Genomic DNA, 54,526 nt, shown 5'->3' with positions numbered 1-54,526 from the left:
TTGTTGATTTTGTAAATCAAATCTTGAGTGTTTACTTATCTTAACATGATTTGGTTTTTTTACGCCTACCTACTTAAGTGATTTACAGATACATAGGCTTAAGAAGCCGGCAACCGAAGTATAAGCCAAACTAAACTTAGTCTTTCGCTCTGTGCGATGGTAAAGAGGCGATGGTAAAGAGCGAGCAATCGTCACATCACTTGATAACTTTAGCATCAAATTATCTTACGGTAGATTTTGTAATATTTCTTAGATAAGTCAGCATTTGCTGATTAATTGACTTCACATTGTGTTGCGTCTTGTCAAAACGCGGTTAAACAAGTTGCATCGCAGCGAAAAACTCTGGTTAAAAGTCCTAAGATTTAATCGAAGTTGTTAATCTCCGGTTAGTTTCGTGACCCGAGCAAGTACCGCCATTGGAGTCAGCCCTATTATCAAGGATATTGTGCAGAAAAAGGCGCTAGCAACCCGACTAACGGTGAAGGAAATTTTCTATGTCTGGATGCTGGCGATTGACGAGTTGGACGAAAAGCGCTCGCAATAATTGGCCCATCAGGTAGATCAGATGCAGGTGAAAGGGGAGATTTGAGGGGAGAAGGGCGATCGGGCTTTTGGTGAAGTGAAAAAGCCGAGCGACCCTCAAGTCACTTATGCGATCGAGTTGCCCTCTAAAAAGGGTTTACGTGCAACGAATGCTGCATGAGCTTTTGGCAAGTTGTACTCACCATAACTACCTATGATTTCAACTTGAAAACCTACGCGATCGAGTGCTTCAGCAATATCTTTTGCCTTGTACAACCGCAAACAGTGTATTTCATCATCTCGCCTGTAGGTTTCCCCTACTTTACGAAGAGAAATGATGCGGCGAATTAAAGTTTCATTCTCTTGATTTTCTTCCTTCTCAACCAGAACTATCCAATCTTTTCCTTCGGTGAATCCTTTGGTTGTGTTTCCTGCTACAATCTGTCCGGGATCTGCAATGTCAAAAATGAAAACACCGCCCTCGGTTAAGGCGTGATAAATGCGACGGAAAAATTGCACCAGGTTTTGGCGATCGTTGTCTGCATCAAACAGATAATTCAAACATTCGCCGATCGAGGTGACAGCATTACACGGTGGGATATCAGTTTTAAACAGCGACTCAACTCGAAACTCGCCATCTGGCACTCTTTTTCGGGCAATTGCAATCAAAGACTCAGAAATATCAACTCCCAGAACACGATAACCAGCCTTTCTGAATTCTAGTGCTGATAATCCGCTGCCACAACCCAAGTCCACGACTAAACCTTCTTCTAGGTTGTTTTGGGCCAAGATATTCAATATACCAGGGGCAGATTTGAGAGCATAATCGCTATGCCCAACATCATGAATATATGCGAGGTCTTCCTTGTACCACTGTGTCATGACTTCGTTCCAGCAGACTACCTCAAAAATTTAGTTGCAATCGCACTTTTATTCCTGCTTGACAGACTCAGCCAACCACTTTGCATTGTCCCGCCGATAAACATTAATCGAACTGCATTTTGTTTCGACCCATCGATCTTATTCCATCCATCCGTTACATCCGTTACACAATCCGTTGCCGAACTTCCTCCTGCTATACAAAAAAATCCCCCGCCAGAAGGCAGGGGATTTCATTTAATTACCTAGAAACCAGAGTTCAGAGTTACCCGAATTTCCCGGCTGTCGAGGCAATTACAAAGGCCGCGTAAGTGAGGACGTTGCCCACAGTAAAGTGAACTAAGCCAACCAAACGACCTTGGACGATGGACAAAGCAACAGGCTTGTCTTTCCAGCGAACCAAGTTAGCCAAAGGAGTGCGCTCGTGAGCCCAAACCAAAGTCTCGATCAACTCTTGCCAGTAACCTCTCCAAGAGATCAGGAACATGAAACCAGTTGCCCAAACAAGGTGTCCGAATAAGAACATCCAAGCCCAGACTGACAAGTTGTTAGTACCATACGGGTTGTAACCGTTGATCAACTGAGAAGAATACAGCCAGAGGTAATCGCGGAACCAGCCCATCAGGTAGGTAGAAGACTCATTGAACTGAGCCACGTTACCTTGCCAGATGCCCAGGTGCTTCCAGTGCCAGTAGAACGTTACCCAAGCTAGGGTGTTCAACATCCAGAATACAGACAGGTACATCGCGTCCCAAGCAGAGATGTCGCAAGTACCGCCACGGCCGGGGCCGTCGCAAGGGAAAGCATAACCGAAGTCTTTTTTGTCCGGCATCAGCTTAGAACCGCGTGCATCCAGAGCGCCCTTGACCAAGATCAAGGTGGTGGTGTGCAAGCCTAGTGCGATCGCGTGGTGAACCAAGAAATCGCCAGGTCCGATCGCCAAGAACAGAGAATTAGTACCGCTGTTAATCGCATCCAACCAGCCTGGGAGCCATACGTTGCCGTAGTTGGGCCAAGCGGTAGAAGCAATGCTGTCAGGGTTAGACAACAGCACGTCCATGCCGTAGAGAGCTTTTCCGTGAGCAGCTTGGATGAACTGTGCGAACACTGGTTCAATCAAGATTTGCTTTTCAGGAGTTCCGAAAGCAACTACAACGTCATTGTGAACGTACAAGCCGAGAGTGTGGAAGCCCAAGAACAGCGACACCCAGCTCAAGTGAGAGATAATCGCTTCTTTGTGCTGCAACACGCGATCGAGCACGTTGCCTTTGTTTGCTTCAGGATCGTAGTCCCGCACCAAGAAGATAGCTCCGTGGGCGAAAGCGCCGACCATGATGAATCCAGCAATGTACTGGTGGTGGGTGTAAAGCGCAGCCTGAGTCGTGAAGTCCTTACCTATGAAAGCGTAGGGAGGCATCGCGTACATATGCTGTGCTACCAAGGAGGTAATTACGCCCAAAGCAGCGAGGTGAAATGCCAGTTGGAAGTGCAGAGAGTTGTTGTAGGTTTCATACAAGCCTTGGTGAGGCAAGTTGAACTGTCCTTCACTCTTGCCGCCGACCAAACCAGCCTTAGAATCCAACATCTCTTTGATGCTGTGACCGATACCGAAGTTAGTCCGGTACATGTGACCGGCAACGATAAACAGAACTGCGATCGCCAAGTGGTGGTGAGCGATGTCTGTCAGCCACAGGGATTCTGTTTGAGGGTGGAAGCCACCCAAGAAAGTCAGAATTGCGGTTCCAGCGCCTTCGGAAGTACCGAAGACATGGTTTGCTGCATCTGGATTCTCGGCGTATACGCCCCAGTTACCACTGAAGAACGGAGCCAAACCGGCCGGGTGAGGTGGGGTAGACAAGAAGTTGTCCCAACCTACGTGCTGTCCGCGAGATTCGGGGATAGCAACGTGAACCATGTGACCAGTCCAAGCCAAAGAGCTGACACCGAACAAACCAGCCAAGTGGTGGTTGAGGCGAGATTCAGCATTTTTGAACCAAGACAAGCTGGGGCGGTACTTGGGTTGGAGGTGCAACCAACCTGCGAACAGGAATACAGCGGCCAGCAGTAACAAGAAGATAGCTCCTTGATACAGGTCGGCGTTTGTCCGAATCCCTTGGGTGAACCACCAATGGTAGACACCGGAGTAAGAGATATCCACCGGGTTAGAAGCGCCCCCTTGAGTGAAAGCTTCTACAGCAGGAGCGCCGAATTGCGGGTCCCAAATCGCGTGAGCGATCGGGCGGACGTTTAGAGGGTCTTTAATCCACTGTTCAAAGTTACCTTGCCATGCTACGTGGAACAGGCTGCCCGATGTCCACAAGAAAATGATTGCTACGTGGCCGAAGTGAGAAGCAAAAATCTTTTGGTAAAGATTTTCTTCGGTCATGCCATCGTGGCTTTCAAAGTCGTGTGCTGTGGCAATCCCGTACCAGATCCGCCGTGTGGTCGGGTCTTGGGCAAGGTCTTGGCTAAATTTTGGAAATTTCGTTGCCATAAGCCTTGATTAATCCTGAATCCTGAACAAAATTGAAGGGATTCGGTTCGGAGTTTGGATTCTCGATTTGAGATTCCTCCCAAATCGAGAATCCAAAACCTAGGGGTAGTTTACCCTACCGAAATGATTCGCGCTAGGAAAAATGCCCACGTAGTGACAATTCCTCCTAGGAGGTAGTGAGCTACACCCACAGCCCGACCCTGAATAATGCTCAGAGCGCGAGGCTGAATCGACGGAGCTACCTTGAGCTTGTTGTGAGCCCAAACAATCGACTCAATCAGTTCTTGCCAGTAGCCGCGGCCGCTGAACAGGAACATCAAGCTGAAGGCGAAGACGAAGTGTCCAGCTAGGAACATCAGACCGTAGGCCGACAGTGCCGAACCGTAGGACTGAATCACCTGAGAAGCTTGCGCCCAAAGGAAGTCCCGCAGCCAGCCGTTAATCGTGATCGCACTTTGTGCGAAGTTGCCACCGGTAATGTGAGAAATTGTGCCGTCTGGCGATACTGTTCCCCACACGTCCGACTGCATTTTCCAGCTAAAGTGGAAAATCACGATCGAGATGCAGTTGTACATCCAGAACAAGCCTAGGAACACGTGATCCCAACCAGAAACTTGGCAGGTGCCGCCACGGCCTGGGCCGTCGCAAGGGAACCGGAAGCCCAAGTTGCCTTTGTCAGGAACCAAGCGAGAACTGCGTGCAAACAACACGCCCTTCAAGAGAATCAGGACTGTAACGTGAATGGTGAAAGCGTGGATGTGGTGGATCATGAAATCCGCCGTACCCAACTCGATCGGCATCATCGCTACTTTGCCGGCGACTACTACTGCACCGCCGCCAAATGCGTGGCTGACGATTTCCGTAGCATTAGGCGCTGTTGTGCCCGGAGCCAAGGCGTGGATGTTTTGCACCCACTGGGCAAATATCGGACGCAACTGAATCCCGGTATCCGAGAACAAATCTTGAGGACGACCGAAAGCGCGCATCGTGTCGTTGTGAACGTACAAACCGAAGCTGTGGAAGCCCAAGAATATACAAACCCAGTTCAGGTGGGAAATGATCGCATCTCTATGACGGATCACGCGATCGAGCAGGTTATTGACGTTGCCGCTCGGTTCGTAGTCCCGAACCATGAAGATTGCTCCGTGAGCGGCTGCTCCAACAATCAGGAATCCGCCAATCCACATGTGGTGGGTGAACAGGGATAGCTGAGTCGGGTAGTCGGTCGCGATGTACGGATACGGAGGCATCGCGTACATATGCTGAGCCACGATGATGCTCAAAGAGCCCATCAGTGCCAAGTTAATCGACAGTTGCGCGTGCCAAGAAGTAGTCAGGATTTCGTAGAGACCTTTGTGACCTTCACCAGTGAAGGGGCCTTTGTGGTTCTCTAGGATTTCTTTCATGCTGTGGCCGATGCCCCAGTTCGTCCGGTACATATGACCAGCGACGATGAATAGCACTGCCAAAGCTAAGTGGTGGTGTGCTGTATCAGTCAGCCACAAACCGCCTGTGGTGGGGTTCAGACCGCCTTTGAAGGTCAGGAAGTCTGTATATGCGCCCCAGTTGAGGGTGAAGAAGGGGGTTAAACCTTTAGCGAAACTCGGGTAGATGTCAGCCATCAAGCCCGGTGTCAAAATCCACTCGTGCGGCAGGGGGATGTCGGCAACTGTTTTGATCAGCTTGCCGCCGACTGTCAGCGGTGCACCTGCATCGATCGCGTCCATGCAAGCATTGATCGGCAGAGCCACGTGAATTTGTTGTCCTGCGAAGCCCAAGCACCCGCAGCCTAACAAAACTGCCAAGTGGTGGTTCATCATCGATTCCACGTTCTGGAACCATTCCAGTTTCGGAGCGCGGACGTGATAGTGGAACCAACCGGCAAACAGCATCAAAGCTGCCATTACCAGGGCGCCGATCGCAGTGCAATATAGCTGGTATGAGTTAGTGATGCCGTTGGCGCGCCACAGTTGGAATAGACCAGAGGTGATCTGAATCCCGTGAAAGCCGCCGCCTACATCTGCATTTAAAATTTCTTGACCAAAAATCGGCCAGACCACTTGAGCGCTGGGCTTGATGGCTGTAGGATTTGTCAGCCAAGCTTCGTAATTGGAAAATTTAGCGCCGTGGAAATATGCGCCGCTCAACCATACGAAGATTACTGCCAAGTGGCCGAAGTGAGCGCTAAAGATTTTGCGCGAAACGTCTTCTAAGTCACTTGTATGACTGTCAAAGTCGTGAGCGTTAGCGTGGAGGTTCCAAATCCAAGTGGTGGTTTTTGGCCCCTTAGCTAGAGTGCGATCAAAATGACCGGGTTTTGACCACTTCTCGAAAGAAGTTGGAACCGGATTTTTATCGACTACTACCCTAGCTTTTACCTCTCGCTCTGGAGGACTAATGGTCATGAAGACTCTCCTCTCGGTAAGACAAGGAACGAGAACTGAACACTGTACCGGACACTCCCCACGCTTGATTAGGCGGGGGATTCTCGAAAAAGCCGACACTACACGGCACTTTACTCTTTGCAGAGCTAGACCCAGGTGCATCGTCTCCCCAAGCATTTTGCTTCTGTGAAGAAGCCAGTTTCCCAGTGTCGCTAACAATGTGCCTGGGTACTGCCAACTCTTCTCGCTATCTGGAGCCGCCGATCGCGTCCTTGATTCAGACTTGATACGGCTGCTCCTTTTGAGGGAGTTTTATGAATTATAAGCTTGCTAGAGAAGTATTAATCGCTTGTTAACAATACTTAAAAAAGGCTCAATTCTTGATGTAATAACGCCTTTAAATCCCACAGTCCCTCGAAAAAGTCAAGGGGTACTGCCATTAACTTTACAAAACTCAAAGATAAGGTAATTTAGGAATACTCATTTGTAGATATATAGCCTTTCTCAGTAACATGAGGTGATCACGCGGGCATAGGGCATAGGCCTCCGTGGGCATAGGGCATAGGCCTAAGCCTAAGCCTAGGACTCACCCCCATACCTCACCACGCTTGAGAACCGCTATATGTTTGGCAAAAAGGCTGCGGCAATTAAGAGTCGGAGAGGATGGGTTGCCCGCTGCTGCCTCAATCCGGGTTCCTACGCGACTTGGGAATTCCAAAGCCGGCAATTCCCCAATACTAAATTCATTTTTGGGCTATAGTTCCCTATGAGAAGGCTTCTAGGAGTATGGTTGCGTGATTGGGATCAATTGGCACAGAACGGTTGCGGGCAGGCTGGTGGCATTGTTCGCAGTAGCAGTATTAATTTTGGGTTTAGCAAGTTGTGGCGCGGGCCATCCCGAATTGCCCAAATCAGGGAACAAGATCGGCTCAGCTACCGCCCCAGTAAACAGAATCTCAGAGGTTTCTCCCCCAGAAGCCATTCAACAACTGCGTCAGGCTCTAGAAATCTACCAGCCTCAAATTAGTATTTTGAATCCAAAACCTGACGCAGTGCTTCAGGATATAAATGTATCTGTTGAGTTCCAAGTGAAGGACTTGCCCATTTTCAAAGATGCAAACTTGGGTTTGGGCCCCCATCTGCAAGTTTTATTAGACAACCAACCTTATGCAGCAGTTTACGACATCAAACAACCTTTAACGCTCTCCGACTTAGAACCCGGAACCCATACCCTGCAGGTGTTCGCCGCCCGCCCTTGGGAAGAAAGCTTTAAAAACGAAGGTGCCGCAGCTCAAACCACCTTTCACATTTTTACCAAAACAGACAATAATAATCCCGATCGAACATTGCCCCTATTAACGTACAACAGCCCGCAGGGCAGCTACGGGGCAGAACCCATCCTGCTCGACTTTTACTTGACAAATGCCCCCGCGCACGAAGTGGCGCAAGAAAATTCCCAAGATGAAATACTCGATTGGAAAATTCGAGCCACAGTCAACGGCCAAAGCTTTGCGATCGATCAGTGGCAACCTATATATCTTAAAGGATTCAAACCAGGGAAAAACTGGGTACAGCTAGAATTAATTGACGAGCGGGGAAATATCGTCAAAAACGCCTTTAATAATACAGTCAGACTGATAAATTTCCAACCGCTCGGCCAAGAGCCTCTTTCTAAATTAGTGCGGGGCGAACTAACAGCAGCAGAAAGTCGCGGTATAGTCGATCGTACCTACCAAGCCCCCGAACCGACACCAACCCCAACCCCCGAACCGACACCGACACCTGCATTAGAAAAAACACCAGTTGTCCAACCCTCACCAGCGGTTCCAGAAACCCCTGTTACCCAACCGAGCTTAGAGCCAACAGTCGCTCCCGAAATTGCTCCCATTCAAGTAATAGAACCAACACCGACAGCAACCCCCCAACTCGAAGCGCCGAAAATTGTAGAACCAATTCAAGCAATAGAACCGACACCGACAGTAACCCCCCAACTCGAAGCGCCGAAAATTGTAGAACCAGTTCAAGTAATAGAACCGACACCGGCAGCAACTCCACAGTTAGAAACCCCGAAACTTGTTGCACCCGTTAAAATAATAGAACCGACCCCAACAGCATCTCCCCAAACAAAAAAACAGGAATATAAAGGATACTACAATCGGTTCCGCAACTTCTTGCGTCAAGAACCCCAACCTGCTAATCCTTCAGAGCCACCAACCCTGCCAGAAATAACAGAAAAAGCTCCAGTACCAAAAGTAGTTGCTCCCGCAATACCAGAACAGTCTCCCAATCTTGTACCGCCAACGCCACCAGTTGCCGCTGAAACTCCTAGCCAGCCAACCAGCGAATTAGCCCCTCCCGAAACAACAGTTTCCGAACCAGAAAATCAGCCAAAATCCGAACAAAAAGTCGAATTTGCCACCTAACAAAATCTTCCTGGGCTTCGTGGCATGGGCGTCCCGCCCGTGATCCAGTAGAATTTGCCACCTAACAAAATCTTTCTGGGCTTCGTGGCATGGGCGTCCCGCCCGCGATCCAGTCGAATTTGCCACCTAACAAAATCTTTCTGGGATTCGTGGCATGGGCGTCCCGCCCGCGATCCATCTGCGGTCAAAAATCAAAAATTAGGACACTAAAAAATGACCTACCTCGAAACAGCCGCCAAATTCTACAGCGATGTTGCCGAAACACCCCAAATCGGACTTTGCTGCGTCCAAAGCAGCCCCTTGCAATTGCCAGGATTAAAAATTCCCCAACAAATGCAAGAAATGAATTACGGCTGCGGCACAACCGTTCACGCCGCCGAACTTGTCGGCAATCCCTTCGTGCTTTATGTAGGCGTCGGCGGCGGATTGGAAGCACTACAATTTGCATATTTTTCTAGACACAAAGGAGCGGTTATTGCCGTCGATCCGGTTCCAGCAATGCGAGATGCGGCTGCACGAAACTTGCAACTAGCCGCCCACGAAAATGATTGGTTCGATCCGAGTTTTGTAGAAATTTGTGAAGGCGATGCTTTTGCGTTGCCGGTGCCGGATGCTTCTGTAGATGTTGTCGCCCAAAACTGCTTGTTTAATATCTTTGAACCAGCGGATTTAGCTAAAGCATTAAAAGAAACTTATCGGGTGTTAAAACCGGGTGGCAGATTGTTGATGAGCGATCCGATCGCAACTCGCCCCATTCCGCAGCATTTGAAGGAAGACCAACGCTTGCGGGCCCTGTGTTTGTCCGGCGCTTTGACATACGAAGAATATGTTCAACAGCTTGTAGACGTTGGTTTTGGGCAAGTCGAAGTGCGGGCGCGCCGTCCTTACCGATTGCTGGACAAACACAATTATCAATTGGATGCAGATTTGCTGTTAGAAAGCCTAGATTCGGTGTCTTTCAAAGTGGATGTACCGGATGATGGAGCTTGCATTTTCACTGGCAAGACGGCGATTTATACGGGATCTGAAGAGCTGTTTGATGACGGGGCGGGTCACGTTTTGCAGCGGGGAGTTCCGGCGGCTGTCTGCGATAAAACTGCTGGGAAGTTGGGGGGATTAATGCCTGATAAGGTGTTAATTACGGATTCGACTTGGCATTATAACGGCGGCGGTTGCTGTTAGGTGAAAAAATGGCGGTTTAAACCGCGCCTACACAAATGAAGCTGGTTGAAACCGCGCAGGCGGGTTTTGTCTGTGTACCCGTAAACTGTGCGATTTCTGAGCGCCCGGTATATTTGCCAGTCTGGTATAGAGCGGTTTTCAACCGCATGAGGTACAATCAGTAAAAGTAATGTGCTAACTCGCTGTCTTGTAGTTCGTAGTCAAATACGCTAGACTACCCTGTTGGGTCAGGTATCCTAACAAGAGGGAGTTAATGACGATAAGCATCTCTACAGTAGATTTATTTTGTGGTGCTGGAGGACTAACGCATGGGTTTGAACAAGCAGGTCTTCCAGTCAAAGCTGGATATGATATCGATCCTGCGTGTAAATTTCCATACGAACACAACAACAAAGCAAAATTTATATTACAAGATGTCGCAAATATCAGCGGTTCTGATTTGGCAGAACATTTTTCTACAAGTAGTATAAACATTTTAGCAGGATGCGCTCCCTGTCAACCATTTTCAAGTTATTCAAGACGCTACAACGATCAACAATTGAAGTGGAAACTATGTCGCGATTTTGCTCGTCTGATTGAAGAATGCCAACCAGAGGTTATTTCTATGGAAAATGTGCTTCAGTTAAAACATCATTCAGTTTTTGATGAATTTATTAACCAGTTGAAAAAGTTAAATTATTGCTTTGAGTCTTATGAAGTTAACTGTTTAGATTATGGAATTCCGCAATCTCGAAAGCGATTAGTCTTACTTGCTTCAAAATTTGGTAAAATCAACTTAATTCCAGCCACACATCACCCAGAACGATACAAAACAGTACGACAAACTATTGAACACCTTGAACCCCTTTCTGCGGGTCAAGCTTCTAAAAGAGATTGGCTACATAGATGTAGTAAACTTTCTGAATTAAATCTGCGTCGTATTCGTGCTTCCAAACCTGGAGGAACTTGGCGAGATTGGCCTAAAAACTTAATCGCAGAATGCCACTTAAAAATAAGCGGTAAAACTTATCCTGCAGTATATGGTAGAATGGAATGGGATAAACCTAGTCCAACTATTACTACGCAGTGTTTCGGTTTTGGTAATGGTCGGTTTGGTCATCCAGAACAGGATAGGGCTATCTCTCTTAGAGAAGCAGCTTTATTACAAACTTTTCCACCAGCATATCACTTTGTACCCCCTGATGAACCAGTACCGATCGATCTAGTAGGGCGATTAATTGGGAATGCTGTGCCTGTTAAGCTAGGGATAGCAATAGCTCGAAGTATTTTAGAACACATCCACCAAGTAAATTAAGGAGAGTGTATAGATTTATCTAAATATTCTTCCTTGTCTAAATAGTCTTGAATATTTTGCAATATTTGCTGGAGGTATTCTATTACCTCTTCCTTGAACTTGAGCAAATCCTCAATACTGACCTTTTGTCCAACTTCTGCAAATGATTTATTGCCGTGGGCTAAATCGTTACGATGCTCCATGATATCCTCTAAGTGTTCACCGTGTTTAGTTTTGGAGTAGTCAGTATCAAAAGAAAATCCATAATTTCTAGCTGTTTCTGTAATCACCTTCCGAGCAACATTACCTGAAAATAATTCTCTACTATTGAAGCCCGAAGTAATAATATCAAGAGAAATATCTTTTATCTTAGAATGAACCTTATCGGGTGAGCGGTTCTTGAAGTTATAGATAACTATTTTTTTGAGCTCAGTTCTCAGAGAGTTAAAAGAAATTTTTTTACTACTTATTTCAGCAAATATCGCTTCTATGGCATTACGCATAGTTGATTCAACAAGATTGTATAGGAGTAAAAAAGCATTCGCTTTGAGTATTTTTGCCAGTTCGGAATCGATAGCTGTATTTTTTTGTTCACCATTATCTGCTGACACGGGTGATTTTGTTGTTTCTTGGATAAGCGTCTCCAGAAATTCAAAATATTGATTGACTTCTTGGACACGGGTCTGGAAATCTAAAAGAACTGTTTGCATAGTTAACGTAAAAGTTGATCGCGAACATATTCAATACGTTTAATTACTTTTGGTTTGGAGTTGCTTGCATCTGAGGTAGTATATTCCTTGAATTCAGGTGAGTCAAGCCACTTCATTGACTTTGGTTCAAGATCGCTCTTTTCCCTCAAGGCAAGTGCCACACCTACAGAAATTGCCTCAAATCGAATTCTTGGTGTTTTTACATGACCTTTTGTTTTACTAAATCCATTGGGAAAGTATTTTTCAATAAAGTCTAGCATTTTGTGAAATTCAGAGCGCATACCATCTTTATCAATCTCAGCATGGTTATGTTCTTTGAGATATTCATTAAGAAACTCATCAACCCTTCTGTCAAAGTTTTTATAATTATTTAAGTAGGCAAAAAAACGCAGTACAAATTCTTCAGGTTCGCGTTTGAGGACAAGTGCATCCGAAAATGGACATAGTTTGCGAAATTTTGTATCTTTGCTAAGTTCTTCAAGAAGATTGACAAAGGGGCCAGGAGATATGCCTCTCCGCTTCTCCATATCATTTAATTGAACGCTACCTGTATTGATGCGTTCAAAGAGATCCCGTCGCGTTTCTTCATCAGCTTTTTCAGTCAGCACAATCATGCGGATGGTAGCACGGTTGAAGCGTCTTTGTCTTGCCAATGGCAAATCGTTGAATTTAAAATTGTTAAGCCTTTTTAGCTTTTCTAGTCCACACAGCTTTAGCTCGTTATTGAGAAATCTGTCTAAAGTACGGATACGTTGGGTTCCATCAACAATTTCTAACCTAGCTAAATCATCCTCATCCTCTTCTTGCTTGGGTCGTAAATCAGCAACAAAAATATAGGGTATAGGTAGTCCTAGCAATATAGATTCAATAAACTTTGACTGTAAGGGTTCAGGCCAAATCATTTCCCGTTGATAGTCTGGTATATACAACTCATTAGTGTCTTCCTCCAACCCATCTGTGTATTTTTGGACAAGCACTTCCACTGGATATTCTTTTGTGTCATAGTCAACTACTTTTCGCTTTTCTCTAATTTCCACTTCTGCGGCTTCTCTTTGTTCATGTGTAATCTCTGGTTCCGGTGGTATTTTTGGGGCTTTGGACATTTTGATCTCCTGTTCGGGCAGAATGTTTGTATCAGAAGTACAGAAAAATTTGGGATAAAATATCAAGTATACACTGGTAGCCGTCGCCTTTGAGTGATTGAGGAGAAATCGAATATGAAATATTTTAGGCGTTCCCTGACAGAGCCTGAAAGTGGATGAATTCGCCATCGGGCCTTGTCCCCGTCTTGTGGTACAGGCACTCCGACCTGTACCACAAGCCATTGTTTAACCCGCTTTTTCCCCATGCCGCCAAACTTCCCGCTAAATTAAAGAAGTAAAAAAATTATTCACATCCTACCCAGGAGATGCCATGCCCCGCGTCAGAGCACCAGAATTCCCCGGAAACTACCCCTGGCTGAACACCGAAAAACCTTTATCCATTGAATCCTTAAAAGGGCGCGTCGTCCTCCTCGACTTCTGGACGTACTGCTGCATCAACTGCTTGCACGTCCTGCCCGACTTAAAATACCTCGAACAAAAATATAAAGATTCCCTCACGGTTATCGGCGTTCACTCGGCTAAATTTGAAAACGAAAAAGAAGTAGAAAACATCCGCCAAGCTATCCTCCGCTACGATATCGAACATCCTGTAATTGTTGACAGCGGCATGAAAGTTTGGCAAAGCTACGCGGTTCGCGCTTGGCCGACTTTAATGGTGATCGATCCTGAAAGTTATGTCGTCGGCTTTGTTTCCGGCGAAGGCAATAGAGAAGCACTAGACGAGTTAGTTGGCAAGTTAATTGCTGAATACAAAGATAAAAATGCACTCAACTTTAAAGAACTGCGTTTTACCTTAGAAAAACAGCGAAAACCTGTCTCAACACCGCTGGCTTTCCCCGGTAAAGTGCTGGCATTTGCGATCGCTGCAACGGAGGCAAAACATCTTCACCAACAGGGCGCGCTTTTGGGCGAAATGACTCAGGAAAATGAATCTGTAGATGAAACTGTATTGCCCGGGCCTGCTAATTCAGTCATACAAAACTTAGTCGGTTCTTGCTTATTTATTGCCGATTCCGGCCACAATAGGATTGTTGTGAGCACCCTCGAAGGTGAGGTGCTGCACGTAATCGGTAGTGGCAAACCGGGTTTAACTGATGGGGACTTTGAAGAGGCTGAGTTTTTTGCACCTCAAGGTATGGCTTTTGATGCAGAAAGTCAAATTCTATATGTTGCTGATACGGAAAATCATGCTATCAGAAAGATTGATTTTACGACTCAACGGGTAGAAACTGTTGCTGGTACCGGCGAACAAAGTCACGAAATTTCCCCCCGCAGCGGCAAGGGTTTAGAAACGCAATTGAATTCGCCTTGGGATTTAGAAAGAGTTGGAAATAGACTTTTTATTGCAATGGCGGGTTCCCATCAAATTTGGGAAATGCAGTTAGACACTGGCACGATCGCCACTTATGCGGGTATTGGTCGAGAATCCTGTGTTGACGGAAGTCTTGCAGAATCTGCTTTTTCTCAGCCCAGCGGCCTCGCTACGGATCGATCGGAGTTGTTTGTTGCTGACAGCGAAATTAGTTCGATTCGCGCTGTGGGTATTGATGAAGACCCGAAGGTGCGTACAGTCTGCGGTAGCGGTGAATTGTTTGGTTTTGGAGATAAAGATGGTCGCGCTGAGGAGGTAAGGTTACAGCACTGTTTAGGTGTTGAATACGCTCAAAATTACCTCTGGGTTGCTGATACTTACAATCACAAAATCAAGCGGATTGACCACCGGGGCGGTACGTGCAGAACAATGATTGGAGATGGTACAGCAGGTTTGGTTGATGCTAAAGGTCTCAAGGCTCGATTTTTTGAACCTTCTGGGTTGAGTGCGATCGGGCCTCATTTGTTTGTTGCTGATACGAACAATCATGTCATTCGGAGAGTTGAGTTGGATACGCTGGAAGTCACAACTTTGGATTTCCCCAGTTTGTGCGCCCCGGATGTTTGTCTTCCTGATTAAGTCGATCGACCTTTTTTACTTCAGGCACGGTTCTCAATTCTCGTGATTGCCCGATTGATTGTGGTAAAGTAGGGTGCTCTTCGGCGCACCTTACCACAATTTTCAAGCCAAGTAAGTTAACCTAACAGTCATGGACGCAAAAACCAGGTTTCTTCAGGTAATTTTGTCATATACGCTCGATCGCCACAAAGAGAAACCGGGTTTTTTTGGTCTCGTGCGTCCAGGACTGCCCCAGTCGCATGGCGACGGAGAAACCGGGTTTTTCACCGAATCTGCGGCCTACAACAGGTCTTTTCGTAAAAAAACCCGGTTTCTAAACAATCGTGCATAAGTCTTATGCTGTTAATTCAATGGTGAGTTAACCCGCGATCGCCCAATACGGTTCAGATAAGACTGATCCCCCCTAGCCAAGCCAAGAGGGCGGGCACTCTTGGCACCGCCCCTACGAAGGGGGGGACAAGAAGTTGCTCTTGCGTCCCCCAACAATCAGGGGGATTTAGGGGGATCTCCGGGGAATTAACAGTGTTAACTGAACTGTATTGCGCGATCGCCCGTATTAAATAATCGCAAAAATCCTCGCCCCAATCTAAAATTCCGCATAGCTCAGCAGCCGCACTATTTTTTCATTATCGTTCAATTCGCCGACAATTCGTCGCACGGGTTTCGGCCAGATTTTAATCAAAGTAGGAGTTGCTGAAATCTGATCTGCCTCAGCTTGGTCTGGATGTTTCAAAACATCAATTACTTTTAAAGTGTAGGGACGATCGAGGCATTTCTCTAAGAACTGGTGTAAAGTTTCGAGGGTGCGTTCGGTGCTGGGGTTGCTACCGGAAACAAACAGACGCAAAACGTACCCTTGAGTTTGTGGCGGTGGGGTGAGTGCTGTTGGTTTGGGAAGCCGAGTCTGCTGCGGTTGCGGAAAGCCCAAGGGAGTTACTATGGAACTGTTCCAGTCCGATCGAGCTTCGGGGCTGGCATACTGTACAACTAAGTCGTGATTTTCCCAAAGTTCGGGGAATTGTTCGTGATAAGTAGCGATTGCCATCGGTTCGCACATTTCTTCGCTGCGGGGATGCCACACTAAGTCGCCAGTCCCAAAAATGGCGTTCAGCAGCGTTTGATGTCGCAGCACGGGGGGGTAAGCCTCGGCAGCAACCCGCACCTGCCGATCGCCTGGATCTAGCCAGGAGTCAACGGTTGCTGTGTAGCAAGGTATCAGAAAATGCGGCGGTTCCGACAAACCGAGAATCTCCTGTAGAGCTACGCACAACTGCAAATGCCACCGAGTTTGCTTGCGGGGGTCTATGCAATAGATTAAGTCTCCCCCTGGTGTAAACAGCGCAATGCCTTTGAAAATTTCTGGCAAAATAGGGCGATCGACTTTCAATTCAGTACACCAATAAAAGTTAACAGTTAACAGTTAACTTTTAACTGCTAACTGTTAACACTCGACCTTTAGACTCGACCTCGGAGCATCTGAGCCATTTCGTTCGGGAACGGCGAGTTCTCTACACAAAGTTCTTCAGTAATCCGACCTTCTTGATAAAGGCCGTAGAGCGACTTATTCATCGTCGTCATGCCTTCATAAGTATCTTTGATCATGATTTGATTAATTTCCTCATTCTGGCCCTTCAGAATGTATTCCTTAACCACGTCGGTATTGATCATCACGTCGTGGAAAGCAGCCCGCTTTCCGTCTGTGGTTTTGCACAGCAGTTGAGCAATAATCGCCACTAGGGATTCGGAAATTGAGACCCGTATGGCATCCTGTTCTTCCGCCCCGAACATATCAAGAATCCGGTTCAGGGTCTTAACCGCACTGTTCGTGTGCAGGGTTCCTGCAACTAAGTGACCGGTTTGAGAGGCTTTGAGGGCGATTTCCACCGTCTCTCTGTCCCGAATTTCTCCTACTAGCAGCATATCCGGGTCTTGTCGCAGAGCGCCTTTGAGAGCGCTCATAAACTTGAGGGTGTGCCTGCCGACTTCCCGGTGCTTAATCAAGGATTTTTTGCTTTCGTGTACGAATTCTACCGGGTCTTCGATCGTGATGATATTGTAGGCTTTATTCTTATTGATGTAGTCGATCATCGCGGCCAACGTGGTAGACTTACCCGAACCTGTCGGGCCTGTCACCAAAATCAGCCCTTTGTGGTAGCCACATATTTTCCTAAATACCTCCGGCAGTTTCAATTCCTCCAGTGTCATTATTTTGGCAGGAATTAGCCGCAGCACCATTGCCGGGCCGGCCAAGGAGTCCATGCAACTGATCCGAATGCGGACGAACCCGAAGTCGAAAGCGCCGTCAAAGTCTAGGGTTTTTTGGAAAATTTCAATTTCTTCATCGCTCATGCACTCCCGCAACCAGCCAAAAAACGTATCTAAATCCGTCGGTGGATAGCCGATGTCGGCAATCTCGCCCCGCGTGCGGAAGCGGGGAACTTCGTTTACTCCGAGGTGAAGGTCGGATACTCCTTCATCTTTGGCTCGGATTACTAGCTCTTTCAAACTCGGAACTCCGCCGCTGCTAGAACTCTGGCCTTTAGGTGTGGCGAAGGATTGCGGCGCTGGTGCGGGTGGCGCTGCTGGTGCTGGTGCGGGGGGCGGTGCTGGTGGCATTCCTGCTGCTCTGGGGGGCATTCCGGGAGCAGGAGGGCGGGGCATTCCGGGCGGTGGGGGGGCTCCGGGTACGGGCGGGCGAGGAGCGGGCGGATGCTGTTGTGTCATATGCGCTACCTTAAGTTGGTGAGAAGGCTGACTCGAACAGATGATTTGTGGAAGTTGAACAATGCCGATCGCCATTGTGCGCGTCTTGCACAAAAGCTTAACTGTTGTTCTCAGTCTATCCTAAGAGGGGGTCATAATGCTGCACTAATAAGGAAATATTCTGCCAATTGGAGGATGCGATCGCTCTGGCCCTAGGAGCAAATATGGATTTTCTACTTTTTGGGAGAATTTTTGTTAAGGAAAAGAGTTTTCCGCAAGCAAGCAGTATAAATTGATACTTTAGCCCAATATTAAGGACTTAAACCGATGAATTCTGTCGATCGGGCTTTTACTCCAGCTTTGGAGTTGGCGGAGTCGATCCGCGCCCTCGAAGTGTCGCCTTTAGAAATTGTCAATCTGTACTTGGAACGCATTGAGCGATTAAACCCTGAGCTGGGCAGTTATTTTACAGTAACGGCCGAGCGGGCGATCGCCCTAGCTAAATCTCAAACCGAAAAACTAGCTGGGTTAAACAAGCCACAGGAATTGCCACCTTTTTTCGGAGTGCCGATCGCCATTAAAGACTTGACACCAGTTACCGGCGTTCCGTGTACATACGGCACTCAGGCTTTGCTGGGTAACATCTCTGCCTACGACGAGTCAGTAGTATGGCGGATCAAAGCAGCAGGATTTAACATTCTGGGGAAAACAGCAACCTCTCAAATTGGCTCATTGCCTTACACCGAACCAGAAGGTTTCCCGCCCGCCCGCAATCCCTGGAATTTAGACTATACACCCGGAGGTTCCAGCGGTGGCTCAGCGGCGGCTGTAGCAGCGGGTTTGTGTGCGATCGCCCAAGGTTCAGACGGTGGCGGTTCGATTCGAGGCCCAGCTTCCTGCTGCGGTTTAGTGGGCATTAAACCGTCGCGGGGGCGAGTTTCCTGGGCACCTGTCGGAGATTACCTCAGTGGCATTTCGGCCAACGGCCCACTGGCGCGCACTGTAGCTGACGCGGCCGCACTTTTGGATGTAATGTCAGGCTACACAACAGGCGATCCGTACTGGCTACCAGATTCAAATCCGACGTTTCTAGAGGCTTCCCGTCAACAGCAGGGCAAACTGCGAATTGCGTTTTCTACCACTATTTCCCCTGTGGGCGAGGCAGCGCCTATCTGTCAGCAAGCGGTACTCGAAACAGTAAAATTATTGACAGATTTGGGTCATGATGTCGAACCTGGATGCCCGGATTTTACGGGTTTAATCGAACCGTTTATCGCAGTTTGGCAGTCGGGGGCGGCTGCAAGTGGCATTCCCGGCCCTGCTTTGGAACCGATGAATCGCTGGCTGTTAGAAAGAACTATTTCCGCTGGGGAATATTTGCGGGCGGTGAATCAAATGCAGGTTATTTCACGGCGGATTGTGGGATTCTTTGAAAAATTTGATGTGTTAGTTTTGCCAACTTATATGCACTCGCCAATCCGGGTTGGGGAGTGGGCGGATTTGAGTTTTGAAGAAACTTTGCAGCACATTATTAATTGGGTTGCTCCTTGCCCGCCATTTAATGCTAGCGGTTTGCCTGCGATCGCACTTCCTGCCATTTTAGATAACAACGGTTTGCCCGTGGGAATTCAAATTATCGGGCGGCCAGCGGCGGAAGCAACTTTAATTGCTTTAGCGGCGCAGATGGAAGCGGCGAAACCTTTCCCGGTTTTAGATTTTAAATAGAAAAGAGCAAGGGATAAAATCACTTTTCCCTTTTTTAGGGGTATGCCAAATCAGGATTTGTGTGCGGGGAACTAGAAATCCGGTTTTTCGCATAAATTTCTATTGACTGTTTGACATTTGAATAATATTGATGCAACGGGAAACGAGAGGATTGAGAAAGGGAACAAATTTCAGGTTGAATTTTGGTAAACAAATATAAAATACTTCTTAAGGTACTTGACTTTTTTGGGAAAGAGGGTAAAATTTATTCAAATTCCTTCCCGATGGCGGGTGTATCTGAAAAAAAGCTTATGTTTAACAAAGCAGGACTGTTTGAAGAAAACCAGATTCCGGGAAAGGTTGCGGGTGTTTCAGCGGCAATACAAGACTCATTTGGCAGTAAATTCGATCGATTAAATCCGCTCAGCCCAAGCGCCGTCGGCGATACCAATGGTTTATTTAATACCAGCTACGATTTGAGTCAAAAACCAGATTGGGCGGCGGCTGCGACTGGTAGTGCGATCGGCCTTTTTGAGCCATCCACCGACTTCGGTCTCCAATCGTCAGGAGGGGACAATCTTAAAGTTGATAGTAGTCTAAAATCCCAGATTGCTGTCTCCAATCAAGTTCAGAGAGACGAACTGACAGGGATGGATTTTGCTGTTGGTGATAGTGGTGGCAAGCCCGAACTCTCCCTATCCCAAACTTCTTCCCTATTTCCTGATGAAAAGTGGGCTTTCAATTTTAAAGATTACACCATCGAACACCAAGGTTTAAACACCCTCAACCTCAAAGTTGGTTACGGGTTAAAACCGGGAATTACCCCGAACGAATATCCAGATTTTGTTCCCATTTACCAAAGTATTGATAATTTCCTAGTTAACTACCCGAACGAAACAGATTTTTGGGAAATTGTTAACAAAAATTTGACTGAAAAGGTGCTTACTGAAAATCCGGTACTGACAGATGTTACGATTCAACTGGAAGTTTTGCCAACGGAGAAATTGCCCTACGATCGCGCCAGTACAGTTTTCCGCAGTCAATCGGGCAAAATCACAGAAGATTGGAATTTTTCAGTCAAAGACTACGCAATCAATCACCAAGGATTGAACAAGCTGAATCTCGATATAGATTACCAGTACAAGCCGGAAATCGCTCCCAATGAATATCCCGATTTTGTGCCAATCTACAAGAGCATTGATAACTTTTTAACCTCATATCCGAACGAAACCGATTTTTGGGAAGTTGTCAATAAAAACTTGACTCAAACTATCCTCAACGAAAATCCTGCATTGGCGGCAATTAAGATAGATTTAAACGTTCTTCCCAGCCAAACCTTGCCCTACAACCGCACCAGCAAAGTTACTCGCACTCAACCCAGCAATCCTCCAGGAACTTTCCTAGTTGGCAATAGCAGGGGAAATAATGTACTTCGGTTTGACGGCAATACCGGCAATTTTCTAGGCGAATTTGTTTCACCTGGAAGTGGCGGTTTGTCCAATCCAGATACGATCGTTTTTGGACCCGATGGTAATGGCGATGGTAAGTCGGACATTTACGTTAGTAGCGGCGACAAGCTCGGAAATTCGGGAGAACCGACAGCATCTGCGGTATTGCGGTATGACGGAATGACGGGCGCCTTTATTGACAAGTTTGTGGGCGATAATCCGAACACGGCGGTCGATGAAACTGGCGGATTGTTTCGCCCTTACGGTTTAGCTTTTGGCCCTGACGGTAATTTTTATGTCAGCAGTTTTTTGAGTGACCAAATTCTCCGATATAACGGCAAAACTGGACAGTTTATTGATGTATTTGCTTCGGGAAATCAGCAAGCGGGAGGATTGAATGGCCCGAACGGTTTACTGTTTGCTCCTGACGGCAATTTGTATGTGACAACGCAGGGGAGTGTGGCGAGCAACGGTAAAGCAGATTATAGCGCAAGTTTCCCCAGTCAGGTGCTGCGTTACAACCCTGAAACCCGGCAGTCAAGTATCTTTGCTTCGCCCGATCCTTCGCCTCGGGGTCAGGGATTTGCAAGTCTTTTGGGAATGGCAATCGGGCCCGCTGACGGCGACCTTTATGTCAGCGATTTTGCTAACGATATCAGGCGCTACAATTTAAAAAGTGGGGAATTGGTCAAGGTTTTATCTACCAATTATACTGATACTTCCCCCAGTAGCAATTATGTAGGTAGTTTGGCCTTTTCGCCGATCGGCAATTTGTTTGCAGTTGGCTTTGACAACCGCACCAATGCTAACAGTGCCGGCGCTGTTTTGCGGTACAATGGCAAGACTGACGAACCGCTGCCCATATCGGGGAATCCAGGGTCGAGTAACAGTTCTATTTTTGTCCCTCCCGACAGCAAGCTACAGCGTCCAATAGGAATTTCTTTCTTTCCGTCCGATGGTCAACTGACGCAGAAATGGAATTTTAGCTTGGCAAATTACCCAATTAATCATCAAGGGTTAAACAACCTGAATATTGATGTAAATTATCAGTACAAAGACGGGATTCTAAATTATCAGTATCCTGATTTTGTGCCGATTTACAAGAGCATTGACAATCTTTTAGTTAACTACCCGAACGAAACAGATTTTTGGGAAATTGTCAACAAAAATCTGACCGAAAAAGTGCTTGCTGACAATCCGGCACTTTCGTCGGTGACGGTTAATTTGGATGTTTTACCGACGAACCGATTGCCTTACGATCGCAGCAGTACCGTTACTCGTACTCAAGATGGTAAATTAGGTGAAGCATGGGATTTCAAGATTCCTAATTACTCGATCGATCACCAGGGTTTGAACAACCTCAATATTGATGTCAAATATCAGTACAAACCAGGAATTACGCAGGATGAGTATCCAGACTTTGTGCCGATTTACAAAAGCATCGACAGTTTCTTGACTAATTATCCCAATGAAACGGATTTCTGGGAAATTCTTAATAAGAGTTTGACGCAAAAGCTGCTAGCCGAAAATCCGGCTTTGGATTCGTTGCAAATTAATCTGGATGTTTTGCCGACAAACAGATTGCCTTACGAGCGAGCTAGTATTGTGTCGATCGCTTAGCCTATCATTGAAAATTAGATGGACAAATCTTCACAACAAATACATACTTAGCTACCGTAAGGGTACGGTTAAGTATGTTGCGTAGAAACCAGGTTTTTTCGCGTCCAAGACTAACCCATTTAAATTGTCGGTTGCGGTGAGAAACCCGGTTTTTTTAAGAAACCGGGTTTCTGAATTAGACCGAGTTTACCAAAGTCCATCTTGGGATATATGTCTGTTTCCCCTTGCATTTGATACCTACATAGTGGTGAACGCAAATAGGATCAAAAACCAGGTTTCGGCGTTAAAGTCGATCGCTCACAACCTGTTATTTTGACTCTTAACCGGGTTTTTGTGCCTCCGGGACTGAAAAAGATAGTTTTTTTATCGGAGTTCGCGATCCACCCCATTTATAGTCATCAAACCCATATTTTACCAAGAAACCGGGTTTCTCCAGCCCAGTCCTACTTATTAAGAATTACGCTGTCAATTATTGATAATACCTCTTTAGATTGATAGATATTTTGATTATTTCATTTTAAATATGGTAGCAGTTTGCTGCCAATATTTAGGGTGAAATTTATGTTAACTTCCGGGCCGATTACCGCTCCCGTTCCCGTTTTTCTAGTTCTTTTAGCAATCATGCTAATAGCGCCGCTGGTATTTGAACGCTTGCGACTACCGGGAATAGTGGGTTTAATTATTGCTGGCGTAATCGTCGGGCCCAACGGTCTCAATTTGCTGCAACGGGACGCTACTATTGTTTTGTTAGGTACTGTAGGATTGCTGTTTTTGATGTTCCTAGCGGGACTGGAAACTAGCCTAGACGACCTCAAACTCAATGCGGACAAAGCTGTCATATTTGGGCTGGCTACTTTTTCGCTACCGATGATATTGGGGACAGCAGCGATGTTGCTGTTGGGATATAGCTGGCTGGCTGCAATTTTAGTCGCTTCTTGTTTTGCTACGCACACCCTTTTAGCACTGCCAATTCTCACAAAATTGGGATTGATGCGAACTCAGACTATTACTACGACTTTGGGCGGGACTTTAATTACGAATGTGTTGGGGCTGTTGGTGCTGGCAATTGTTGTTAAAGCTTTCAAAGGAAATCTCACTCTTGAATTTTGGCTGTTTCTCATTCCATCTCTGGCTATCTACACTTTTGCTACTTTGTGGGGAGTTCCCAAAATCGGTCGCTGGTTTTTTAAGAAATTCGGACACGACGAAAATGCAGAATTTATATTTGTATTGGCAACCCTATTTCTAGTTTCTTACGCAGCAGAACTAATTGAAATTGAGGCAATTATTGGTGCATTTTTATCGGGGATTGCCATTACTCAAATTATTCCCAAAATGAGTCCCCTGATGAATCGGATTGAGTTTATTGGCAATACGCTGTTTGTGCCGTTTTTTCTGATTTCTGTGGGGATGTTAATTGACCCGCTAATTTTGGTAAAGCAGCCGCAGTCTTTGTTGGTGGCTGCGGTGATGATTTTAGCTGAAGTGGTGAGCAAGTTTTTGGCAGCTTGGCTACCGGGGAAATTATTTCGTTTTGAGTTTCCCAGCATTATGGTAATGTTCGGTCTTTCTGTTGCTCAAGCTGCTTCTACTTTGGCGGCGATTACGGTTGCTTTTGACATTAAATTGGTCGATCGCGTAACGGTGAACGGCATCATTGCCATGATTTTAGTAACTTGTGTGGCTTCTCCTTGGATTGTATCTCGGTGGGGTCAACAAATGCAGCAGCCGGGGTCGAGTTTGCCGGCTGCTACTTCGGGAAAGCATTCCTGGGGAGACCGAGTTTTAGTGCCTGTTGCTAATCCGAATACGGAAGATAATTTGCTGCGTTTGGCTTTGATTTTAGCAAAAACATCTCACGGAACTTTACTGCCGCTGCATATTTTGTCCGATCGCGGGGAAGCAATTTCACCGGCAGATAAAATGCAGCAAACTCAACTTTTGACGGCGGCGGAAACTGTCGCCCATGCGGCTGCTTGTGCGGTTGAACCGATCGCGAGGATAGATGATGCGATCGATCGCGGAATTCTGCGGAGTGCAACCGAACGCGAGGCTAGTTTAATAGTTTGTGGTTGGAAGGGATTTTCCACGACTCGCGACAATTTTTTTGGCAGCATCATTGACAATGTGGTAAGGCGATCGCCCGTACCCGTACTGATTGCTCGATTTCCCGATCCTCTCCAGAATACAGCCAGAGTTATTTTGGCGGTAACTGACAGCGAGTTGACTCGGTTTGGATTTCAGGAAACCGTGGGTATTGCTAAGAGTTTAGCCGAGGAACTTAAGGCGAGTTTGCAAGTGTTGTTGGTGGCGACAAAACGGGAACAAAGCAACCAAAGTGCGGCGGAGGTGGAAATTCTCTCTGAGATACCAGTAAATCGGGTGCGGGGAAATTTTATCAAGCTAGTTTCGCAGAATTTGTTAGAACACGATTTGCTGATTTTAACAACAATTTCTCAGCAACAGAATATGTGGGAGAAACCAGGAACTCTCAAGGAACCGGAAGCGATCGCCCGGACTCACCAAAACATTTCGATGCTTGTTGTTTATTTTCCTGTATCTTGAGGAATATTTTGGGAGCATCTCAATGAAAGCAGGCAAGCTAGAAATTGGAGTTAGGAGTCAGGAGTAAGGAGTCAGGAGAAAAGAGTCAGAAGGAAGAAGTCAGGAGCCAGAAGAAGTGTCTTTACAAATATGAGATGCTCCCAATATTTTAACCGCAGATGATGTTATGAATCTGCATTGATCTGCTGTTAAGATTTAATCCTACTCCATCCGATGCAACCGTCCATGAGATAACTAACTTCCGAAGTTTGTACTTTTCGGGCTGCAGGTTAATATCAAATCCGTGGGTACCGACACTATTCCTATCTCTCTTCTATTCCTCTGCGCCCTCTGCGCCCTCTGCGGTTTAATCATTCAAAAACAACCCGCCTAAAGCCCGGACGATCGCACTTTTCCAAACTAATTTCGATCGCACCCCGATGGAGGCAATTTCTCGGCATCTAGGACAATTTCTCGGTATCTGGGAGAATTTTGAGAATATGGTGATATATCTCCTCTAGTTCAATAACGTAAAAATGAGCATCAGACCAAATTTCAGATGGTTTTCTTCAGTGGCGAGTGTTTTGGGTTCGATTTCGATTAATCCTTTCAGCGGCGCTACATCCTCTGCAAAAGCTGCAGAAACGGTTGTTGTCCGCAAAGGTATTTTAGAATCGTCAATATCGGTTGCGGATTTGCGCGAACTCGCAGAAACAGGAAAAGTCCCCGCCAAACTGCAAGCTTATGCCAACCTCCTGTCTGAGGAACAGCGGAGTAAAATTTTTCGGGCGCTGCAAGCGAAAATTCCCCTAAATGTAGTCGGGCTGAGCAACTTGCTAAATACGGGCATCGGCACTGGCATCCTGACGGATTTGACTACTGTCATACCCAGGGGCGACGGTGGGGGTGTGGAAGCGCTGCGATCCGCTCTGGTGCAGGGAGCAAAGGCGCCGGAAGGCTTATCGATATTGAGTTTCATTGAATCTTATCCGAGCTCGCGGGTGGTGGTGGATCTCGATCGAGCTTTCGCTGTTTTGGGAAATATGAACGTAAGTTTTTGGCAAACTCAGCGCTTTATGGCGGCGATCGCACCTCAGTTAGCAGCGGTTAAACCCGCGTTTAAACTGCCTTTCGATCCCACCCAGCCAGGCCCTAATGTCGTGCAGGTACGGGCGCTAGATTTGAACGATAGGGCCCGCAATCGACCTATTCCGGTTGATGTGTACTGGTCAAGAGGTGCGACAGCCGACAAACCGACGATCGTCTTTTCTCACGGGTTGGGTTCCGTCCGCACGGATTTGCGCTACTTAGCCGAGCATTTGGCGTCTCACGGCTATGTGGTAGCAGCTTTAGAACATCCGGGCAGCAACGAGACGAATACCAATGCTGCGATGGCGGGGAAGTGTCCCTTGCTAGCTCCTCAAGAGTTTTTAGACCGTCCCAAAGACATCAGTTTTGTACTCGACGAACTGACAAAATTGAACCAAACTGATGATAATTTGCAGGGTAAAATCGCGATCGACCCAGCCGTAATAATTGGTTATTCCTTTGGCGGCGCTACAGCCTTGTCCGTAGCCGGCGCCGAACTGCAATTGAGCGGACTCAAACAAAGATGTCAGGGGGATTTGATTGGGTTCAGCTTAGGCGAAGGCATTCAGTGCGCGGCAGCCGGATTGCCCGAAGAACGGTATCAATTGCGAGATGGCAGGATTAAAAGGGCGATCGCCATGAATCCGATCGCATCATTATTATTTGGAGAAACGGGCTTAAGTAAAATTAAGATTCCCACATTAATAGTAGCATCTTCTGCCGACAAAACAACTCCTGCCTTAGCCGAACAAATTGCAGGCTTTCCGAAAATTCCATCTCCCAAATGGCTAGTTGGTTTTGTTGGAGGAACGCACTTAAGCGTCAAAGATCCGAGTACAACTTTAAACCAAGTTCGCAGGCCGAGCACAGGAATTACCGGCGATGAACTTGTCGGCGACCAAGCTGTTAGCATACGCAATTATATTAAAGCTGTAAGTTTGGCTACCGCCGCTCAACTAACTGCCGAAGCTGACAAATATGCCGTCTTTCTCACACCAGAATACGCGCAATTTGCTTCCACCTCGGCAATCCCGGTGCGGCTAGTAACAGAAATTTCCCCGGAAATTAATACAGTCGTGCAAACTTTTATTCAAAGGAATAAGTAGTCATTAGTGATTAGTGATTAGTGATTAGTGATTAGTCATTAACTAATATGATCTCTGGTCAATTACCCGAAATTAGGTAGGGGCGGGTTCACCAACAATATCTGCCAATAATTGACAATCTCAAAAACCCGCCCCGGCCGGGATATTATGGTCAATCGATCGGACATGATATAATATCAAATCCGGTGACATCGGAATTGATATTACCCACAGTCAGGACACCGCGCCGTGCCGTTTTCCTACAATTAATCGGGCGATGGTTACATCTTTCATCGAAGAAGATTGATGATTTTGGGGTAGGGAAACGGCACGGCCTCGTCCGAGATTGCTGAGGTCTATTTTTCTTCTTAAGCTGTCTTTGATATATTTTGTCCGTGCAAGGGCAAAATATAACAAACTGCTTCCACAAACTCTACTCCCAAACTGCCATGCCTAAAAAAAATCTTATCCCGCTGTTGCTGCTGTTTATAGCGCTGTTTACCCTTTACGGTGACACTTTAACTTTTCTCCCCAAACCTGTAAGAGATACTAGCGTGGCCAGTCGAAAGTTCTTCGTGGGGCTGTGGCCATCATGGGTGAAGCCGAAAGATTCAAACAAGCAAAGGGAGAAGGAGATTGAGAACTTGGAAAAAAGCCCTAGTCCAAGTCGCTAGTTTTGATTTACTAACGAGAAACCCGGTTTCTCTAACAATACCTAGCTATTTTCTTGTAGGTTGGGTTAAGCGAAGCACAACCAAACATGACGATTTGAGATTGTAGATTTTAGATTTTTCCTCCAATCTCAAATCGATTAAACTTGAGATTTTATACCAATTTTTTATGAGGGTGCATAGAATCAGATCCCCCCGGCGCCTAGGGCGAGCACGGGGAGTAGGGGTCGCACCGCCCCTACTAAGGGGGGGACCAGATTGCGATCAAAGTCAACCCCTACTCCCCAACAACCAGGGGGATCGAGATATGTGCAACTTCACATTAAATTGGTATTAGATTTTCCTCCCAGCGGTAAGGTGTGCATTGCACACCCTACAGATAGAGGTTAGGCGTCCAGGACTGTTTTAGATTTGTCCTCCCATCTAAAATCTAAAATCTAAAATCTAAAATTGATTAAGCCTGCTTTTTCAACCAGCTAAACATAGCTCGCAAATCTTTACCAACTTCTTCAATAGGATGTTCTGCTTCCTGACGGCGCATGGAGGTAAAACCTGGTTTGCCGGCTTGGTTTTCCAGAACGAATTCGCGGGCAAATTGACCGGATTGAATTTCGCTGAGAATTTTACGCATTTCGGCGCGGGTTTGATCCGTGACGATGCGGGGGCCGCGAGTTAAATCGCCGTATTCTGCGGTATTGGAGATGCTGTCGCGCATTTTGGCGAGGCCTCCTTCTACTACTAAGTCAACGATAAGTTTAACTTCGTGCAAACATTCAAAATAAGCTAATTCCGGTTGGTATCCGGCGTTAACTAAAGTTTCAAATCCAGCTTTAATTAAGGCGCTCAAACCGCCACACAAAACTACTTGTTCGCCAAAAAGATCCGTTTCTGTTTCTTCGCGGAAAGTGGTTTCCAGGATGCCGGCTCTGGTGCCGCCGATACCTTTAGCATAGGCCATTGCCCGATCGCGCGCTTGACCGGAAGCATCTTGATATACTGCAAACAAACTCGGAACACCTTCCCCTTGTTCGTAAGTCCGCCGCACCAAGTGTCCTGGGCCTTTGGGGGCAACCATTACTACGTCTACATTGGCAGGGGGAACAACTTGGCCGAAGTGAATGTTAAAACCGTGAGCAAATGCTAAAACATTTCCTTCAGAAAGGTTCGGTTCGATTTGTTCTTTGTAAATAGTTTTTTGAACTTCATCGGGCAATAAAATCATGATGAAGTCAGCAGCGGCGGCTGCTTTGTCTACCGGGTGAACTGTTAAACCCGCGTCGGTTGCTTTGGCGGCAGATTTGCTACCGGGATACAAACCGACAACGACATTCATGCCACTGTCTTTGAGGTTAAGGGCGTGGGCGTGTCCTTGGGAACCGTAACCGATGATAGCCACCGTTTTGTTGGCTAAGAGGTCTAGGTTCGCGTCGGTGTCGTAATACATACGGGCCATAGTGCTTGTCTCCTGAGATGCAAATTGGGTGATTGACTGCAAAACTCTCATTTTATCAAAGTAGGGTACTTTTTTTGCAGAACTTTTTCAGATTAAGATTTTGGCGGGGAAAATAAAGGGATCTCGCCCTGAATTTAGCAGGGTTTCTCGCAGAGTCTGCGATCGTCAAATATAATTGTCAATAGCGTGCTGTGCTTTTGGCAAAACCTCACATCTAGCACCATTCTCAAGAACAGGCAAGATGCCTGTTCCACAAAGAGTGAATTTTGTTTGTTGTGGAACAGGCATCTTGCCTGTTCATAAAAAGCTTATTGAGAATGGTGCAACATCTCAGAAAAACGCAACTAACTAACTTTTTTAAGATGAAAATAAAAGCAATACATCATGTGGCGATTATTTGCTCGGATTACGAAGCATCGAAGAAATTTTATGTAGAAGTATTGGGATGTTCCATTATCAAAGAAACTTTCCGAACCGAGAGGAATTCTTACAAACTAGATTTGCGAGTCGGAAACGGCGACACCATCGAGCTTTTCTCATTTCCCCATCCTCCTGAAAGAGTTAACAATCCTGAAGCTTGCGGTTTGAGACATTTAGCTTTTGCAGTTGAGGACATAGAAGCATCAGTTGCTTACTTAAAATCTCAACAAGTAGAAGTAGAAGAAATTCGCCTTGACGAAATTACAGAAAAACGGTTTACATTTTTCAGAGATCCCGACAACTTACCGTTAGAAATATATGAAAATTAAGGAGTCTCTCTATTTGGTCAAGCCGTTATTAAGTCAACCAGTCCGTAGTGCTGACTATACAAACTGCATCATTCATTTCCAATCTAAAATCTAAAATCTAAAATTGTATAATGGACTATATCATCAGAAACATAATCACGATCGGATTGCCTGCTTTAATGCTATTTATAGCCATAGCAGCTACAGGGAAAACAGGTGACGCAGCCGTTTGGTCAGGTTTGGTCAAAGTCGGCGGTTCCTTTGGTATGCTTGTCGGTTTAGGTGTATTGGTATTTGCAGGATTTGTTGCCAATTATTTTAGTTATTTTGTGGTAGATACCTTGCTGGTGAGATTTTATCAAAAGCGGCGAGTGTTGGAACAGCCAGAACAACTGGTAACAGAAATTGATAAATTGCCGATTACCAACGACCTCAAAATTAAGCTGAAATGGACGGTACTGCACAGCAATAACCAAATTATTAGCTTGAAGCACGTAATTTTAAAATGGTTTATTATCGCCGCAAGTGTAAATGCTGTATTGTCAATAACAGGTTACTTGGGAGAATTCAACCTGTTTTTTGAGTTGACTTCTCATTTTAAACTACAATATCTGCTGGTGGGTTTCTCTACTTTTATATTCTTCGCTCTCGTGCGCTCACAAAAAATATGGTTGCTGGTGAGCGCATTTTGCCTTATCATTAATTTGGCGGAAATTGTTCCTTGGTATTTTCCAGCGCCAGCATTTGCAGGAGCAAATCCCGGACACAACTTGCGGATTTTGCATTCAAATGTTTTAAGGGCTAATCGGCGATATTCTGAGGTGATATCGCTGGTTAAAGCAGAACAACCTGATATCGCGGTTTTTGTAGAAGTCAACTCAACTTGGGCAAAACAGTTATCGGTTTTAAGCGAGATTTTTCCTTACTCTTCTACCCAGCAAGAATCTGAGAGATTTGGCAGTGCAATATACAGCAAGCTGCCTTTAGAAAATTCTTCGGTTAAAGCCTTTTCAAATCGAAGAAAGAGCTTGTCGGCGGATGTTAAATTGCAAGGTAAAACCATTTCTCTGATTCTTGCTCATCCGACTGTGCCAGTCAAACAGGAGAGTTTTATCAATCGCAACCAACAGCTAGCAGCCATCGGCGAGTATGCAGCCCAAGTAAAAAATCCGCTGATTGTGGTTGGGGATTTAAATACCACAATGTGGTCGCCATTCTACAAAAATATGGTAAAAACCGGAAATTTGCGAAATGCGCGATCGGGCTTTGGCATTTTACCGACTTGGCCGACTTTTATGCCGCTGGCTTATATTCCGATCGATCACTTTCTAGTCAGCAAAGAAATTGGTGTTTTGAAGATTCGTACTGGCCGCAATGTCGGTTCGGATCATTTGCCGTTAATTACAGATTTGGTCATTTGAAGGAAGTTAAAGCAGTGACTGATTAGAAATTGGATCTTTCATTATTTTTAGGAACGGGCAAGATGCCCGTTCCACAATCAAACTGAATTTTTGTGGCACAGGCCGGAAAGCCTGTTCTTCCCACAATCAAACTGAATTTTTGTGGCACAGGCCGGAAAGCCTGTTCTTCCCACAATAAAACTGAATTTGTGTGGCACAGGCCGGAAAGCCTGTTCTTCCGACAATAAAACTGAATTTGTGTGGCACAGGCCGGAAAGCCTGTTCTTCCGACAATAAAACTGAATTTGTGTGGCACAGGCCGGAAAGCCTGTTCTTCCCACAATAAAACTGAATTTGTGTGGCACAGGCCGGAAAGCCTGTTCTTGATGATTTGACAGTGCCATGAAACCAATCTAAAATCTCAAATTATATAAGTTTTATTCTCTCCAATTGTGCTTCTAAGTTATCGATTAAATTATTTACTAACTGTAACTGGTACTGCTGAACATTCATATTTAATGGCTCTTTGCTTTCTTGAAAACAGATAACTTTTCCGGCGATTTCCTTGTAGTGTTGCAGCATGGAAAAAGTATCGGTACTGAAGCGAGCAAGATAGTTTTTAGCAGCCTCGCGGCAAATTTCCGTTACTTGATTTAGATAAGCTTCTGACGATTCAGGCGGCTTTTCATTCCCAGTTCTTTTATTCAAAATATAGCTAGCACCGCCGACTACTGCGGCTCCCACCGGCCCGCCCAATAGCCAACCTAAGCCGGTGGCGATCGCCACTGGAGCCACTTCGCCCTCGTTCGACTTTTGAGCTGGAGGTGGTGGCGGATCCGGTAAACTGACTTGCGGGGATGGAGGAAACGAAATCAAAAGTGCGATCGGCTGTTCTTTATCAAAGAACTCGCAAGCTTTATTTACCCATTCTGCGATGGTTTGCTGCTGATGTAAGACCTCTCGCTCAAATTTTAGCTTCCACGCATCAAAACTCCCTTCCTGGAGCGACAGCGCCATTTCCGATTGATACCGCTGCAAAAGTGTGGGCTGGTAAAGCCAAATCTCGAAATCCGAAACGCTGGCTTGAAAGCCTTTTGATATCAGTTTTTCGGCTTTTTGTTTAATTTCAATTTTGTCTTTGTGCTTTTTTTGACCTGCGGCTATTTCTGCGGTGACAGTTTCAGCTTTGGCTCGGAGAGATTGGCAAATTTTAGTAGCTATAGCTTCAATTCTGGGCAACTTAACTGCTAATTGTTCCTGTTGATCTGCTACAATACTTTGCAAAGCCGATTCAAAGCTGGCAATTCCTGTAGTTTGGGCGGCCGCCACATCTCCTTTCAGCCTCGCCCTCAAAGCCGGCAAAGCATCGACGCGGTAGATATTGCTGATATTGTTCGGCAAGTTCGAGCGAAAACTTTCGGCAACAAACAACAAGCGATTGTAAACTTGTTTTTGGTCGTCGGGTTCGAGTAGATTGAGAAAATTGGCAACAAAGACGACTGTGTTGATGTTGCGATCGCTCAACCAATCTCTCAAGTTCTCCCGTTCGCCTAAAGTCATCAATTTGCGAGCATCTAAAACCTGCACAATTAAATCAGCCGTTAGCAATTTATCCCGAACCAAATTATCCTGTTCTTCGCGGTCATTGGTTCCCGGCAAATCCAGCAATTCCACACCGGTTTGCAGGAATGGATGGGGACAATAAACATTAACGGCGGCCACATCATCCCGCATTTGTCTCGCGTCGTCAAGGATGGCATAGCGTTTCAAAACATCAGTCCCCGGTTCGCTAATTTCCGTGCCGTCTTTCAGGGTAATTTTTGCGTGCAATTCCTCGCCGTAGTTGACATAAATGGCAGCACCTGTAGTGGGCACGAGGTCGATCGGCAAAGCACGATTTCCAAGCAAAGCATTGAGCAAAGTTGACTTACCGTAATTAAACGGGCCAAAGACAGCGATTTGAAAAGTTGGTTTGGCGAGATAGTCGCAAATTGAGGTAGTATCTCGATACAGTTGGGAGTTTTTATCCAGTTCGAGAATACCGAGTGCTGATTTGAGATTGTCGGTCAGGTATTGATAAATTTCGGGTTGTTGCATATTGTTGTTTTATTTCATTTAGTTAGCTGTAGGTTGGGTTGAACGAAGTGAAACCCAACATTTTTTGTAGATTTGTTGGGTTTTGTAGATTTGTTGGGCGAACCGAAGCGTAGGGTTCGTTCCAAGGGCCCAACCTACATATATTATAAGCGATCGATCGAGCCTGATATTACTTATTCTCGTGAACCTGTAGGAGGTTCAGTAAATTCTAGTTAGTTCTAATAAGTTTTCTGGGAAGAGAGACAAGAAAACTTTCCCAAGGCGATATGCTGGTCCATTATCAGGAGTCCAAGCATCCAAGCACTTGTATTTTCCTTGATTCCAGCCTTCAAACACCCACCTCGATCCATCCAAACCCCAAGACAAATCCCAAGTAATGGAAGGCCAAAATTTATTCTCATTGATGGCTGTCAGTAATTCCAAAGATTTTGCTTCTGTGAGCATCCAAGGCTCTTCACTCCCTACCTTGCTTCCTACTTTTGTAACAGCCTGCAAGCAAGGTGTACTCAGTGTATCTCCCCAAACTCGAATGACTAAGCTGGGGTGAAAACTAGGTAGATAAATAAAGCGATAGGCAGTTTGTACCTTCTCCCGATCGGTGCAATTTGATAAAGGTGGCTCTTCAAATGCAGCTAATGTATTTGAATACCTGCTCTGCCTAAACTGCATTCCTTGTACTTGTTTATGAGAAAAATCTGGGGGAGTAACAATATAGTGTTGATTGATGAGGTCGATCCCCCAATCTCTATTATCATATCGAGAAGAAGCCAGATCGTACAATGCAGTATTTCTGTGTTCTATCTGCTCAATTCTTAGAGCAATTTGAAGAGCTTGCTTGTATTGCTCTTCTGAAATTTTTTCCTCTATCACTGCAATAACTCTTGAATGCCCTAGCAGTTCTTCAGGCAATAATTCATGGGAACGATCGAGCTTCCTCTCTAATTTTTTTTTAACCAGATGGACTAATATTCTATCTCTTTCTTCTATATCTTTAATTGTTTCGGCAACCAAAAGTGCCTCTTGCCAGAGATAATTTTTCTGATTTGGTTCTTGGATGAGATTGGCAATTTCAATTAAGGTAGCTGCCTTTGTATAGCCATTTGTCAATCTTTGAGTAATTTCGATCGCCTCTTGAAAACGACCTAGTTGCTTAAGTATATCTATCTTTTCAGGGCCATCTGGCAGATTTTGGTTAAGCCTGTTGTTCAGCAGCTTTTGATTAATTAGGGTTGCCTCTTGCCACAAGCCCAAGTTTTGTAGCAAACAAACCTTATCATAGCTATCCGAAAAGTTTTGGGTAAGTTCTAAGGCTTCCTGATAAATTTCCTGAGCTTTCTCATGGCGATCGACAAGTTCAAACTGTTGAGCCATGTTGATAAGTCGGTTGATTTTGGCAGAGCTGTCTTCAAGGGCTTGAATACTTTTCAAGTTTCTTTCTAATCTCTCTAATTTCTGTGAAACTTTATCATTATCCATATTTACCCCCTAATGTCTGCATCTACTCATCCACATCCTTAAGCCCATTCTGCCGCAGGCTCCGCACCATGTCAATTTTCTTGCGATCATTCCCAATCTTGGGTCAATAACAACGGTAATTAGACTGGGGGATTAGAGCGTGTTTTCAAACTATTCTGTAGGTTGGGTTGAGGAAGGAAACCCAACTACAATTTAAGCTAATTTCAAGTTTGAAAACACGCCTAGCTTCCCGCCGATGCTAGGAAACATTGATATAGCGATTCAATACTCTGCGACTCGGCAGAAACATCAGCCTCCAATTTTTTCAACCGCTGCGATTCAGCCTGACAATTAATCTCGCGAGATTCCTTTTGAGCCAGCAAATTATCTAACTCAGATTTCCGAGAAGTAATATCAGCATTCATGCGATCGCCCACTTCTCGCCCATAAACATCAAAACACTCTTTTACAGCATCATGAATCGGCTGCCACTGCTCTTGAGCCACCTGCGGCAGATATTTCACTAGCTCTTTTTTCGCCGCTTTCACCAACTGTTTATGAGCTCCGTCTGCTTGCAAAACCCCAACACCCATCCCCAATAAAGCCAAGTACAGCGGCCCCAAAACAATCCCCGTCAAACTAGCAAGAATCGTACTGACGCTCAACACAGTGATTAAGTTGAGCAGGATATTTTTCCAATCAAAACCCGCTCCGGCCATTGCTACTCCTGCCAGATTTCCGGTCGTTAAGGAGAACAATCCCATCGCCCATTTTGCCCAACCTGGGGAGTTATCTTCGTTCGAGTGGCTGACTGCTGCTGGTATTTTTTGTCCCGTCAGTTTTTCGGTAATTTTTTCAGTCACTTTCGTGTAAGATGCTCCGTAATTTGCGGCACTTTTCGATAGCTGCGAAAAGGCTGAATTCATTTCTTGTTCGGCCGTGAGAGTCCAAGCTGCTAGTTTGTCATTGATGTACTGCTCGAATGCTCGTTTGAGCGATGCTTCAAAAGCTTCTCGCTTGCCTTGGCTGAAGAAATCCAGAAATCTCAGTTCCGGTTGATACCGTAAGAAATCTGTTTCAAAGGTATTTTCTAAGTTGAGAACGTAGGTGCGAAAAGAATCTGCGATCGCCCGCGATTTACTATCTCTAACTTCGCTAATTTCTTGTTGAAATTCATCGCGAATTTGAGTCAGCTTTTTAAACTCCGGCTCAACTGAATTAATCTTTTCCTTCAACTCATTGACATCGCGATCGAGTAATGGTAAGCGGCGCCCAACAGCTTCGCGGACACGAGCAGAAATTTGACGCGCCAAAGTCCTCGCCGGACGCAATTCCGAAATCGCCCTTTCCTGCGTCAAAAACGTATTCAGTGCCGCCATAAACTCTGGAAAACCAGTTCCTGCCAAATTCGCATCCGGGTTTTTCATCCGCAACCTGAGCGCCTTAATTGAGGTAATTGCAAACACTCGCTCGTCGTAAATGTCGTGGCCTTCTGTTAAACAATATTCAGCCAAATTAGCTTGAAAAACCCGCCGCAGTTTCCCTTCTGCTTCTGCCAATTCTTCAGGATCATCCGGGTCAATCAAACTTTCCCGCACCTGATCCCAAGCATTTATCAGGAAGAAAATGCTCACTCCGCGATTTTTGATGTAATTTTCTAGATAGCGTCTTTCGCCCATTGTGCAAGGCTGAGTTGCCCTGAGCACAAACAAAATAGCGTGGCAGTTGTTGATGTAACCGAGAGATAATTCATTGCGGGATTCTGTATCGTTCAGTCCGGGACTGTCTACTATTTCTATGCCTTTTTCTAACAAAGGTAAGGGATATTCTACTACGGCGCAATCGATATCTGGAAATGCTGGTTTCTTTTCTTCTTCTAAGCGTTTTGCCTCAGCGGGGTCAATTGTGTAGTTCTGTTTAAAACTTTTAAAATCTAGCTGTTTTGGGCTTTTGCCGTCATTAAAATAAACGGTGACTTTTTTTTCTGAACCATAGCGCAAAATCGTCAGCAAAGCTGTACAGGGATTTACATCGCTGGGCAGTAAGTTTTCGCCGATTAACGCATTGAGAAAAGTGCTTTTACCGCGTTTCATGTCGCCTAGCACTAGCAGCCGAAAGACTCCTTGGCGCAAGTTTTTACTGGCGACATCAATGTCGGCGTTGTCTGTTTCTAAACCGAGTTTTCCCGATGCTTCTCCTCCTGCTAATTCTGCTTGGTTGATGGCTGTGGCAATGTTGCTGAGGCGAGTGGCAATTTCTCGGCGGACGGCGGCTACTCGCTCTAAATCGTTGAGAAAGTTGCTAGTTTCTACTTTAAGGTTCATGGGTATTTCCTGAGAGTTTCCTGCTTGAGCTTTTTAAATTTTGTCTTCTTCAATAAACATTTTGTAAGCGATCCAAGCAATGCCTCCCACTATCAGCGCGGCTGCCAGCCAAGATGCTATGCGAACTGCAACGATAACAGCAATGACAATGCCTGTAAATTGAGCGGCTGCTATAATTTTTCGGCGCCACTGTTTGAGTTTGCCGTTAACTTGGCTGTCTGGTTCTTGGTACTTGCTTGTTAGATGTTCGGGCACTGAGCGGTCGATTTCGGCTTCTAGTTCGCGGAGCCGAATTTCTTGTTCTCGCTTCCGCAGTTCTTGTTCTCTGCGCCGGAGTTCTCTGGATTTGTTGTCAGGAGAATTCATAAATTTTAGCCTGTTTTTCGCTGGACAAATGTGTTATTTATTGTCACTGTTGCGGAGCGATAATACCAATTTAATGTGAAGTTTCACATATCTCGATCCCCCCTCGCATACCCCCTACTCCCCCTGATCGTTGGGGAGTATGGGTTGACTTTGAGAAGAATCTTGTCCCCCCCTTATTAAGGGGGGTTAGGGGGGATCAGATTCTACGGGGCCTCATAAAAAATTGGTATAAGTTCTCTACGACTGTAACTCACATTTTCCCCCATGTCGAGAAATGTTAAGAAATTGTAAAAAGGGCGATTCCCTACGGGATATAGCAATCCTCGCATCATTTGCATAATTATTGTAGGGGCAATCCCACGCCAGGTTGCCCGATAGATAGGTGGTAGGCACTCTTAGCACTACCCCTACAAATTTATCTGAATCATTTAGGATTGCTCTAGCTACGCTTCACGACTAATTAAGCCGATCGCCCTACGCCCTAGGCTAGCCACTGCAAATCATCAATAGCCTTCGGGCCCGATAGTAGTGCGATCGCACTCCGCTTCCGACAAATCAACCAAGCGCGATCGAAATAAGTTGCAGCCCCCTAATTGAGCTTTGCTTAACTTTGCTTTCTCCAAATTAGCTCGGCTCAAATCCGCATATCTCAAATCGGCATTCGTCAAATCGGCATTGTACAAATCCGCACCTTGCAAATTGGCTTTCTGCAAATTAGCACCTTGCAAATTGGCGTGACGCAAATTTGCTCTTGATAAGTTTGCTCTTGATAAAGTTGCTTCCGACAAGTTAGCTTGATAAAGTTGAATGTCGCCCAATTCAGCATCTTGCAAATCAGTTTTATAAAGATTGGCTTGAGTCAAATTTCCGTAGGGCAAATAAGCTCGCCTCAGAACGCTACCAGAAAGATTTATTTCTGTCAAATCTGCTTGAAACAAGTTATGTTCACTTAAGTCAACGGCGTTAAAGTTTCGCTGGCCCTCAGCATACTGAGCAAGCAATTCCTCACCGCTTAGCTTTTGCATTTTCATTCCTCATGACGACAGCTACTGCAGCCAATCCATAACAGTAATCAATGGTGATTTTTTTGCGTATTTATACTTATGTCTCTTATTATGTTAAGCTTGTGTAACAACAGTCGCATTTTTTCTAAGATTTTTTTTATATTTGTAAAATTCTGCCTTGCTCAACCAGTAAGCGGTTAGTAATGTCAAGATCGAGAAACCAAAGTCAATCCTCTACTGAAATATGCCAGAACATCCTCTCTCCATTGCTCAGCACTACCACGAACGGACAAAATACGACCCTGAAACCATTGCTGCTAAAAGTAAACAGCTAGATTGGACAGAGCAACCTGTGCCTTTCAAAGAATATAAAATTGGAGCGTATTTTGACCTCAAGCCTTATCTAAAAGACCCCTCCGAGGATGCCGATGCCGATCCCGATGCCGCTTGGTGGCATCGGTTATCTAGCTTGTTGCTGTGCAGCTACGGGTTGACGGCGAAAGTGCAGACGGTAGACGACAGCTACCTGTATTTGCGATCTGCACCGTCGGCGGGTGGACTATACCCAGCAGAGGTTTATTTAATCTCCCGTGGCACTGCCCAGTTGCCGGCCGGACTCTACAATTATCAGTGCAGAACTCATTCACTTGTTCATTTTTGGGACAGTCAAGTTTGGCCGACATTGCAAGCAGCTTGTTTCCAGTCGCCAGCGCTAGAAAATACCCAATTGGCGATCGCCATTACCACTATTTTTTTCCGTTCTTCTTGGCGTTACGAAGACCGAGCTTATCGGCGAATTTTTCTAGACACTGGCCATTTATTGAGTAATATCGAGTTAGCTTGCGCCGTCAACGATTACCGACCTCACCTGATTGGAGGATTCGCCGACGAAGCGGTCAATGAATTACTCTACATCGACTCGGAGCAAGAAGGAGCTATTTGTGTAGTTGCTTTAGCCGACTTGCTAGATATTGACCAAAACTTGCCTAAATTTAAAACAGCTTTGCCCGGAAAAACCACCACAGATTACCCGAAAATTTCCGAAGGTCAACTGTTAAAATACCTCCACAAAGCCACGCATTTAGAATCAGACCCTACCGGATCTGACGGCTGGAAACTGGATGAAAGTGAAGGGGAATTAGAGGATAAATACAACTTTCCATTTTGTACTAAAGTTTCGACGGTCACTCCTTCGATTCCTTGGGGAGTGAACCTGGAAACTTTAGAAAACACTATGCTCAAAAGGCGTTCTACCCGTGCTTATACAGGTGCTTCTTTGAGCTTGGGCGAACTGCTAGCTATGCTCGATTTTACTTACCAGCCCCAGCACTATATCGACCAAGGATTAGACGGTTATCCAGACTATTTCGATCTAAGCTTGATCGAGACTTTTATTGCTGTTTCGGGAGTGCATGGGTTAGAAGAAGGCTGTTACTATTACGCTCCGAAAGCTCAAGAATTGCGGCAAATTCGGTTTAAAAATTTCCGCAGGGAACTGCATTTTTTGTGTTTGGGGCAAGACTTGGGCAGAGATGCGGGGGCGCTGTTGTTTCACACGGCGGATTTGAACAGGGCTGTAGCAAAATATGGCGATCGAGTTTACCGCTATTTGCACATGGACGCGGGTCATTTGGGCCAGCGGTTGAATTTAGCAGCTATGCAACTGCGTTTGGGTGTCAGCGGTATCGGGGGCTTTTTTGACGATCGTGTCAATGACGTTCTCGGTATTCCTGCGGGTGAGGCTGTGCTTTATATTACAAGTCTCGGAAGACCTCGATCGTAAGAATGACGTAGTTTTTATTTGTCAGTAGTATTGCTTCATTGATCCCAGGCGCATCTAAATTTTACAGTCAAGTTTGATGAAATTAACATCTTACACCCTTCTCAAGAACAGGCAAGATGCCTGTTCCACAAACAGTGAAATTCGGTGTTCCACAAAGAGTGAAATTCTTGTGGAGTGGGCGTCCCGCCCGCCCTAAAAATACAACAGAACAGGCAAGATGCCTGTTCCACAAAGAGTGAAATTCGGGGTTCTACAAAGACTGAAATTCTTGTGGAGTGGGCGTCCCGCCCGCCCTAAAAATACAACTTAAATGCGAGACAGCTTACCTATTTAATTTACTCTTTTTCTCTTACTATTTCCCAATGCAAAACCTGCTAAATATTCTGTCTAGCACTGATTCGGTCACTTCTTCGCCCGTAACTTCCCCCAATGCTTGAATTGCACCGCGCAAATCTATTGTCCAAAAATCTAAAGGCAATTTGTTGCTCATAGTATCCGTGCACTGTTCCAGAGAAATTTTAGCTCTGGTTAACGCCGCTGCTTGCCGCTGGTTGATTGCTAAGTCTGAGTTGGCTGCTTGCAAATTTCCCCCGGTGACGGCATCTAAAATTGCTGTTTCTAAGTATTCTATGCCTCGATCGAGGGCGGCGGCTGCGGTAACTATGCGGTGACTTTCAGGGGAAAAAGGTAATTTGGGTATGGTTTTTACTAAGTCGATTTTGTTGATAATTATAATTAGCTGGCGGTGCTTTACTTGTTCGTAAATTTCCGAATCTTCCTCTGTCCAACCAGATTCCGCGTCAATTGTCAACAACACTAAATCGGCTTGTTTTGCTGCTGCGCGCGATCGCTCAACGCCAATTTTTTCTACCTTGTCTTCGGTTTCTCGAATGCCCGCAGTATCGAGCACCTGCACCGGAATGCCGCCGACAACTAGCTGCGATTCTACCACATCCCGCGTCGTACCGGGCAAATCCGTGACGATCGCCCGATCGCTCTTACTCCACGCATTCAACAAACTCGATTTTCCCACATTCGGCCGCCCAACAATCGCTACTTTCAAACCGGTTCTCAACAATTCTCCACGATCTGCGGTTGCCAAAATTGTTGACAATTCCTCCAAAACATGATTTATTTCCAAAGAAGTTTTAGCTTCATCTAAAGGCGGCAAATCTTCCTCAAAATCAATTCTCGCCTCAATTTCTGCCAGCACGTCCAAACAAGTTGTTCTCAATTTGCGAATTGGCTGCGCTAATTTTCCCTGCAAACTGGCCAAAGCACTTTGTGCAGCAGCGGGCGATTTTGCTCCCACCAAATCTGCAATACTTTCAGCTTGAGTTAAATCGAGCCTCCCGTTCAAAAAAGCCCGCAGCGAAAACTCTCCCGGCTGCGCCAATCTCGCCCCATGTTCCAAACACAACTGCAAGACTTGCTGCACAGCCATAATGCCGCCGTGACAGTGAAATTCCACCACATCTTCGCGAGTAAAAGAACGCGGCGCTTTCATGATTAGCAGCAAAGCTTCATCGACTAATTCTTGAGTTTTGGGGCGGCGGATGTGACCGTAAAGAATGCGGTGAGACTCCCATATTTGCCGTCCTGGGGCGCGAAACAGAGTTTCGGCAATTTTTAAGGCGGCGGAACCGGAAACTCGCACAATGCCGACGCTGCCTTGTTGGGGAACTATGGCAGTGGCGATCGCTGCGATCGTGCCTCCTTTTGTTAATGATTCAGACATTTTTATTGTTCACACATTCAAAAGTTCTCTCAATCTCCTGTTTTTGAGTATCAGGCAATTGCTTCTCGGTATTTGAGAGTATAAATCTCTAGTTCGTCATTCAAAAAATTAAAATAGTCGCCCTTTAGGGCAAAATGCACCAGTTTCCGGCTCGAAGCGTAGGAGATATTTGGTAATATTTTACCTAGAATCGCTAATTGTGCGTCGGCTCCGAGAGACCAGATAACTTGAATTAGGGATTCAACCACTTGTACTTTCATTTGACTGACCTCCGGCTTGGTTGTTAAATTATACATATCTCATTGACAGGATAAACAATTTCAGCATTTTTTTTCTAAAATATTAGAAGAGCGTGGCAACAGCGATGGACTTGGCGAGCCAATCCGATCGCCCGTTTTGCCAGTCAGTCGATTTTAGATTTTAGATTTTAGATTGACTCCACAGCTCAATCTGGGAACTTGAACAAGAGTCTAAAATTTTGGGCGTCTCACGACTCCAGTCGGAAAGCAACTATCCGTTTTTGGGTAGGAGTCACGGATCGATCGAACTTAAATTACTCAGCCACATATTTTGGCTATTCTGATTTCATGCGATAATGGAAAATTGACCGAAAGCATCCAGGATACAAGCCCCCGGATTCATCCGTGGAGAAAGAAAAAACCTGTATCCGATGAAACTTGCCCCCCGAATTTATCTGTGGGGTCAATGGTTCAATTCTTTAATCTAAAATCTAAAATCTAAAATCGATTGACAGGGTAGAGGGCAAAGCATGATTGGTCAACTTCTAGACAGACGTTACCGCATCATTAAAGTCACAGACTCAAGTGAGGTGGGAAAAACTTATCTAGCAGCAGATACTCACCGTCCCGGGTATCCGCAATGCACGGTTAGAGAAATGCGACTCCCCGGCACAAGTTCGCAAACTCCAGAATTAGTCAAAGTTATATTTCAAAGAAACGCAGAAATAATTGAAAAATTGGGAAAACATGACAAAATTCCCGAATTATTGGCGTATTTTGAGGAAAATCAAAGTTTATACTTAATTGAAGAATTTATTACCGGCTCACCTTTAAGTCAAGAACTAATACCCGGTCAACCTTGGGATGAAGACCAAGTAATTGGTCTCCTATCAGAAATATTAGAAATTTTGGTGTTCATACACGAGAAAGGTTTCATTCACCGCAGAATTCAACCCGACAGAGCGATCCGGCGCGAGTCAGACGGCAAATTTGTATTGGTAGACTTTAGCTTAGACAAAGAAATTAACCCGGAATTTGCTAACTGTCATTTGTTGTCGCAAACTTCCCCGAACTCTGTTAAACGGCATGAGGCAAAAAAACAGGATTTGGCGGCTCAGGATTTATACGTGCCGATCGAGCAATTGAGCGGCCACCCCCGTTACAATAGCGACATCTACGCTCTAGGTACAATCGCCCAGCTTGCCGTCACAGGACTCTCACCCAACGAACTGAGTGCCTTAAAAAACAACAAAAGCGAAATTCCCTGGCGAAACCGGGCAACTTGTTCGGCAGCCCTAGCAGATATTATCGATCGAATGGTGCGCCCTGACTGCGAGGAACGCTATCAGGAGGCCGCCGAAGTTTTAGCAGACCTCAAACAAATCGCCGTAAAATTGGAGGTTGAGCCGCCGCCAGCCACAATCATTACGGACGCTATGAGTCAACCGCGAAGACAAAGCCAAACCAAACTCCTGCTGTTGGCTGCAACAGCGGCAGCTTTAATCTTGACGGCAGTGATAATTTACTTTTGGCAGAGTCAAACTCCGGCGAGGTCAAAAGAATTGTTAGCCCGCGGCGTGGCCAAGGCGCAGCAAGGGGACAAAACAGGCGCGATCGCCGATTATACTCAAGCGATCGCCCTGAATGCCAGCGATGCGGAAACTTATTACAAGCGGGCAAACGCTCGCTACGACATGGGCGCAACCGAGCAAGCAATACAGGATTACACGCAAGCAATTAAAGTCAATCCTAGCCACACCAAAGCTCTCTACAATCGAGGTATGGCCCGCCTCGACACCGGGGACAAGCGGGGGGCCGTGGAAGATTTCACCCAAGTAGTGCGACTCAATCCCAGCGACGGTGAGGCATACTCTCAGCGGGGTTTAGCCTACTACGATTTGGGCGACTACCGCACGGCAATTGAAGACTACACTCAAGCAATTCGGCTCACTCCCAACGATGCTACAGCTTACAGCAATCGGGGTTTAGCTCGATCGGCTGCGGGCGACAAAACAGGAGCAATGGCAGATTTTACTCAAGCCCTTCAAATTAGCCCCAAACAAGCTGGCGTATACTACAGTCGTGGTCGAGCGAGATTTAATCTGGCAGATTATCAAGGAGCGATGGAAGATTATACTAAGGCGATCGAATTGCAACCAGATCTCGCTGATGCCTATACCAATCGGTGCAGCGCTTACTTGAATTTGGCCACCTACGACAAAGCGATTGCAGATTGCACCGAAGGAATTCGCCTCGCTCCAAAAGATGAAGCAGCTTACAACAACCGCTGCATTGCTTATCTGAATTTAAAACAATTTCAAAAGGCCAGCGAAGATTGCAGTTTGACGATCGGACTCAACGGCAACAATCCCAAAGCCTACAGCAATCGAGGATTAGCTCGATCGGCTTCGGGAGACAAGCAGGGAGCTTTAGAAGATTTTACTCAAGCAATTCGACTCAATCCCAGCGATGCAGTAGCTTACAGCAATCGCGGTACTATTTACTCAGAACTAAAAAATTACCCTTTAGCAGTTGAGGATTTCGCTCACTCGCTGCGGCTCAACCCCAACAATGCTAGCGCTTTTTACAGCCGAGGCCTCGTCCGCCGCCAACTCAAAGACCGTGCTGGGGCGATCGAAGATTTTCAGAAAGCTGCCACCCTCTTTCTCGAACAAGGAAGAGCCGATGGTTTCCAAAACGCACAAGCACAAATCAACGACCCTAAGTAAACTATTATCACGATTCAGATGTTAAAAAAAGAAGAAAAAAGGCAGAAGGCAGAAGGAAGAAGGAAGAAAGAAGAAGACCCAATTACCAATTCCAAATTACCCACTTCCCGTTACCAACTCCCCGTTACCAATTCCAAATTACCACCTCCCCGTTACCAATTCTCACTTATAGATATGAACATGGTTGGTCAACTTTTAGACAGGCGTTATCGGGTAGTGCAAATTCTCAGTTCAGGAGCTTTTGGACAAACTTATTTAGCTGTCGATACTCGCCGCCCTGGCCACCCTCAATGTGTAGTCAAACAACTGCGGCCTCCCAGCAACACTTCCACAGTTCTCAAAACAGCTTACCGCTTATTTAAACAAGAAGCAGAAATATTAGAAAAGCTGGGAAAGCACGATCAAATTCCCTTTTTACTCGCTTATTTTGAAGAAGCAAATCAATTCTACCTCGTCGAAGAATTTGTACCCGGACACGCCCTAAATAGGGAAATTGTCGCCGGTCAACCTTGGCGGGAAGAACGAGTGCTGGATCTGTTGGAAGAAGTGTTACAACTTCTCGCCTTCGTACACTCTCAGGGAGTGATTCACCGCGATGTTAATCCCTCCAACTTAATCCGCCGCAAACCAGACGGCAAATTAGTTTTAATTGACTTCGGTTCGGTTAAAGAAGTTGCGAGTCACGTCAGCGAGTACGATACAGAATTTCCGCGCACCATTGCTACTGGAACTCCGGCTTATATGCCGATCGAACAATTTCAAGGAAACCCGCAATTTAGCAGTGACCTTTATGCAGTCGGGATGATGGCAGTCCAAGCTATCACTGGTTTACCCGGTACGGATTTGCCCAAATTGCAAGATCCGAGTCCTTCTCACACGGGGGAAATTGTGTGGCGAAACCGATCTCAATGTTCTGTGGGATTAGCCAATATAATTGACAAAATGGTCTGTCACCAATTTGCCAAGCGCTATCAATCTGCTGAAGAAGTTTTGGTAGCTCTCCGCAAGTTGAGACACCGCCAAGAGCCTGTGAATACGGCTCAAAAGAAAAGTATTTCTCCGAGGTTACTGTCTTCGGATAGTTTTTCGTCACGTTTGGGAAGTCGATTTTGGTTGATGATTTTGGCGGGCGTCGGGGCGGCGATAGTTCTGATATTTCTGTTTAGTTATTGGAGCCGCCCGAATCCGATTAAAGCTAAGGAATATTACGAACAGGGAGTGGAAAAGTCTCGCAATCAAGATGCGGCGGCAGCTTTGCAGGCTTTTAATAAGTCAATTCAATTGAATCCTAAAAAGGCTGAGAGTTTTTACCAGCGCGGTAATGCTAATTATGATTTAAAAAAGTATCAAGAAGCAATTGCGGATTATTCTCAGGCGATCGCCCTCAATCCTAAATATGTTCAGGCTTATTTTAACCGCGGGCTAGCCCGTCACGATTTTAACGACAAGCGCGGGGCGATTGAGGATTACACTCAAGCTTTGAATCTCCAGCCCAGGGATGCTGATACATATTATGAAAGAGGAGTTGCTTATTTAGAAATGCAAGATTACAATGCCGCTATTCAGGATTTTACCGAAGTAATTCGGTTGCAGCCGAACCTTGATAAAGCTTATCATTCGCGGGGGTTGGCTCGCGCTGGGAGCGCAGATTTGCAGGGGGCGATTGGAGATTATACTGAGGCAATTAAACTTGATGCTAAGAATGTTGATGCTTTTTACAGTCGGGGGAGAGCTCGCTTTCACCTAGGAGATTATCAGGGAGCTCTGGCGGATTATTCTCAGGTAATTGCGATCGATCCCAAGAGTGGAGATGCTTACGCTAATCGTTGCAGCACGCAGTTGAATTTGGGAGCGCATCAAGCGGCAATTGACGATTGCACTCAGGCAATTTCGCTGAGCGAGGAGGATGGGGTTCCTTACAACAATCGCTGCATTGCTTATTTAAATTTGAAGGATTATCCGAAAGCAATTGCCGATTGCACTCAAGCGCTGACAGTGAATCCGAATGATTTTAATGCTTTTAACAATCGTGGTTTAGCTCGCAGCGCGGGGGGTGACGCGCAGGGGGCGATCGCAGATTTTACAGCAGCAATCGGGTTCAATCCCAACAATGCGGAAGCTTACGCCAATCGGGCTAAGATTTACCAGGAGTTAAAGAATTACAATAGTGCGATCGCAGATTACGTGCAAGCTATTCGGATCAGCCCGAATTATGCTGCTGCTTACTACGGTAGAGGCATGGTTCGTCGCTCCTTGGGAGACAAAGCAGGAGCAATTAGCGATTTAGAAAAAGCCGGCAAAATGTTTCTCGATCAAGGACTTACTGGCGGTTACAAAGATGCACAATTTGAGATCGAAAAGCTGAAGTAGTCAGTTGTCAGTTGTCAGTTGCTAGTTGTCAGTTGCTAGTTGTTAGTTGTTAGTCATCAGTCATCAGTTAACAGTCAACAGTCAACAGTCAACAGTCAACAGTCAACAGTCAACAGTCAACAGTCAACAATGCCCCATCCCCAATTCCCTTTAAGAATTTTGAAGTCTCTTCACCAATTCATAAAACGGTTCCCAATTATCCTCAATAGCTATGGCTTCCCAAACAGCCTCAATTGTCGGTCTCAACAGCGATTGTTCGGGATTGTGCCGCAGCAAACAGTCCGCCATTTTGTCCATATCATCCGCCGACAAACTTTGCAAAATGTGATAATAGAACTGTCGCCAAGGTGCTATCAAGTCAGCCGGTTCCGCCTCAGCAAAAATTAGACTAGCATCATCTCGCCAAGTGCGAGAGAACTGTCTTCGCAGTTCAAAAAAGAAATCGTGATAGGCTACTTGAGACTCCGCCAGCATTTTAATTGTCACCTTCAACAACTCATCTCCCTCCGCCTCTGGCAAATCCTCAAATCCCAATCTATTGAGCATCAACTGCCGATAAGCTGCATTATAATAATCGCCAAACTTGGCCAAACCCGCATCCATATCAGCTTGAGGAATCGCCGCTGATAGCGGTTGCTGAAGCTTCTCTAAATTGTCCCTACAAATCAACGGTTGATTGCCGTAACAATACAGACCGTAATGGTCGAAATAAGCTGCTGTAAATTCCGGCTTGTAAGTTGGGATAAAAGCGAAAGGCCCGTAATCGAAACTTTCTCCAGTAATCGACATATTATCAGTATTCAGCACAGCGTGGCAAAATCCTGCCGCCATCCACTGAGCGACTAATTCAGCTACTCGCTTGACTAAATCTGCATAAAACAGGGCGTACTTTTCCTGCGGCGAAATACCCGCATTGGTTGCTTCTAAATGCAGTTCTGGGTAGTAATATTCAATAACAAAATCTAAAAGTTTTTTAGTTAAATCCGGGCGGCGGATATAGTACAATCTTTCAAAAGTTCCAAACCGGATGTGAGAAAGACTGAAACGCACCATTACGGACGATCGCGTCGGAGATGGTTCGTCCCCCCGCCACAAAGCATCCCCAGTTTCAACTAAACTAAAACAGCGAGATGTCCGAACTCCCAATCGCTGCAAAGCTTCCGCAGCTAAAACTTCGCGAACTCCCCCTTTGAGAGTGAGTCTACCGTCACCGCCCCGCGAGTAGGGAGTGCGGCCGGAACCTTTAGTACCGAAGTCGTAAAGTCTGCCGTCAGTCCCGCGAACTTGGCCGTATAAGAAGCCTCTACCGTCGCCTAAATTGGGGTTATATGTGTTGAATTGATAGCCGTGATAGCGAAGTGCCAAAAAAGGGCGGACGCAGTGAAATTCGCCGAACGCTTCAATAAAATGTTGGTCGGTTACTTGTGCGGGGCCTAAACCCAATATCGGCAATAATTTGTCGTTGCGGAAGCGCAGAATATGCTGCGGAAAATCGGCCGCAGGGACTTCATCAAAATAGTCGCCGCCGAGGGATTCGAGGGCTGGTTCGTAGTTGAGGGAAAGTAAGGGATTTGACATTTTTCTATTTTATCTTGAAATTGGCTATCACTCCAAATTATATACGGGTAAGGTGCCCACTGTATTGGTGTCAACAATTGCCTCATACCCTTTGTCTCCCTCGTTTATAGACGAGTTCGATACCCCTCGCATCCCAGCAGGGTTGTTTCATTTTAAAATTTTAGCATAGCTAAAGTTTGAGCATGAAACATTAGTTTCTTCCTCGAAGGCTAAAAATTTTTACTGTTAATTTTAGTGCGAGTTGAATTAACCGTTTTTCTTGCTAAAAATGGAGTTGATCTCATATCCGATTGACCATAATATCCCGGCCGGGCGGGTTTTTGAGATTGTCAATTATTGACCGATGTTGTTGGTGAACCCGCCCCTACCTCATTTCGGGTAATCGACGGGACATGATATGAAGTCTTAAATTTTTTAAAGTTAAGTGGGATTCACCAGCTAATATAGTAATCTAAATCATTTGTGAATTTCTTACTCCCTCCCCGCAGGTTCGGGGAGGGTTGGGGTGGGGTCAAAAAAATTACAACTCCTACAAGGATTGCTATATACCTTTTCCCCTATTTAAAATTGGTCAACACCCCGTAAATCGCCCAAATCGCCATCGCCCGCAAATAGTGACTCGCCCGAAAAGTCCCCCCCGCCGTAATCGCTTCCGGCGTCCGAAACTGCAACCCATTTTCATAAATCTGCTTCACCACCGCATCCGTCAATTTAAATGCTTTCTCCTCCATTCCCATCTGTACCAAAAAAGCCGCCAACCCAAAATTAATCCCCGTCCAAACTTCCAAAGGATGAGTTGCATTGGGATTTTCCGGCGAACCATTCAGCATCACCCCATTCGCCGCACCGAACTCCCCCTCATTGAACTTCAAAAAGCAAGAATCGTACACAGTTTCTAAAGCACTGACGGCACATTCTGGCGGCACAATATCCGGTAATCCTAACAGTTTCGCGTAAAATTGACCGCACAGTTGGTCGGCCATCACCACTTCGGAATTACTCTCGCTGTCCAAACGGTAATATTGACCGTTCCACAGTTTTTCTTGATAGCTCGGTCTTGCTTGTAGCAGCCAACTGTGATATAATGCTATCTTTGCTTGAGGGTTAGGAATTATCTCCGGTGCTGCATCTTCTAAAATTTCGCCGATCGCGATCGCAGCCTCCAGCGCCGCCAACCACAAACCCCCGCAATAGGCACTTATTCCTCGCATTTGCCAGTCATCAAACGTCTGATCCGGTGCTCCCGAATTCTCAGGAATTCCGTCCCCATCCTCATCAAAAGTTTTCAGATAAGCCAAAGCCTCAACAATTGCCGGCCAACACTCTTGCAGAAACTCACAATCTGTGCCGCCAGTCAACAGGAAATCCCGATAAACCTGCAACACAAAATCGCAAGGCAAATCCTTCCACAAATTGCAATCTTGATAGCTAGTATAATTCGTTTTCTCCCAAGGATGTTCGTTAGGAGCACCCAAATCGTGTGGTGTCGCACCGACAGCTTTTCTAATAGCCGAAGCTTGATTCCACCCAATAATTCTCGGCGTATCGTCTCCTGCAGAAATCGCCCTAGCAAACGCTAAAACCACCGACTTTTCCAAATCCGGCCACAGCATCAACAAAGCAAAAGAACCGTAAAGCCGCACGTCCAAACTTTCGTACCAGCGGTAATCAATGCACTCCAAAACCGCAAATTGACCCTTCGGATCGCGTTCGTCAGCCGCACTCCAAAGAGTACCGCCGTCAGTCAGGGCGTATAACTCGTTAAACAAAGCCATTTTAAAACTGTCTGACAAATCTTTCCGTTCTAAAATCGGTTTTTGCCAAGCTTCAATATTTTCGCGCCAAGTATCCGAATGCTTCATTGCAGTGCGAATAATCGGCCAAGCATTTTTGCCATTGCGGCCGAAGAAATCCGTATAGCGGCGGTAGTACCAAACTCCCGATGCAAACTCAGTAACGGGCAAATCCCAAGCTATAATAAAGGGGATTTTGCGGGTTTTTCCCGGTCGAATAGTAAAACGAACTGCGATCGCACAAGCCAACTGTTCTCCTGCTGCTGCGGCTGTCTCGTCTTTGTCATCCAACAAGAAACCTTCAGCAGAAAAGTTGCGCCAAATATCGTCGCCATTCCCCGCCGGGTTCCAGCGAGTTTGATAGAATACTTCTACCGCCGGATTAGTAATAGTTGCGATCGCCCATTGTCCATCCCCCTCTTGCGGTTCCTCCTCAGCAGTCAACCGCGTCATCACGCAACCGATCCGGTGAAAATCTTCCACCAACAAATTAAAATTCCCGGCACTTTCTCCCCACCGGGATTGATAATCATAAAATGGACTACCATCATCTCGCACCATCACTTTCGGCGACTTGTTGGCATTAGTAAACCAACCGACAATATTCTCCCAAGTCAGCATGATGCTGAGAGTAATCGGCGCATCTGTAGGATTGTGCGCTACCCATTCAAACATGGCTACTGGGTAACTGCTTTCCTGATAATTGTTCGGCAAAATTGGCGAAAATTGCTCGCAGCTTAATTGAGCCTGAAACACATTTTCATAAACAAACCAACTGCGCGGATACAAAGCATAATAAGTCCCCGAAGATTGAAATTTTTCCTTCTCTTCTGTTCTTCCGTCTGCCTTCAGAATTCCATCCGCTACATCCGTTACATAATCCGTTGCCGAACTTCCTTCTTTTGGATACCATTTCCAACTCGATAAACTGCCATCGGTAGGCGGTTCAGTGGACAGTGCAAAAGCTTGTTTCTTGCCTTGAGTTTCTTCAAAAACGCTGAACTGACAAGCGGGCAAACTGCGAAAAATGTGCTCGCCGCCGTCAATGTGCCAGAGGTTAAAGTCGCCGCGGGACGATCGCCCGATGCAGCCGGCACCGAACCCGCCCAGAGGCATTCCGTGCCAGGGGCCGTCGTCGAGATTGCTTGCGTAGCGGACTGTATAGGGATTCTCCCAACCGAGGCCGATGGGACGTTTCCAGGCCTGTGGGGGGATGTTTGGATTGGATGTGCGATCGTTATTCATGTGATTAATCTTAGCGCTCGATCGAGCTTTACAATTTTTTTAGTAAATTTTAAAGTTTTATCGCTCGAACAAATACCGATTTTTCCGAAGATTGTTGACGGTTGATTGTTGGCCAAAAGCAATTGGGTTCAGGGCGACCAGATTAATCACTTCTCCCATCTAAAATTTACCATCAAAAATCTAAAAGTTGTTGTCTATCGCCTAACGCGGTAGAACATCATCTAGGCGAAGTTGCAAGCTCTTTAACAGAGGAGAAATAATCGGTTGACCAAGGCGAAATTGTTGCTGGGTGTAATCTTGGTCAATCAGTTGGCAAACGGTGATAGTAGGTTGTTTTGGTTTACCGATAAAAGCCACACCCCCTAATCCGCGATAATCAACTATCCAATATTCGGGAATCCCTAAAATAGCATATTCTTCAACTTTTCGGGCGTAATCTGTTTCCCAGTTAGTGCTGACGACTTCTACCACCAATTTAATAGATCGTCCCAGCGTAATCACAGGTTCTCTTTCCCAGAGAGGTTCGCTGACTATAGCGGTTTCATCTAACACGACAATATCGGGACGGCGGGCAGTAGCTGCATCTGAGAATGGACGGATCAAACAAGTGCGGGGAATGAACCAAGGTAGTTTTTCGGCTGCCATGGCGATGCCGATTTGAGTTGCTAGTTTACCGCTGACGGTTTCGTGTGGGCCTGTGGGTTCCATGTCAACTAATTCTCCGTCAGCGAGCTCATAGCGGAAGTTGTCACAATATCGATCGAGGAATGTTTCAAAGGTGAGGACTTTTTGCGCGGTGTAAGCCATTAGAAACTAATAGTTTTTTGCTTTATTTTAATTACTGTACTTTAGCATTATTGTCAAATAAAACTAACCCGGAGATCCCCCCTAGCCCCCCTTATTAAGGGGAGTAGGGGGTGGGACAAGAAATATTCTCAAAATTCCCTCAACTAATCAAATCCCAAATCAGAACCTTTCCCCGCGTGAACCAGAGCCAACTTTTCGTAACGCTTAGCGTGTTCCACCAACTCCGCAGCTTCTTCCTCAGAGACATCCCGCAGGCGTTTGGCAGGCACTCCCGCAACTAGCGTGTGAGGGGGAACGTCTTTGGTGACAACCGCCCCTGCACCGACGATCGAGCCTGTCCCCACCCTCACTCCATCGAGGACGATCGCCCCAATCCCGATCAGGCAGCCGCGTTCAATGTAAGCTGAGTGAATCACGGCTCGGTGTCCGACTGTCACGAAATCTTCCAAAACAGTCGGTTTCCCCGGATCGCCGTGCAGAATTGCTCCATCTTGGATATTGGTACTTGAGCCTATTGCAATTCGCTCTATATCCGCCCGCACCACCGCCCCGTACCAGATACTAGCGCCCGCAGCCACCTCTACCCTGCCGATAACAACAGCGCCTTCAGCGACAAAAGCCGCTTGGGATAGATCGGGCAAGGGCCAATAGGAAGGAAGTGCAGGCAGAGATTCGTTGAGATTGCTCATTTGTTGGTCGATCGTTATACTTCTAGCAGATTAGCTGGTTGTTGATACGGGATATAATAAAAGTATTTGGGTGCGACTCGTTTAATCCAAATGGATAAAGAAATATCCAGGGACGATTAGCCTAACCCTCTGGTTAGTGTAACTGATTATACATCTAGGTGCAGGATTCACAAGTCCCTAGTCCTAGTCCGCAAGTGCAGCGGTAAAAGCATATCCCCTATTTTGCTAGGTAGCAACTAACAAAGTAAAGCGGGGATAAAAGGCAGACTACTGGTAGCCGAAACTGGTAACTGCCGAGCAAGAGTTCATGTGTAGCGAAAGCAAAAATGTGTCTGAACCATCGTTATTGTAGATGGTCTAAGGGCTGAATAAGACCAAGCCAAAAGGCAAGGATAGGGCATAGGCGTTTTCCTGTACGACCTATAAGCACTGCCCAGAAACCCGGTGGAGAGCATTACACTAAAAGCTCAAACAATGTATATTCGGAACGAAGTAACTCTCATATATTTCTGGAAACAGGTCGATTACCCAGTAAGTAGCTAACGAATAATATATGAGAGAAGGATTGTGTCAAAAGCCAAGGCTCTGTTGTAATGACAGAGATATGCAGACAGACACATGATAACTTCAAAGATAGGAACTCAGTAGCAATGAATAAGTCTAAAACGCGGGATAACCCGACGGTGGAATGGAATAAAATCAATTGGCGTAGAGCCGAAAGGTTGACATTCAAGTTGCAAAAACGTATCTATCGAGCAAGTGAGCGTGGCGACGTTAAAGCAGTTCGTAAACTTCAAAAGACCTTGATTAATTCATGGTCTAATAAGGTGGTAGCGGTACGGCGGGTAACACAAGATAACACTGGCGTGCGACGTGAAGTCGTACATTAGGCGCATCTGCGCTGAATAACTGGAGAGCCGCCTCTCCCGGAGAACTCTCTCTC

The 54,526-nt window shown here is 45.9% G+C and carries 35 protein-coding genes and 1 pseudogene; 16 read left to right on the top strand and 20 right to left on the bottom strand.

Annotated elements, in window-relative coordinates; translation table 11 throughout:
- Positions 1–394: 394 nt before the first annotated feature.
- Positions 395–544, top strand: coding sequence for a hypothetical protein (locus QUA16_RS12835; RefSeq protein ID WP_333103714.1), 150 nt, complete (start codon positions 395–397; stop codon positions 542–544).
- Between the two features lie 104 nt (positions 545–648).
- Here QUA16_RS12835 and QUA16_RS12830 read toward each other — a convergent pair whose 3' ends face one another.
- From QUA16_RS12830 to psaA, 3 genes are all read right to left on the bottom strand, one after another.
- Entirely contained in the window at positions 649–1,404 is a 756-nt protein-coding gene (locus QUA16_RS12830) for a class I SAM-dependent methyltransferase (protein WP_333103715.1), read from the bottom strand.
- A 262-nt stretch (positions 1,405–1,666) separates the two neighbouring features.
- The gene (gene psaB / locus QUA16_RS12825) at positions 1,667–3,895 is read right to left on the bottom strand and encodes a photosystem I core protein PsaB (protein WP_333103716.1); all 2,229 of its coding nucleotides are present in this window, start codon (positions 3,893–3,895) and stop codon (positions 1,667–1,669) included.
- A 110-nt stretch (positions 3,896–4,005) separates the two neighbouring features.
- Complete coding sequence (gene psaA / locus QUA16_RS12820) at positions 4,006–6,300, bottom strand: photosystem I core protein PsaA (protein WP_333103717.1); 2,295 nt, start codon at positions 6,298–6,300, stop codon at positions 4,006–4,008.
- Positions 6,301–7,073: 773 nt separating this feature from the next.
- Here psaA and QUA16_RS12815 point away from each other — a divergent pair.
- The 3 genes from QUA16_RS12815 to QUA16_RS12805 all read left to right on the top strand — a co-directional run bounded on the left by QUA16_RS12815 (position 7,074) and on the right by QUA16_RS12805 (position 11,178).
- Positions 7,074–8,702, top strand: a complete 1,629-nt coding sequence (locus QUA16_RS12815) for a hypothetical protein (protein WP_333103718.1) — start codon at positions 7,074–7,076, stop codon at positions 8,700–8,702.
- Between the two features lie 213 nt (positions 8,703–8,915).
- Positions 8,916–9,884 (top strand): arsenosugar biosynthesis arsenite methyltransferase ArsM, encoded by a 969-nt coding sequence (gene arsM / locus QUA16_RS12810; protein ID WP_333103719.1) that lies wholly within the window; start codon positions 8,916–8,918, stop codon positions 9,882–9,884.
- Between the two features lie 253 nt (positions 9,885–10,137).
- Positions 10,138–11,178, top strand: a complete 1,041-nt coding sequence (locus tag QUA16_RS12805) for a DNA cytosine methyltransferase (RefSeq protein WP_333103720.1) — start codon at positions 10,138–10,140, stop codon at positions 11,176–11,178.
- Here the strand turns inward: QUA16_RS12805 and QUA16_RS12800 are convergent.
- Together QUA16_RS12800 and QUA16_RS12795 are read right to left on the bottom strand one after the other, a co-directional pair.
- Positions 11,175–11,867 carry an MAE_28990/MAE_18760 family HEPN-like nuclease gene (locus tag QUA16_RS12800; RefSeq protein WP_333103721.1) on the bottom strand — a complete coding sequence of 231 codons (693 nt, stop codon included), beginning with the start codon at positions 11,865–11,867 and terminating at the stop codon, positions 11,175–11,177. The two genes, QUA16_RS12805 and QUA16_RS12800, sit on opposite strands and share 4 nt — an antisense overlap.
- Positions 11,868–11,869: 2 nt before the next feature.
- Positions 11,870–12,970, bottom strand: a complete 1,101-nt coding sequence (locus QUA16_RS12795) for a DUF262 domain-containing protein (protein ID WP_333103722.1) — start codon at positions 12,968–12,970, stop codon at positions 11,870–11,872.
- A 310-nt stretch (positions 12,971–13,280) separates the two neighbouring features.
- On the opposite strand from QUA16_RS12795, the gene QUA16_RS12790 reads away from it, so the two are divergent.
- Positions 13,281–14,921 (top strand): thioredoxin-like domain-containing protein, encoded by a 1,641-nt coding sequence (locus QUA16_RS12790; RefSeq protein WP_333103723.1) that lies wholly within the window; start codon positions 13,281–13,283, stop codon positions 14,919–14,921.
- A gap of 586 nt (positions 14,922–15,507) precedes the next feature.
- Here QUA16_RS12790 and QUA16_RS12785 read toward each other — a convergent pair.
- Positions 15,508–16,308 carry a circadian clock KaiB family protein gene (locus tag QUA16_RS12785; protein WP_333103724.1) on the bottom strand — a complete coding sequence of 267 codons (801 nt, stop codon included), beginning with the start codon at positions 16,306–16,308 and terminating at the stop codon, positions 15,508–15,510.
- A 68-nt stretch (positions 16,309–16,376) separates the two neighbouring features.
- The gene (locus QUA16_RS12780; RefSeq protein ID WP_333103725.1) at positions 16,377–17,645 is read right to left on the bottom strand and encodes a type IV pilus twitching motility protein PilT; all 1,269 of its coding nucleotides are present in this window, start codon (positions 17,643–17,645) and stop codon (positions 16,377–16,379) included.
- A 306-nt stretch (positions 17,646–17,951) separates the two neighbouring features.
- On the opposite strand from QUA16_RS12780, the gene QUA16_RS12775 reads away from it, so the two are divergent.
- The 5 genes from QUA16_RS12775 (at position 17,952) to QUA16_RS12755 (ending at position 27,788) form a co-directional block, all read left to right on the top strand.
- Complete coding sequence (locus QUA16_RS12775; protein ID WP_333103726.1) at positions 17,952–19,349, top strand: amidase; 1,398 nt, start codon at positions 17,952–17,954, stop codon at positions 19,347–19,349.
- A gap of 290 nt (positions 19,350–19,639) precedes the next feature.
- Positions 19,640–22,396, top strand: a complete 2,757-nt coding sequence (locus QUA16_RS12770) for an NHL repeat-containing protein (protein ID WP_333103727.1) — start codon at positions 19,640–19,642, stop codon at positions 22,394–22,396.
- Between the two features lie 561 nt (positions 22,397–22,957).
- Complete coding sequence (locus QUA16_RS12765) at positions 22,958–24,961, top strand: cation:proton antiporter domain-containing protein (RefSeq protein WP_333103728.1); 2,004 nt, start codon at positions 22,958–22,960, stop codon at positions 24,959–24,961.
- A gap of 515 nt (positions 24,962–25,476) precedes the next feature.
- On the top strand, positions 25,477–27,135 hold the full coding sequence (locus QUA16_RS12760; RefSeq protein WP_333103729.1) for an alpha/beta hydrolase: 1,659 nt from the start codon (positions 25,477–25,479) through the stop codon (positions 27,133–27,135).
- A 428-nt stretch (positions 27,136–27,563) separates the two neighbouring features.
- Entirely contained in the window at positions 27,564–27,788 is a 225-nt protein-coding gene (locus QUA16_RS12755) for a hypothetical protein (protein ID WP_333181157.1), read from the top strand.
- 451 nt (positions 27,789–28,239) lie between these two features.
- On the opposite strand, the gene ilvC is transcribed toward QUA16_RS12755, so the two are convergent.
- Together ilvC and QUA16_RS12745 are read right to left on the bottom strand one after the other, a co-directional pair.
- Entirely contained in the window at positions 28,240–29,289 is a 1,050-nt protein-coding gene (ilvC, locus tag QUA16_RS12750; RefSeq protein ID WP_333103730.1) for a ketol-acid reductoisomerase, read from the bottom strand.
- Between the two features lie 114 nt (positions 29,290–29,403).
- Entirely contained in the window at positions 29,404–29,526 is a 123-nt protein-coding gene (locus tag QUA16_RS12745) for a hypothetical protein (protein WP_333181156.1), read from the bottom strand.
- 74 nt (positions 29,527–29,600) lie between these two features.
- On the opposite strand from QUA16_RS12745, the gene gloA2 reads away from it, so the two are divergent.
- Both gloA2 and QUA16_RS12735 read left to right on the top strand, forming a co-directional pair.
- Positions 29,601–29,987: an SMU1112c/YaeR family gloxylase I-like metalloprotein gene (gloA2, locus tag QUA16_RS12740; protein WP_333103731.1), complete on the top strand. Its 387-nt coding sequence runs from the start codon at positions 29,601–29,603 to the stop codon at positions 29,985–29,987.
- 110 nt (positions 29,988–30,097) lie between these two features.
- On the top strand, positions 30,098–31,387 hold the full coding sequence (locus QUA16_RS12735; RefSeq protein WP_333103732.1) for an endonuclease/exonuclease/phosphatase family protein: 1,290 nt from the start codon (positions 30,098–30,100) through the stop codon (positions 31,385–31,387).
- A gap of 405 nt (positions 31,388–31,792) precedes the next feature.
- Here QUA16_RS12735 and QUA16_RS12730 read toward each other — a convergent pair whose 3' ends face one another.
- The 5 genes from QUA16_RS12730 to QUA16_RS12710 all read right to left on the bottom strand — a co-directional run bounded on the left by QUA16_RS12730 (position 31,793) and on the right by QUA16_RS12710 (position 38,633).
- On the bottom strand, positions 31,793–33,463 hold the full coding sequence (locus QUA16_RS12730) for a dynamin family protein (protein WP_333103734.1): 1,671 nt from the start codon (positions 33,461–33,463) through the stop codon (positions 31,793–31,795).
- 198 nt (positions 33,464–33,661) lie between these two features.
- Positions 33,662–34,939: a hypothetical protein gene (locus QUA16_RS12725; RefSeq protein ID WP_333103735.1), complete on the bottom strand. Its 1,278-nt coding sequence runs from the start codon at positions 34,937–34,939 to the stop codon at positions 33,662–33,664.
- A 221-nt stretch (positions 34,940–35,160) separates the two neighbouring features.
- A complete protein-coding gene (locus QUA16_RS12720) occupies positions 35,161–37,242 on the bottom strand; it encodes a dynamin family protein (protein ID WP_333103736.1) in 2,082 nt (693 codons plus the stop codon).
- A 33-nt stretch (positions 37,243–37,275) separates the two neighbouring features.
- Positions 37,276–37,608, bottom strand: a complete 333-nt coding sequence (locus QUA16_RS12715; RefSeq protein WP_333103737.1) for a hypothetical protein — start codon at positions 37,606–37,608, stop codon at positions 37,276–37,278.
- A gap of 503 nt (positions 37,609–38,111) precedes the next feature.
- On the bottom strand, positions 38,112–38,633 hold the full coding sequence (locus QUA16_RS12710) for a pentapeptide repeat-containing protein (RefSeq protein ID WP_333103738.1): 522 nt from the start codon (positions 38,631–38,633) through the stop codon (positions 38,112–38,114).
- 223 nt (positions 38,634–38,856) lie between these two features.
- Between QUA16_RS12710 and QUA16_RS12705 the strand changes: the two genes are divergently transcribed.
- A complete protein-coding gene (locus tag QUA16_RS12705) occupies positions 38,857–40,395 on the top strand; it encodes a SagB/ThcOx family dehydrogenase (RefSeq protein ID WP_333103739.1) in 1,539 nt (512 codons plus the stop codon).
- A gap of 352 nt (positions 40,396–40,747) precedes the next feature.
- On the opposite strand, the gene mnmE is transcribed toward QUA16_RS12705, so the two are convergent.
- Positions 40,748–42,133 (bottom strand): tRNA uridine-5-carboxymethylaminomethyl(34) synthesis GTPase MnmE, encoded by a 1,386-nt coding sequence (mnmE, locus tag QUA16_RS12700; RefSeq protein WP_333103740.1) that lies wholly within the window; start codon positions 42,131–42,133, stop codon positions 40,748–40,750.
- 50 nt (positions 42,134–42,183) lie between these two features.
- Positions 42,184–42,393 (bottom strand): hypothetical protein, encoded by a 210-nt coding sequence (locus QUA16_RS12695; RefSeq protein ID WP_333103741.1) that lies wholly within the window; start codon positions 42,391–42,393, stop codon positions 42,184–42,186.
- A 509-nt stretch (positions 42,394–42,902) separates the two neighbouring features.
- Between QUA16_RS12695 and QUA16_RS12690 the strand changes: the two genes are divergently transcribed.
- Both QUA16_RS12690 and QUA16_RS12685 read left to right on the top strand, forming a co-directional pair.
- On the top strand, positions 42,903–45,101 hold the full coding sequence (locus tag QUA16_RS12690) for a tetratricopeptide repeat protein (protein WP_333103742.1): 2,199 nt from the start codon (positions 42,903–42,905) through the stop codon (positions 45,099–45,101).
- Between the two features lie 180 nt (positions 45,102–45,281).
- Positions 45,282–47,471: a tetratricopeptide repeat protein gene (locus tag QUA16_RS12685; protein WP_445252162.1), complete on the top strand. Its 2,190-nt coding sequence runs from the start codon at positions 45,282–45,284 to the stop codon at positions 47,469–47,471.
- Positions 47,472–47,621: 150 nt separating this feature from the next.
- Here the strand turns inward: QUA16_RS12685 and QUA16_RS12680 are convergent, their stop codons facing one another.
- From QUA16_RS12680 to QUA16_RS12665, 4 genes are all read right to left on the bottom strand, one after another.
- Positions 47,622–49,049, bottom strand: a complete 1,428-nt coding sequence (locus QUA16_RS12680) for a protein adenylyltransferase SelO family protein (RefSeq protein ID WP_333103744.1) — start codon at positions 49,047–49,049, stop codon at positions 47,622–47,624.
- 557 nt (positions 49,050–49,606) lie between these two features.
- A complete protein-coding gene (locus QUA16_RS12675) occupies positions 49,607–52,087 on the bottom strand; it encodes a GH116 family glycosyl hydrolase (RefSeq protein WP_333103745.1) in 2,481 nt (826 codons plus the stop codon).
- A 201-nt stretch (positions 52,088–52,288) separates the two neighbouring features.
- Positions 52,289–52,894: a Uma2 family endonuclease gene (locus QUA16_RS12670; protein ID WP_333103746.1), complete on the bottom strand. Its 606-nt coding sequence runs from the start codon at positions 52,892–52,894 to the stop codon at positions 52,289–52,291.
- A 143-nt stretch (positions 52,895–53,037) separates the two neighbouring features.
- Positions 53,038–53,583: a gamma carbonic anhydrase family protein gene (locus QUA16_RS12665; RefSeq protein WP_333103747.1), complete on the bottom strand. Its 546-nt coding sequence runs from the start codon at positions 53,581–53,583 to the stop codon at positions 53,038–53,040.
- Positions 53,584–54,233: 650 nt separating this feature from the next.
- On the opposite strand from QUA16_RS12665, the pseudogene QUA16_RS12660 reads away from it, so the two are divergent.
- Positions 54,234–54,449 (top strand): annotated as a pseudogene (locus tag QUA16_RS12660) (reverse transcriptase N-terminal domain-containing protein); the annotation flags it as partial.
- Between the last annotated feature and the right edge of the window lie 77 nt (positions 54,450–54,526).

The organism is Microcoleus sp. S13_C3 (genome assembly GCF_036700905.1).
Lineage (GTDB): Bacteria > Cyanobacteriota > Cyanobacteriia > Cyanobacteriales > Microcoleaceae > Microcoleus.
This window is presented reverse-complemented; position numbering and strand designations above follow the sequence as displayed.

Excerpts from the sequence above, each read along its gene's own strand:
- QUA16_RS12830 (WP_333103715.1), bottom strand. The coding sequence starts at position 1,404 with ATGACACAGTGGTACAAGGAAGACCTCGCATATATTCATGATGTTGGG.
- psaB (WP_333103716.1), bottom strand. The coding sequence starts at position 3,895 with ATGGCAACGAAATTTCCAAAATTTAGCCAAGACCTTGCCCAAGACCCG.
- psaA (WP_333103717.1), bottom strand. The coding sequence starts at position 6,300 with ATGACCATTAGTCCTCCAGAGCGAGAGGTAAAAGCTAGGGTAGTAGTC.
- arsM (WP_333103719.1), top strand. The coding sequence starts at position 8,916 with ATGACCTACCTCGAAACAGCCGCCAAATTCTACAGCGATGTTGCCGAA.
- QUA16_RS12805 (WP_333103720.1), top strand. The coding sequence starts at position 10,138 with ATGACGATAAGCATCTCTACAGTAGATTTATTTTGTGGTGCTGGAGGA.
- QUA16_RS12800 (WP_333103721.1), bottom strand. The coding sequence starts at position 11,867 with ATGCAAACAGTTCTTTTAGATTTCCAGACCCGTGTCCAAGAAGTCAAT.
- QUA16_RS12795 (WP_333103722.1), bottom strand. The coding sequence starts at position 12,970 with ATGTCCAAAGCCCCAAAAATACCACCGGAACCAGAGATTACACATGAA.
- QUA16_RS12790 (WP_333103723.1), top strand. The coding sequence starts at position 13,281 with ATGCCCCGCGTCAGAGCACCAGAATTCCCCGGAAACTACCCCTGGCTG.
- QUA16_RS12780 (WP_333103725.1), bottom strand. The coding sequence starts at position 17,645 with ATGACACAACAGCATCCGCCCGCTCCTCGCCCGCCCGTACCCGGAGCC.
- QUA16_RS12775 (WP_333103726.1), top strand. The coding sequence starts at position 17,952 with ATGAATTCTGTCGATCGGGCTTTTACTCCAGCTTTGGAGTTGGCGGAG.
- QUA16_RS12770 (WP_333103727.1), top strand. The coding sequence starts at position 19,640 with ATGTTTAACAAAGCAGGACTGTTTGAAGAAAACCAGATTCCGGGAAAG.
- QUA16_RS12765 (WP_333103728.1), top strand. The coding sequence starts at position 22,958 with ATGTTAACTTCCGGGCCGATTACCGCTCCCGTTCCCGTTTTTCTAGTT.
- QUA16_RS12760 (WP_333103729.1), top strand. The coding sequence starts at position 25,477 with ATGAGCATCAGACCAAATTTCAGATGGTTTTCTTCAGTGGCGAGTGTT.
- QUA16_RS12755 (WP_333181157.1), top strand. The coding sequence starts at position 27,564 with ATGCCTAAAAAAAATCTTATCCCGCTGTTGCTGCTGTTTATAGCGCTG.
- ilvC (WP_333103730.1), bottom strand. The coding sequence starts at position 29,289 with ATGAGAGTTTTGCAGTCAATCACCCAATTTGCATCTCAGGAGACAAGC.
- QUA16_RS12745 (WP_333181156.1), bottom strand. The coding sequence starts at position 29,526 with ATGCCTGTTCCACAACAAACAAAATTCACTCTTTGTGGAACAGGCATC.
- gloA2 (WP_333103731.1), top strand. The coding sequence starts at position 29,601 with ATGAAAATAAAAGCAATACATCATGTGGCGATTATTTGCTCGGATTAC.
- QUA16_RS12735 (WP_333103732.1), top strand. The coding sequence starts at position 30,098 with ATGGACTATATCATCAGAAACATAATCACGATCGGATTGCCTGCTTTA.
- QUA16_RS12730 (WP_333103734.1), bottom strand. The coding sequence starts at position 33,463 with ATGCAACAACCCGAAATTTATCAATACCTGACCGACAATCTCAAATCA.
- QUA16_RS12725 (WP_333103735.1), bottom strand. The coding sequence starts at position 34,939 with ATGGATAATGATAAAGTTTCACAGAAATTAGAGAGATTAGAAAGAAAC.
- QUA16_RS12720 (WP_333103736.1), bottom strand. The coding sequence starts at position 37,242 with ATGAACCTTAAAGTAGAAACTAGCAACTTTCTCAACGATTTAGAGCGA.
- QUA16_RS12715 (WP_333103737.1), bottom strand. The coding sequence starts at position 37,608 with ATGAATTCTCCTGACAACAAATCCAGAGAACTCCGGCGCAGAGAACAA.
- QUA16_RS12710 (WP_333103738.1), bottom strand. The coding sequence starts at position 38,633 with ATGCAAAAGCTAAGCGGTGAGGAATTGCTTGCTCAGTATGCTGAGGGC.
- QUA16_RS12705 (WP_333103739.1), top strand. The coding sequence starts at position 38,857 with ATGCCAGAACATCCTCTCTCCATTGCTCAGCACTACCACGAACGGACA.
- mnmE (WP_333103740.1), bottom strand. The coding sequence starts at position 42,133 with ATGTCTGAATCATTAACAAAAGGAGGCACGATCGCAGCGATCGCCACT.
- QUA16_RS12695 (WP_333103741.1), bottom strand. The coding sequence starts at position 42,393 with ATGAAAGTACAAGTGGTTGAATCCCTAATTCAAGTTATCTGGTCTCTC.
- QUA16_RS12690 (WP_333103742.1), top strand. The coding sequence starts at position 42,903 with ATGATTGGTCAACTTCTAGACAGACGTTACCGCATCATTAAAGTCACA.
- QUA16_RS12685 (WP_445252162.1), top strand. The coding sequence starts at position 45,282 with ATGGTTGGTCAACTTTTAGACAGGCGTTATCGGGTAGTGCAAATTCTC.
- QUA16_RS12680 (WP_333103744.1), bottom strand. The coding sequence starts at position 49,049 with ATGTCAAATCCCTTACTTTCCCTCAACTACGAACCAGCCCTCGAATCC.
- QUA16_RS12675 (WP_333103745.1), bottom strand. The coding sequence starts at position 52,087 with ATGAATAACGATCGCACATCCAATCCAAACATCCCCCCACAGGCCTGG.
- QUA16_RS12670 (WP_333103746.1), bottom strand. The coding sequence starts at position 52,894 with ATGGCTTACACCGCGCAAAAAGTCCTCACCTTTGAAACATTCCTCGAT.
- QUA16_RS12665 (WP_333103747.1), bottom strand. The coding sequence starts at position 53,583 with ATGAGCAATCTCAACGAATCTCTGCCTGCACTTCCTTCCTATTGGCCC.